The 57,671-nt window shown below is 38.4% G+C and carries 48 protein-coding genes, 1 pseudogene and 1 riboswitch (1 of these 50 running past the window's edge); of the genes and pseudogenes, 34 read left to right on the forward strand and 15 right to left on the reverse strand.

Annotated features, from left to right (window positions below):
- Positions 1-206 precede the first annotated feature (206 nt).
- On the forward strand, positions 207-707 hold the full coding sequence (locus tag J416_RS01370) for a GNAT family N-acetyltransferase (RefSeq protein ID WP_003463322.1): 501 nt from the start codon (positions 207-209) through the stop codon (positions 705-707).
- A 656-nt stretch (positions 708-1,363) separates the two neighbouring features.
- On the opposite strand, the gene J416_RS14915 is transcribed toward J416_RS01370, so the two are convergent.
- A complete protein-coding gene (locus J416_RS14915) occupies positions 1,364-1,867 on the reverse strand; it encodes a hypothetical protein (RefSeq protein ID WP_003463326.1) in 504 nt (167 codons plus the stop codon).
- Positions 1,868-2,507: 640 nt separating this feature from the next.
- Between J416_RS14915 and J416_RS01385 the strand changes: the two genes are divergently transcribed.
- On the forward strand, positions 2,508-5,858 hold the full coding sequence (locus J416_RS01385) for a LamG-like jellyroll fold domain-containing protein (protein WP_003463328.1): 3,351 nt from the start codon (positions 2,508-2,510) through the stop codon (positions 5,856-5,858).
- 40 nt (positions 5,859-5,898) lie between these two features.
- Here the strand turns inward: J416_RS01385 and J416_RS01390 are convergent, their stop codons facing one another.
- Positions 5,899-6,789 (reverse strand): LysR family transcriptional regulator, encoded by an 891-nt coding sequence (locus tag J416_RS01390; protein WP_003463330.1) that lies wholly within the window; start codon positions 6,787-6,789, stop codon positions 5,899-5,901.
- Between the two features lie 37 nt (positions 6,790-6,826).
- Positions 6,827-7,519, reverse strand: a complete 693-nt coding sequence (locus tag J416_RS01395) for a sulfite exporter TauE/SafE family protein (RefSeq protein WP_240407234.1) — start codon at positions 7,517-7,519, stop codon at positions 6,827-6,829.
- A 480-nt stretch (positions 7,520-7,999) separates the two neighbouring features.
- Between J416_RS01395 and licT the strand changes: the two genes are divergently transcribed.
- The 4 genes from licT (at position 8,000) to J416_RS01415 (ending at position 13,887) form a co-directional block, all read left to right on the forward strand.
- A complete protein-coding gene (gene licT / locus J416_RS01400) occupies positions 8,000-8,854 on the forward strand; it encodes a BglG family transcription antiterminator LicT (RefSeq protein WP_003463336.1) in 855 nt (284 codons plus the stop codon).
- A gap of 198 nt (positions 8,855-9,052) precedes the next feature.
- Positions 9,053-10,999, forward strand: coding sequence for a beta-glucoside-specific PTS transporter subunit IIABC (locus J416_RS01405; protein WP_003463344.1), 1,947 nt, complete (start codon positions 9,053-9,055; stop codon positions 10,997-10,999).
- Between the two features lie 83 nt (positions 11,000-11,082).
- A complete protein-coding gene (locus J416_RS01410; RefSeq protein ID WP_003463346.1) occupies positions 11,083-12,858 on the forward strand; it encodes a sulfatase in 1,776 nt (591 codons plus the stop codon).
- 78 nt (positions 12,859-12,936) lie between these two features.
- The gene (locus J416_RS01415; protein ID WP_003463348.1) at positions 12,937-13,887 is read left to right on the forward strand and encodes a formylglycine-generating enzyme family protein; all 951 of its coding nucleotides are present in this window, start codon (positions 12,937-12,939) and stop codon (positions 13,885-13,887) included.
- A gap of 33 nt (positions 13,888-13,920) precedes the next feature.
- Here J416_RS01415 and J416_RS01420 read toward each other — a convergent pair whose 3' ends face one another.
- Complete coding sequence (locus tag J416_RS01420; RefSeq protein WP_003463351.1) at positions 13,921-14,730, reverse strand: DUF7225 domain-containing protein; 810 nt, start codon at positions 14,728-14,730, stop codon at positions 13,921-13,923.
- A gap of 563 nt (positions 14,731-15,293) precedes the next feature.
- Here J416_RS01420 and J416_RS01425 point away from each other — a divergent pair.
- The 9 genes from J416_RS01425 to J416_RS01460 all read left to right on the forward strand — a co-directional run bounded on the left by J416_RS01425 (position 15,294) and on the right by J416_RS01460 (position 26,257).
- Positions 15,294-17,894 (forward strand): DUF5689 domain-containing protein, encoded by a 2,601-nt coding sequence (locus tag J416_RS01425; RefSeq protein ID WP_003463352.1) that lies wholly within the window; start codon positions 15,294-15,296, stop codon positions 17,892-17,894.
- A gap of 127 nt (positions 17,895-18,021) precedes the next feature.
- Positions 18,022-19,023: a helix-turn-helix domain-containing protein gene (locus tag J416_RS14920; protein ID WP_052000907.1), complete on the forward strand. Its 1,002-nt coding sequence runs from the start codon at positions 18,022-18,024 to the stop codon at positions 19,021-19,023.
- 29 nt (positions 19,024-19,052) lie between these two features.
- On the forward strand, positions 19,053-19,568 hold the full coding sequence (locus J416_RS14925; RefSeq protein WP_276116389.1) for an ABC transporter substrate-binding protein: 516 nt from the start codon (positions 19,053-19,055) through the stop codon (positions 19,566-19,568).
- A gap of 98 nt (positions 19,569-19,666) precedes the next feature.
- Positions 19,667-20,659 carry an ABC transporter substrate-binding protein gene (locus tag J416_RS01435; protein ID WP_003463354.1) on the forward strand — a complete coding sequence of 331 codons (993 nt, stop codon included), beginning with the start codon at positions 19,667-19,669 and terminating at the stop codon, positions 20,657-20,659.
- 16 nt (positions 20,660-20,675) lie between these two features.
- Positions 20,676-21,695 carry a FecCD family ABC transporter permease gene (locus J416_RS01440; protein WP_003463355.1) on the forward strand — a complete coding sequence of 340 codons (1,020 nt, stop codon included), beginning with the start codon at positions 20,676-20,678 and terminating at the stop codon, positions 21,693-21,695.
- Complete coding sequence (locus tag J416_RS01445; protein WP_420805420.1) at positions 21,682-22,707, forward strand: FecCD family ABC transporter permease; 1,026 nt, start codon at positions 21,682-21,684, stop codon at positions 22,705-22,707. The genes J416_RS01440 and J416_RS01445 overlap by 14 nt, the downstream gene beginning before the upstream one ends.
- Positions 22,708-22,727: 20 nt before the next feature.
- The gene (locus tag J416_RS01450) at positions 22,728-23,522 is read left to right on the forward strand and encodes an alpha/beta hydrolase (RefSeq protein ID WP_003463359.1); all 795 of its coding nucleotides are present in this window, start codon (positions 22,728-22,730) and stop codon (positions 23,520-23,522) included.
- Positions 23,523-23,630: 108 nt separating this feature from the next.
- Complete coding sequence (locus J416_RS01455) at positions 23,631-24,989, forward strand: YjiH family protein (protein WP_003463360.1); 1,359 nt, start codon at positions 23,631-23,633, stop codon at positions 24,987-24,989.
- An 80-nt stretch (positions 24,990-25,069) separates the two neighbouring features.
- Positions 25,070-26,257, forward strand: coding sequence for an aminotransferase-like domain-containing protein (locus tag J416_RS01460; protein ID WP_003463361.1), 1,188 nt, complete (start codon positions 25,070-25,072; stop codon positions 26,255-26,257).
- A gap of 82 nt (positions 26,258-26,339) precedes the next feature.
- Here J416_RS01460 and J416_RS01465 read toward each other — a convergent pair whose 3' ends face one another.
- Positions 26,340-27,506, reverse strand: coding sequence for a DUF4317 domain-containing protein (locus tag J416_RS01465; protein WP_003463362.1), 1,167 nt, complete (start codon positions 27,504-27,506; stop codon positions 26,340-26,342).
- A gap of 131 nt (positions 27,507-27,637) precedes the next feature.
- Here J416_RS01465 and J416_RS01470 point away from each other — a divergent pair, with 131 nt between their 5' ends.
- Genes J416_RS01470 through J416_RS01480 form a run of 3 tightly spaced genes read left to right on the forward strand, consistent with a single transcriptional unit; the run spans position 27,638 to position 29,309 of the window.
- Positions 27,638-27,934, forward strand: a complete 297-nt coding sequence (locus tag J416_RS01470; protein WP_003463363.1) for a hypothetical protein — start codon at positions 27,638-27,640, stop codon at positions 27,932-27,934.
- Positions 27,935-27,974: 40 nt separating this feature from the next.
- Entirely contained in the window at positions 27,975-28,487 is a 513-nt protein-coding gene (locus J416_RS01475) for an acyl-CoA thioesterase (RefSeq protein ID WP_003463365.1), read from the forward strand.
- Positions 28,488-28,508: 21 nt separating this feature from the next.
- Positions 28,509-29,309: an SDR family NAD(P)-dependent oxidoreductase gene (locus J416_RS01480; RefSeq protein WP_003463368.1), complete on the forward strand. Its 801-nt coding sequence runs from the start codon at positions 28,509-28,511 to the stop codon at positions 29,307-29,309.
- Positions 29,310-29,845: 536 nt separating this feature from the next.
- On the opposite strand, the gene J416_RS01485 is transcribed toward J416_RS01480, so the two are convergent.
- From J416_RS01485 to J416_RS01495, 3 genes are all read right to left on the reverse strand, one after another.
- Positions 29,846-30,490, reverse strand: coding sequence for an SIMPL domain-containing protein (locus tag J416_RS01485; protein WP_003463371.1), 645 nt, complete (start codon positions 30,488-30,490; stop codon positions 29,846-29,848).
- A 63-nt stretch (positions 30,491-30,553) separates the two neighbouring features.
- Positions 30,554-31,276, reverse strand: coding sequence for a DUF421 domain-containing protein (locus tag J416_RS01490; protein ID WP_003463374.1), 723 nt, complete (start codon positions 31,274-31,276; stop codon positions 30,554-30,556).
- Between the two features lie 156 nt (positions 31,277-31,432).
- Positions 31,433-32,566, reverse strand: a complete 1,134-nt coding sequence (locus J416_RS01495) for a zinc-dependent alcohol dehydrogenase (RefSeq protein WP_003463377.1) — start codon at positions 32,564-32,566, stop codon at positions 31,433-31,435.
- Positions 32,567-32,769: 203 nt separating this feature from the next.
- Here J416_RS01495 and J416_RS01500 point away from each other — a divergent pair, with 203 nt between their 5' ends.
- The 5 genes from J416_RS01500 (at position 32,770) to J416_RS01520 (ending at position 37,408) form a co-directional block, all read left to right on the forward strand.
- On the forward strand, positions 32,770-34,113 hold the full coding sequence (locus J416_RS01500; protein ID WP_003463380.1) for an ABC transporter substrate-binding protein: 1,344 nt from the start codon (positions 32,770-32,772) through the stop codon (positions 34,111-34,113).
- A 70-nt stretch (positions 34,114-34,183) separates the two neighbouring features.
- Positions 34,184-35,101 (forward strand): carbohydrate ABC transporter permease, encoded by a 918-nt coding sequence (locus J416_RS01505; protein WP_052000910.1) that lies wholly within the window; start codon positions 34,184-34,186, stop codon positions 35,099-35,101.
- Positions 35,102-35,115: 14 nt separating this feature from the next.
- A complete protein-coding gene (locus tag J416_RS01510; protein WP_003463385.1) occupies positions 35,116-35,964 on the forward strand; it encodes a carbohydrate ABC transporter permease in 849 nt (282 codons plus the stop codon).
- 17 nt (positions 35,965-35,981) lie between these two features.
- The gene (locus J416_RS01515; RefSeq protein ID WP_003463387.1) at positions 35,982-36,617 is read left to right on the forward strand and encodes a YesL family protein; all 636 of its coding nucleotides are present in this window, start codon (positions 35,982-35,984) and stop codon (positions 36,615-36,617) included.
- Positions 36,618-36,697: 80 nt separating this feature from the next.
- A complete protein-coding gene (locus J416_RS01520) occupies positions 36,698-37,408 on the forward strand; it encodes an EcsC family protein (RefSeq protein ID WP_003463389.1) in 711 nt (236 codons plus the stop codon).
- Positions 37,409-37,412: 4 nt separating this feature from the next.
- On the opposite strand, the gene J416_RS01525 is transcribed toward J416_RS01520, so the two are convergent.
- The 3 genes from J416_RS01525 to J416_RS16100 are packed head-to-tail and all read right to left on the reverse strand — an operon-like array spanning position 37,413 to position 39,320.
- Positions 37,413-38,579 (reverse strand): tetracycline resistance MFS efflux pump, encoded by a 1,167-nt coding sequence (locus J416_RS01525; protein WP_003463390.1) that lies wholly within the window; start codon positions 38,577-38,579, stop codon positions 37,413-37,415.
- A 22-nt stretch (positions 38,580-38,601) separates the two neighbouring features.
- Complete coding sequence (locus tag J416_RS16095; protein ID WP_240407235.1) at positions 38,602-38,922, reverse strand: HAD family hydrolase; 321 nt, start codon at positions 38,920-38,922, stop codon at positions 38,602-38,604.
- 2 nt (positions 38,923-38,924) lie between these two features.
- Positions 38,925-39,320, reverse strand: a complete 396-nt coding sequence (locus tag J416_RS16100) for an HAD family hydrolase (protein WP_003463394.1) — start codon at positions 39,318-39,320, stop codon at positions 38,925-38,927.
- 148 nt (positions 39,321-39,468) lie between these two features.
- Positions 39,469-39,552: riboswitch (ZMP/ZTP riboswitch) on the forward strand.
- A 61-nt stretch (positions 39,553-39,613) separates the two neighbouring features.
- Between J416_RS16100 and serC the strand changes: the two genes are divergently transcribed.
- Both serC and queF read left to right on the forward strand, forming a co-directional pair.
- The gene (serC, locus tag J416_RS01535; RefSeq protein ID WP_003463396.1) at positions 39,614-40,693 is read left to right on the forward strand and encodes a 3-phosphoserine/phosphohydroxythreonine transaminase; all 1,080 of its coding nucleotides are present in this window, start codon (positions 39,614-39,616) and stop codon (positions 40,691-40,693) included.
- Positions 40,694-40,914: 221 nt separating this feature from the next.
- Positions 40,915-41,322, forward strand: a complete 408-nt coding sequence (gene queF / locus J416_RS01540; RefSeq protein WP_003463398.1) for a preQ(1) synthase — start codon at positions 40,915-40,917, stop codon at positions 41,320-41,322.
- Positions 41,323-41,410: 88 nt separating this feature from the next.
- On the opposite strand, the pseudogene J416_RS01545 reads toward queF, so the two are convergent.
- A pseudogene (locus J416_RS01545) lies at positions 41,411-41,826 on the reverse strand (DinB family protein); the annotation flags it as partial.
- Positions 41,827-41,975: 149 nt separating this feature from the next.
- Positions 41,976-42,683, reverse strand: a complete 708-nt coding sequence (locus tag J416_RS01550; RefSeq protein ID WP_003463400.1) for a GntR family transcriptional regulator — start codon at positions 42,681-42,683, stop codon at positions 41,976-41,978.
- Between the two features lie 235 nt (positions 42,684-42,918).
- On the opposite strand from J416_RS01550, the gene J416_RS01555 reads away from it, so the two are divergent.
- A complete protein-coding gene (locus J416_RS01555; protein WP_003463402.1) occupies positions 42,919-44,769 on the forward strand; it encodes a beta-glucoside-specific PTS transporter subunit IIABC in 1,851 nt (616 codons plus the stop codon).
- A 4-nt stretch (positions 44,770-44,773) separates the two neighbouring features.
- Positions 44,774-46,180, forward strand: a complete 1,407-nt coding sequence (locus tag J416_RS01560) for a glycoside hydrolase family 1 protein (protein WP_003463403.1) — start codon at positions 44,774-44,776, stop codon at positions 46,178-46,180.
- Between the two features lie 161 nt (positions 46,181-46,341).
- Here J416_RS01560 and J416_RS01565 read toward each other — a convergent pair whose 3' ends face one another.
- Positions 46,342-47,694, reverse strand: coding sequence for a hypothetical protein (locus tag J416_RS01565; RefSeq protein ID WP_003463404.1), 1,353 nt, complete (start codon positions 47,692-47,694; stop codon positions 46,342-46,344).
- A 177-nt stretch (positions 47,695-47,871) separates the two neighbouring features.
- Here J416_RS01565 and J416_RS01570 point away from each other — a divergent pair, with 177 nt between their 5' ends.
- From J416_RS01570 to J416_RS01600, 7 genes are all read left to right on the forward strand, one after another.
- Positions 47,872-48,627: a DeoR/GlpR family DNA-binding transcription regulator gene (locus tag J416_RS01570; RefSeq protein WP_003463405.1), complete on the forward strand. Its 756-nt coding sequence runs from the start codon at positions 47,872-47,874 to the stop codon at positions 48,625-48,627.
- A complete protein-coding gene (pfkB, locus tag J416_RS01575; RefSeq protein ID WP_003463406.1) occupies positions 48,624-49,541 on the forward strand; it encodes a 1-phosphofructokinase in 918 nt (305 codons plus the stop codon). The genes J416_RS01570 and pfkB overlap by 4 nt, the downstream gene beginning before the upstream one ends.
- Before the next feature lie 16 nt (positions 49,542-49,557).
- Positions 49,558-51,447: a PTS fructose transporter subunit IIABC gene (locus J416_RS01580; protein ID WP_003463407.1), complete on the forward strand. Its 1,890-nt coding sequence runs from the start codon at positions 49,558-49,560 to the stop codon at positions 51,445-51,447.
- A gap of 540 nt (positions 51,448-51,987) precedes the next feature.
- Complete coding sequence (locus J416_RS01585) at positions 51,988-53,409, forward strand: PTS mannitol transporter subunit IIBC (RefSeq protein WP_003463408.1); 1,422 nt, start codon at positions 51,988-51,990, stop codon at positions 53,407-53,409.
- Between the two features lie 197 nt (positions 53,410-53,606).
- The gene (locus J416_RS01590; protein ID WP_003463409.1) at positions 53,607-55,706 is read left to right on the forward strand and encodes a BglG family transcription antiterminator; all 2,100 of its coding nucleotides are present in this window, start codon (positions 53,607-53,609) and stop codon (positions 55,704-55,706) included.
- 17 nt (positions 55,707-55,723) lie between these two features.
- The gene (locus tag J416_RS01595; RefSeq protein WP_003463410.1) at positions 55,724-56,158 is read left to right on the forward strand and encodes a PTS mannitol transporter subunit IIA; all 435 of its coding nucleotides are present in this window, start codon (positions 55,724-55,726) and stop codon (positions 56,156-56,158) included.
- Positions 56,158-57,303, forward strand: a complete 1,146-nt coding sequence (locus J416_RS01600) for a mannitol-1-phosphate 5-dehydrogenase (protein ID WP_003463411.1) — start codon at positions 56,158-56,160, stop codon at positions 57,301-57,303. The genes J416_RS01595 and J416_RS01600 overlap by 1 nt, the downstream gene beginning before the upstream one ends.
- A 116-nt stretch (positions 57,304-57,419) precedes the next feature.
- Here J416_RS01600 and cysI read toward each other — a convergent pair whose 3' ends face one another.
- Positions 57,420-57,671 carry the end of an assimilatory sulfite reductase (NADPH) hemoprotein subunit gene (cysI, locus tag J416_RS01605; RefSeq protein WP_003463412.1) on the reverse strand. The gene runs 1,452 nt beyond the window's last position, so only the last 252 of its 1,704 coding nucleotides appear in the window; the start codon falls outside the window, past its right edge; its stop codon occupies positions 57,420-57,422.

A 57,671-nucleotide genomic window follows, 5' to 3' on the forward strand; every position in this document is an offset into this window, starting at 1 on the left:
AAAGTGTAATTGTCCAAATTTCAGGTGATGAAAGGACTGAATCATTTCAATTTGATTGATTTTAGATATGCTTATTCAATTACGGGTAGCGTATCTGGAATAAGCAGATACGCTCATTCAATATTTGGACTGATTAGTTTAATAAGCTTTATCTTTTTAATTTAATGTAAAATGAAAGTAACACAATTAAATGAGGAGAGAGAAGAATGGAAATAAAGCAATTAGATTCTAGAGACGCTGAAAAGTACCTTACTATAAGACTTGAAGCATTGCAAAATAGCCCAGGTGCATTTGCATCTAGTTATGAAGAGGAGAAAGACCAACCAGTAGAAAAATACAAAAATAGGTTTGAAACACCCCAAAATTCATTTACATTTGGTGCATTTGACGATTATCAACTCGTGGGAGTTATTACGTTGGTTAAGGAACAGTTGATTAAGTTAAGGCATCGAGCGAATATTGTAGCGATGTATGTTAGTCCAGAAAAACGTGGTGATGGAATAGGAAAGGCTTTAGTATCAAAAGCAATTCAAAAGGCGGTTAGCTTAGAAGATATAGAGCAAATATATTTAACTGTTGTCACAACTAATTATCCAGCTAAAAGGCTATATTCTTCAATAGGTTTTGAGGTGTTTGGACATGAGAAAAGAGCATTAAAGTTTGGTGATACATATTATGATGAAGAGCATATGGTTTTATATCTTTAGGAGAGTGGCGTTAGTTGAATAAGAAAATAAACAAAGGACCGCACATATTAGACATATCTTAAATGTGCGGTCCTTTGTTTATCAACTCTTTCCCCTATCTAACCTAAATATAACACTGGTTATATCCATATATGGATGATCGAAAAAAAGGCTATTTTCTCAAAGGTAGTTGTTTTGATGAAAATGGGGTTTCTTCAACATTCGCGCCCGATTGTGGAATAGCACTCTTTTACGAAAACAGCCAACCCCAAAAAAGTGTCCAAATTAAACAAGCTGAACTAAAAGAATTTCGATACAGAAAAGCAAATCTTTACAACATTTTTAAACCTGTTTTAAACAATATATGTGTCCATTAATGATAATCCTTAAAAACCCTCTATTTTACAGGGTTTATAGCGAATGGACACTTTTTAAGGTTGCATAAATATAGGCTTTGTTATCGAAAGAAAAAAGGGAGCAGGGATCTACTGTAAAGGTCTTGAACCGCTGAAGTGTTTAAAAATTGCTCTTTAATAAACAACAAATCTGAATGAATCGAACTTTTGCTCACAAAAAAGAATCAGCTAAGTGTAATTTATCGTACTGATTGAAACTCAAATAGGTTGATTTTAAGCAAGAAAATGATGCTGATCATCAAAGCGATGATCAGCATTTTGCTACCACCAACTTTGGTATACGACGTAGTTTTTCTGGAAAAAGGTTGAACTTAGTTCATCGCTCAGCTTATCGAGGGTTCTTTCGATTTCGTATAAATAAAAGGAGTCATATGCAGTACTTCCAAAGAAGGGACCTGGTAACGTAGGTAAGATCTCTGTGGCTCTTGATTCATCTTGCAATACACTTGCACAGTCATAGCAAAGGTTACGAATATCTTGTTCCTTCACTTCAGTGATAGCTGGGTTATCGTCGATGCCATTCATGGTATGCTGAATAAACCAATTGTGGATATGGTTTGCCTTTCGCCAGTACATCACTTTAGAAATAATCGTCAGATATTCATTGCCAAATAATTCATAAGTTGTCATATACTTTTTCACCTTTTGATAGAGTTGCCTATCTGTTCTATCTAAATCACTCAACTTATTTTCGATGTTCAACATCTGGTGCAAATCCATGCCTTCAATTTTTGGAACAGCGAATAGTCCCATATCTAACCCCATTTTTCACACCTCTTTCGAATATTTTTGGAAACATGATTCCATGGTTACAATAAATGGAAGATCATGCTCCGTTGTAGCTATCCTATCAATCGCTTCATATGAGGTAAAAAGTGAAAAATCAATACTTCAATAGTGAATTTGTCAACATATAAAGATTTTTTAACTAGCAAAATCACTTTTTCTAGTAATAAGATTGTTAGAAAAACCGAATATAGACTTTTTGGTTATTTCCTTTCATCAACCTATATTCGGACAAGCTAACGGTTACGTGACAAACATTTATACAGAAATGAATCGAATGATAGATATAAAAATTGAATTTTGACCTTGAGATATTGATGAGATTATAGTATCTTATAATGTAAGCGGTTAACTTGTAAGTACATATTTGTTTAGAGGAGGTGAATGAATCGCAATAATTTAGATCACTTGCGAACCAACTTATACGTTCCGTTTCAATGATTACCCTCAAAAGTTTCACATGTATTATGAATCACCCTAGAGACACCCACATTACTCAACAAGTCATCTTAGAATGTTTTCTCTTTAATCGCAAAAATGGAAAAAGCTTTTATAATAAGTAGCAATTTTATAAAAAATGATTGCGTTTACATTGATGTTAGGGAGGAGAAAAATAATAATGAAGCGTTTTTTTCAAATAAGTTTCGTTGCATGTTTGATCGCTCTTTTATTATTGCCAAGTACTTTGCTTGCTGAAGAAAAGAGTGATTCGGAATCAATTGATTTTGATCGTGCTTCTGTTCACGATCCGTCTGTCATAAAAGCGAAAAATGGAAAGTATTATGTATTTGGTTCACATATTGCTGTGGCTGAATCATCAGATTTAAGTAATTGGAATTCCATTGTCGATAGGGAATATCAAACACCTGAAAATAATCCTATATATGGTAATTTATCTGAGAACCTGTCTGAATCATTTGCATGGGCAGGGGAAGATGATGCTGATAGCGCAGGGGGATTTGCAGTATGGGCACCAGATATCTTCTGGAATAAAGATTATGTGTGGGAAGATGGTTCAACTGGTGCATATATGTTGTATTACAGTGTCTCTTCTACATATATCCGTTCAGCTATGGGTGTGGCTGTATCAAAGGATGTGGAAGGCCCGTATGAGTATGTCGATACGATGGTTTACTCCGGTTTCACTAACTATGAAACTTATGATGACAATAGTGATGTGAATAAGCATTGGGAAAATACAAATCTATCAGAGCTGATTGATAATGGTACAATTGATGAAGTGAATCAAGATTGGTTTACGGAAGATGGTAATTTTAACAATGCACGTTATACCAATGCGATCGACCCGAATATTCTTTATGACGAGAATGGCGACTTATATATGACGTATGGCTCATGGTCGGGTGGAACGTTTATCTTACAATTGGATAAGGAAACGGGTACACCGATTTATCCTGGAGAAGATGGAGAAACGTCTGATGGTCGGATGATTGATCGGTATTATGGTACAAAAATTGCTGGTGGTTATGGACGATCAGGTGAAGGTACGTATGCCGTTTATGATGAAGAGACTGATTATTACTACCTTTATATTACGTATGGTGGATTAGCATCTGACGGTGGTTATCAGATGAGACAATTCAGATCTGAAAATATTGATGGTCCATATGTCGATGCAGCTGGAAATGAAGCGGTTTTCCCAGAAAGTTTTGATCAGGGCGTAGGAAATTTCCCGGGAAATGATGATCATAAAAACATCGGTAATAAAATGATGGGCAATTATCTATTTAAGCGAGATTTAGGTGAAGAAGGATCTGGTATAGGTACGGGTTATATGGCGCCAGGTCACAATTCATATTTAATAGATGAAGAGCTTAACAAAGAATTTATTGTGACACATACTCGGTTTCCTGAACAAGGTGAAATGCATGAAGTTCGTGTCCATCAAACATTTAAAAACAGTAACGACTGGCCGGTCCCAACACCGTATCATTATGCAGGAGAAGAAATTGAGCCAGTTACAGACGAAGAAGTACAAGGACATTACAAGTACATTAATCATGGAAAAGAGATTACAAGCGATTTAACCGAATCAACCTGGATTACATTGAATGAAGATCAGACGATTTCTGGTGCAGTAACGGGTACATGGGAGCGCTATGACGATTATCGTGCGAAATTGACGATTGACGGCGAAACATATGATGGTGTGTTCATTCGCCAATATAATCCTACTACGGAAAAATGGGTGATGACGTTAAGTGGGATGTCAAATGAAGGTGTCGTTGTTTGGGGAAGTCATGTAGAGGAAAAACCGGATCAAGAAATTGTGAGTAGCATTAAAGAGGAATTAGCATCAACTATTCCTGAACAAGTGGTTTCCGATCTTACGTTGCAAACATTAGCGACACAAGGGGCTAAGATTGATTGGAAATCGACACATCCTGATGTGATTTCATCAGAAGGTGAGGTGAATCGTCCCCCATCTAGCTCTGAGGATGTTCAGGTCGAATTAACAGCAACCATTCAATTAGGGGATGCTACAGAAAACTTGACTATACCAGTCACCGTGCCACAAGAAAAAGAAGGTGGCTTAATCGCCGACTATGATTTTAATGATGGATTCACTGATCAGTCAGGCCATCAAGAAGATGCGACGATTACGGGAAATCGGATCAATAATACGGGTGGTGAAGTGACATTTGGCGAAGGTATCGTCGGACAGGCTGCGAAATTTAATGGTGAATCAGGGCTGCGCTTACCAAATGGTTTGATAGCCGACGATAAATATTCTATTTCTTTATGGATGAAACCCGAGGAAATTACTGAATTTACAACGACTTTCTTTGGTGCTCGCACGGAAAATAACTGGATCAGTCTTGTGCCGAATGGTGAAGGTGTCACGAAAGTATGGTCCCATAACGGAAGTGATTGGTATGATGCAACAAGTGACGGTATCATTCCTGAAGCCGAATGGACGCATGTTGCCTTTACTGCAAACGAAGGTGAGGCGAAAGTTTATATTAATGGGGAAGAGAAATTTTCTGATCAAAATTTCCCTCACATTTTTACAACAACTGATGCGCAATTCGCTTTAGGTGTGAATTATTGGGACACACCATTTAAAGGCCTGATGGACGAGTTGAAGGTGTATCAGAACCAAGTGCTTTCAGCGGATGAGGTCAATGATTACTATCAACGTGTGATCAATTCAGACAATGAAGAAGATGACTCTTCAGATAATGAAGAAAATGAAGAAACGGAAGATCATGTTATTGAATCAATCGGTGATTTAGAAAAACATGATCAAGCTTACCAAGCAGTTATGACGGCGAATCAAGTCGAAATAAAAAAATCTGTTATCGATCAGTTAAATGAATCAGATTCTATTGCGTTAACGTTTGAAAATGTACAAGCAACAATACCTGTTTCCAATGTACAAGGTAAAGGTGATATTACATTTACGGTCGATGAGGTAGCGGATGTGAAAGTAGACCATGCGGATGCTATTAGCACCCTTTATGATTTCTCGTTACAATCGAACGGGGAACAGTTGGACTTTAATGATCCGATTACTTTATCGATTCCAATTAACGGAGACAGGGTGACAAATCAGGAAAACGTGAAAGTCTTCTACATTGATGAAAACGGTGTGAAGCAAGAAGAAATAACTCCTGAGCGAATCGATCTCTCAACAGGAGAAGTAGTCGCTAATGTTGAGCACTTCAGTATGTATGGTGTATATGAAGTAGCAAGTGAACAAACAGGCGATGGCTCTGGCAATGACGAAGGATCGACAGAAGATGGAACCAACGACGAAGGATCAAGTGATGGTGATTCCAATAATGACTCTACGTCAACGGAAGAGGAAGAAGCGGAAACAGAGGGTGAAACCTTACCAGATACAGCAACCAATCAGTATCGTTGGCTCTTATTTGGGTTACTACTAACGATTGCAGGTGGTGCTATCCTGTATTTCGCCAGACGCAAGCAACAAATGAATCAGTAACATGAATAACAACCTCCCTATTTTCTGAGTGGGGAGGTTGTTACCTGTTTCGGTTTTGAATAAAGTCTATAAATTCATCGGAACTTGCTTTGTTAAATCGTTGTTTCTTTGTGACAAGCCAAAGGTTTCGTTTGAATTCAACGTCTTTTATTTTTGTTTCACAGATAAATCCTTGCTCTAGCTCGCGCGTAACCGTTAGACTTGAAACAATACTTACGCCCAAATTGTTCTCAACCGCACTTTTAATGGCTTGTGTACTTCCAAGGTCCATATCATATTCAATTTTATCTAGCATATTATACTCTTTTAAGAAATTTTCTATAATTAATCGAGTACCTGATGTAGGTTCTCTCCATAACATTCTCTCGTTGGATAGTTCCTGAATCGTAATGGTGTCACGATCTTTCCAAGCATGATCAGGAGAATGAATTAAGATTAACTCATCTTCAGCCATATTCCTAACTTGTAACTCTTCATCCGTAACAATTCCTTCGACTAAAGCTAGATCGATCACTCCGTTAGATAAAGCTTCTAACACGCGTGGTGTATTCTCAACTAAAAGAGATAGGTTGATTTCTGGCTGTTTCTTTTTAAATCTCCCTAATAGACCAGGCAATAAGTATTCACCAATTGTATAGCTGGCGCCGACTTTTAACGTTTCATGATACCCTTTGTTACTCGCACTAACTGTATTCTTGGAGCGTTTGAAATCTTCGACAATGGCTTTAGCAAATGGATATAATGTTTTTCCATTTTCAGTGAGTATTAATCGTCCATCTTTTCGGTAGAATAATAATGCATCATATGCACTCTCTAGTTGATGGATTTGTTTAGTGACAGCCGGTTGTGAAACATAAGATAGTTTAGCGGCTTGGCTAATGCTCCCAACATCAACAACTAAACAGAACATTTGTAATGTGGAGATGTTCAAGAGAGATTCCTCCTTAACAGACATAGACCCTTATATGTTACAGAAGGGCTATTTTAACTATATTGTATAGATTTATGCAGATAATGAAAAGGATGCTCACGTTGAATATCTTTTCTACCATTGAATTTGTTAGCTTCGTTACAATATGAGAACCGATAATACCGCCCATAATTCCGCCTGGTATCATAAAATAAAGCATCGACAAATGATAATCATTAAAACCTGTTGTGAATAAAATCAACACAAGTGCCGATAACTGTGAAAAAAAGATGATAAAAATCGAATTAATGCCAGCATCCTTGCCCTTCATGGAAAATAGCAAGACTAACATGGCAACATTCAGCGGCCCGCCACCGATGCTAAGAAATGCGGATAGAAATCCTAAAGAGAAGCCGACACTCAATATAACTAGTTTGTTTGTAAGAACAAAAGATTTTAATTGAGCTTTCTTTTTAAAATACATATAGATGAGCAGAAGTAAACTGGCTAATATCGTTGATTGCGTGATTGCTGTAATAGAAGGGATATCCATTGATAAGACAAGTAGATTAAAACTGAGTTTCCCGGCTAGACCACCCAAGATGGAGCCGATAGCAATGAGTGAACTAATCTCTTTATTAATATGCAGATTTGTATTTTTACTGCTTTTTAATAAAGAAGAGATCGCCATAGACAAAACAGTCACCGACGATAAAACACCAATAGTGGCTAAATCAAAATCTCCAAGCACATCTAATACGGCTTAATAATGACGCCACCACCTAGACCAGCAATGGATCCAAGTGTAGAAGCGAAAAGCCCGACAATAAAGTAAATGATAAACATTCGTAACAACTCCGATGGTCTAAACATTAGTTGATTGATCGATAAATTTATCATAGCAAATGTTGAATTATTGTGATAATAACGCCTTTGAATAGGTTATAACGAAAAGATATAGGTATATTTCTATGTGCCTATAACCCCGATGGTAGAGGTCATATATTGAGAATGATGAAAATATTACGTAAAAGAAAGGGCTTGCAACACAAATTTTCATATGCTAGTATAAGTTCAACAAATTAAATCATTAGGATTGTTACTATTCAAGAAATAGGCAAAACCTAAATTTGGCGTCTAACAGTACCTTTTAGGGATGTTGATGTGCAAATTTAGGTTTTTTTATTTGAATCAATTTTGTAAGTAAAGATATCAAGAGGGGAGGGGAGAGATGAGGATACGAAAAGTTTTAAATAACAATGTTGTTGTTTCTTATAATGAGTTAAATCAGCAAGTAATTGTAATGGGAAAAGGATTAGCATTTCACAAAAAGGAAGGCGATGAAATTGATACATCAAAAATAAGAAAAACATTTGTTTTACAGACCAAAGGAATTTCCGACAAAATCGCCAAAGTATTGATGGGTACCTCAGAAATTTACTTGAATATTGCTGCACAGTTTTATGAATATGCACAATCAAAGCTTTCCTATAAGTTGGATGAATATCTATATATTGCTTTAACTGACCATATCAGCTTTGCTGTATCCAGATATAAAAAAGGCGTTGAATTAAAAAATCCACTTGCCTGGGAAATTAGGAAGTATTATAAATTAGAATATCAACTTGCTTTAAAATGTCTAGAAGTTATTGAGAAAAAGACAGATGTCCGTCTTGGGGATGATGAAGCCGCTACAATTGCTTTACATTTAGTTAATAGTCAATTATCCGGTGAGAATATGAAAACTGCTTTCCGCATTACGGAGATCGTAGATACAATTATCAGTATCGTGAAGTATCATTTTAAAATAGAGTTAGATGAGGAATCAGTCAATTATGAAAGGTTTCTAACGCATCTCCGCTTTTTTGCCATTCGTCTCATTCGTAATGAAAAGCCAGAGGAGAATGCTGATTTATTCTTCTATGAACAAATCAAAGCCAATTATACAGAGAGTTATGATTGCACAGCAAAAATTGCAACATATTTAAAAAATAATTTGAATTGGGATCTCTCGAAGGATGAAGAAATCTATTTAACTGTTCACATTAACAGGGTCACAGACCGACAGAAAAATGAAAAAAGCTAAAATCTCAAGGTGGACTTATTTTATTCAAGTGTTATGAAAGAGTGAAAATAATTTATTTATTGATAAATGACAACTTTAATCGAAGGCATGTTACCTATTATGGGCATAACCTGAGCTGATCTTTAACCGACACAAGTGTGTGGTTAGGATTATCTCAGGTTTTTTTAATATAAAAAATACAGAAAGAAGGGATTTACCATGCAATACGAACAGCTAGCAAAAGACATTATAGAAAATGTCGGTGGCAAAGAGAATGTAAAGAGCGTCGTCCATTGTGTCACACGACTGCGCTTTAAGTTGAAGGATGAGGATAAAGCAAATACAGAAGTTTTAGAAAGTATGGATGGTGTTGTCTCGGTCATGAAAAGTGGTGGTCAATACCAAGTTGTTATTGGAAATCATGTACCTGATGTATACAAGGCCGTACAACAGGTTGGAGGTTTTGAATCTCAAGAAGATGCAGACGATGATGAAGGGGAACAACAAGGGTTATTTAACAAATTAATTGATATTATTTCAGGAATTTTTGCTCCAACTCTTGGTGTCTTAGCAGCTACAGGGATGATTAAGGGCTTTAACGCATTATTTCTTTCATTAGGATTATATGCTGAATCAAGTGGAACATATAATATTTTGCAGGCTGTAGGCGATTCGCTATTTTACTTTTTCCCTATTTTCCTTGGTCTTACAGCTATGAAGAAATTTAATGGAAATCAATTTGTAGGGATGGCGATTGGTGGAGCGCTAGTCTATCCAGCGATGAGTAATTTAGAAAATGGTGATCCATTGTATACGTTATTTTCAGGAACGATCCTTGAGTCACCTGTTCACATTACGTTTCTCGGAATACCAGTCATTTTAATGACTTATTCATCTTCGGTTATTCCAATTATTTTATCTACTTTTGTCGCATCGAAGATCGAAAAATGGTTAACCAAAATTATACCGAGTGTTGTAAAGACATTTTTGGTACCATTCTTCACATTATTGATTATTGTACCAGTTGCATTTATTGTCATTGGGCCAGTTGCTACTTGGTTAGGTTTAATACTAGGGAATGCCTCGAATTGGGTATTTGAAATCAGTCCCGTGATCGCAGGTTTAGTTCTCGGTGGATTTTGGCAAGTTCTTGTCATGTTTGGACTTCACTGGGGATTTATTCCAATTGGACTTAACAATTTAAGTGTGGCAGGGTCTGATCCAATCTTAGCATATGTATCGGCAACATCACTTGCAACAACAGGTGTAGTATTAGGGGTTATGGTCAAGACAAAAAATCAAAATACGAAAACATTGAGTATTCCTGCGGCGATTTCGAGTATTTTCGGTGTCTCAGAACCAGCGATTTATGGAATTACATTACCTTTAAAAAGACCTTTTATTCTCACCCTCATTACCTCAGCAGTTGGTGGAGGAATTATGGGATTAATGGGTACGAAAGTATATATGCTCGGTGGTTTAGGTATTTTTGGTATTCCTTCTAAAATTGGTCCTAATGGTTTAGATATGGGCTTTTGGGGTGGTATTGTTGCGATGGTAGTGAACCTTATACTTGGATTTATTCTAGCGTATTTCTTTGGCTTGAAAAATGAAACTACAGATGATTCCAACACAAATAACGAGCAGTCTCATACTGGTTCCAAAAAAGACAAGCAAGAAGTCGTTAGTCCACTTACAGGAAATACGATCGCATTATCTGAAGTGAAAGATGCTGCTTTTTCATCGAATGCATTAGGGAAAGGAACAGCGATTAATCCGACGGAAGGAAATCTGATGGCACCGATTGCTGGTACAGTGTCTGCCATATTTCCAACGAATCATGCCGTAGGGATTACAGATGATTATGGTACAGAAGTATTGATTCATATAGGCTTAGATACCGTGCAGTTAGAAGGTAAGTTTTTCGAAGCATATGTAGCACAAGGAGATAAGGTGGAAAAAGGTCAAACGCTGATTGAATTTGATATTGAGCAGATTCAACAAGCTGGCTTTTCGACAACGACACCTATTGTTATTACAAACCTTGATAGTCAAAGTGAACTAATTATCTCGGAAACGGAGACAGTTGATCAAGGGGATAAACTCATCACAATTATGAATGAAAGCCATGATCATGAAGAAAGTTTTGCAACAGTAACAAACTAAATCTGTGTAATGAAGAAAGTAAAGTATATGCTTTACTTTCTTTCTGATATACTTTTTATACTGTTAGGAAAGGATGATATTGCATGAAAGTCATTCAAGTCATGTTTGATACGTTAAAAAGAAATAGTTTAAATGCGTATGAAACTTCTGATATAAAAACACCGAATTTCGATCGTTTACAAAAGAAGACTGTACAATTCAATAATTTCTTTTCTGGTAGCTTACCTTGTATGCCAGCAAGAAGAGATATGCAGACAGGGCGTTATAACTTTTTACATCGTGGCTGGGGACCCATGGAGCCCTACGACGACTCGATGCCAGAAATTTTAAAGCAGAATGGGATTTATACGCATCTTGTGACAGATCATAAACATTACTGGCGAGATGGTGGTGCAACGTATCATCCACGTTATTCCTCTTATGAACTTATTCGTGGACAAGAAGGTGATAACTGGAAAGCAAAAGTGGATAAAGATATGGAAATAGAGGGGTTAGATCATATTCCAGAGGCATTTAAGAAAAGAAAGATGGCTAGTATGTCTCAAGACTTTGTTAATAGAGAGCATATGCCGAATGAAGAAGATCACTTCTTACATCGCACGGTGGAAGCTGGTATGGAGTTTCTACGAGAGAATAAAGATGCGGATAATTGGTTCTTACAAATCGAATGTTTTGACCCACATGAGCCTTTTTTTGTCCCAGAGAAGTATTTGCAAATGTATGGACTATCTCAAGATGACTTTAATGGATGGCTCTTATATTCCCATGATGATTACTCAACGGAACAATCCCAACAAATGAAAGGTTTCTATAAAGCACTTGTGACAATGTGTGATGCTTATTTAGGCAAGGTACTCGATTATATGGATGAACATCATATGTGGGAGGATACGATGTTGATCGTTAATACAGATCATGGATTATTATTAGGTGAGCATGATTGGTGGGGCAAGAACATTATGCCAGTCTATAACGAGATTGCCCATCTTCCATTCTTTATTTGGTATCCGCAATTAGGTGTGCATAATGAATCAAGAAATCAGTTGGCTCAGAACATTGATCTACCTGCAACCATATTGGAATTCTTTCATTTGGACAGACCTGATTTTATGCGAGGAAAGTCTTTGCGAAATGTGATTGAATCTGAAGATGAAGTCAATCATGATGCTATTTTGTTTGGTACATTTGGAAGCAATGTGAATGTAGCTGATCAAGAATACGTCTATATGAGAGCGCCAATTCCTGGAAAAGAAGAATACTTGTATGAATATACACTGTCACCAATGAGAATGAATAGGCGCTTTACGACGGATGAATTAAAAGATGCAGTTTTTGAACATTCCTTTGAGTTTACAAAAGGTGTCGGTACTTTGAAAATGCAAACTTCTGACTTCATGGGAAAGAGTTATCAACGTTTTGGTAATAAATTGTTTAACTATCAAGAGGATCCCGAACAAAAAAATCCATTAAATGATATAGAGAAAGAATTTGAAATGATCAATAAATTAAAAGAAATAATGACTGAAAATGAAGCACCATCATCCTTATTTACCTATTACGGATTAGATCAAATTCATACGGTTGAGGATCTGAGGAAAGAACATGAACTTTTAGATCGTGAGCAAGAAGCATACTGTAAGAATCTGAAGTTTTCAAACTACAATATAAAAGATGGGTATTTAACTGTAATTAATGCAGTCAATGATTCAACAATCGCTCAATCGTTACAAACAGATTTTGAGAAGAATATTGATGTCGTGACAGAAGAAGTATTAAGAAATTGGATTCAAGAGAACCTGGAGCCAAAAGAAAAAGCGCGTATTTTATATCAACTCGACATGACATTGAGAATAGATTAATGTGTACAATTGACGGTGCGATTGTATAATGAGTGCATTGTAATAAAGTATTTACGTCGCTAGAAAGGGGGGCTTTTTTTGGATAAAGAACATAATCAATCCTCTTGTTGTGCTGTGAGTCGTTCACAAGTGGGAAGTCATCATGATACAAAAAAGTCAATTCCCTATGTAACGGATGAATCGCTCAAGTTTAAAGACAAGATGGTTTTTCTTGATGGTGGAGAATTCTTAATGGGAACAGATGATCAAGAAGGTTTTGCGTCTGACGAAGAAGGACCTGTAAGAAAGGTGAAAGTTGATCCCTTTTATATTGATACTCATACCGTGACGAATGCAGAGTTCAAGGAGTTTGTGGATGCAACAGGATATAAAACCGAAGCAGAATCCTTTGGCTGGTCTTTCGTATTCTATCACTTTCTTACGAAGGACCAACTCGTTGAAAGTCGTCAGGTGCCAGGTGCTTCATGGTGGTTAGCAATAGACGGGGCGTATTGGTATCAACCTGAGGGACCAGGATCAACAATTACTGATCGCTGGGACCATCCAGTGATTCATGTATCTTGGAATGATGCTGTTGCTTTTTGCAATTGGGCTGGTAAACGATTGCCGACAGAAGCCGAATGGGAATACGCTGCCCGTGGAGGCCTTGAGCAAAAACGATATCCATGGGGAGATGAGTTAACACCAAATGGAGAACATTATTGCAACATATGGCAAGGTGATTTTCCTGAGAAGAATACATTGGATGATGGTTATTTAGGAACGGCTCCTGCGACATCTTTTCCGCCGAATGGATATGGCTTATATAATGTATCAGGGAATGTTTGGGAGTGGTGTTCGAATGATTTTAACAACAAGATGAATGAGCCATCAAAGCAAATATATAGCGAAATTCCTAAGGTAACGCGAGGCGGATCTTATTTATGCCATAAATCATACTGCAATCGTTACCGAGTTGCTGCACGTAGCGCCAACACAATCGATAGTTCTACAGGAAATTTAGGGTTTAGATGCGTTGTGGATATTTGAATATTTCATCAGTGTAACGAAGGCTTCTTACCATTAATTTGGTAAGAAGCTTTCGTTTGTGATTTTGCTGGCAAGAGTTTTTAATCGTCTAATATCAATCTCATATGTATTTTCGTATCTTCTAGTTATCTTTAGAATCTCTTCCTTGGCTCCATAATAAATTACATAAAAATCATCTTGAATATATTGTACCACAAATAGGTCATCAAAGTACTCAAAGGTATTTACATTAATAGAGATAAATCCAGTTGATTGAGCAGTTGTCTTAACACTTATTCTTCTTTTATTACAAATAACATCATAACCATGCTGATTTGTTTCTTTTGCTAGTGTGCCATCTGTTTTAATGGCGCAAATAAATTCTCCAATTCTACCAGTTAAGTGCCGGAGTTCGGTAGGTTTGCATTTTAATGCTTTTATTTCATATTGTAATATCTGGTTATATTCCTCATACAGCTTCATAATTTGTTCTTTGCTAATCATATTTAATTGAGAAATATTAGATGGGTCATATCTAAGACGATCCGTCTCAAAAAAGGTCTTCTCACCATTTTTCCATTCACCAACTATGACTTCATTACCACCGTTTGGTTTGTGGTAGATCAAACCCGTATAAGGATAATTTTCTCCAAGATATTTATATAAACTTCGATTAACGTACTGAAAAATATGCTTATCAAATGCAATACCACTATTATAGCGGTTGTAACAGTAGTCAGATAAAATAATACTATCTGAATTTGTCCCAAATTGATTAATGAGTTTCTCCTTTATTTCATTAGGAGAAACAATCTCGTTAATTCTATTTTGTAATACATATTTTATCTGATCAAATATATTCATATAAACCTCCTCACCCATAAAAACAAATCTAATTAAATAGTACACTAATTTCTTATCTATATTAAATATTTTGACTGCCAGTGATATTAGAATTTTTCTTGACCAATACAATGTCATGAACTTACAAAAAAGGGGTTTTATATTAGTGTTAATCAAAGGAGGATTATGTGAGAGGTTCTATGGTCAACCATCATTAGTGACTATTTAGAAGTAGAAAATCTTATGGGCCATCAATTAAATTGCATCGTTATACATTGACACAAATTGACGTTTCTGCAGTTTATGGGGCGGATCTTATATTGTATAAGGGGTTGAGATTGAAAGTGATTATGGTTGAAATGACCAATGAATTTGGAGAATATAAGCCTGTTCTTGAAATCGGTGACACGATAACGGAAGAACAGCTGTAAGATAATGAAGAAGGATTGGTTGCCCCATATATTTGGTTTATGTGCATAAAAAATAAATAAACAATTTTAACAAAACTTTAAATTGTGTTTATACTGTCTACAAATTTCTTCCTTATACTGAATAATGTATATACAAAGGAAGGAGTGGATGTAGTGATAGTTAGTAAGAACAAATTTATGGCGTTTATGTTTGCGCTGCTTGTTGGGTTGTTCATTATTCCAGGAATGGTTATGGCAGAGGGACCAACTGATCCAGCGCCTGAAATCAACCCTGAAAACCCAAATGGAAAAAGTGTGTTATTTGATAATACACATGGTCAAACAGCTGGACAAGCAGATTGGGTAATTGATGGTGCATTTTCTGATTTTGCTGAAGGAATTGCAGAGAATGGGTATCATGTAAAAGAACTGCGTCAGATAGATCCAATTGAACTGGAGGATTTAGCTCCATATGACGTGTTTATCATTCCAGAAGCGAATATTCCATTTAAGAAATCAGAGCAAGATGCAATGACGGCGTACACGGAAAATGGCGGAAGTATCTTTTTTATATCAGATCACTATAATGCTGATCGCAATAAGAATCGTTGGGACTCATCAGAAATTATGAATGGATTCCGCCGTGGTGCTTATCAGAATCCGACAAAAGGTATGGATGAAGATGAAATAACTTCGGAAGCGATGCAAGGGGTCGAAAGTTCAGATTGGCTTAGTGATGAATTTGGTATTCGTTTTCGTTTTAATGCACCAGGCACTGTGACAGCTGATCAAATTGTAGCGTCAACAGATGCATTTGGTATTACAGAAGGGGTCGATGAAGTAGCGATGCATGCTGGATCCACCCTTGCGATTACCAATCCAGATGTAGCGAAAGGGATTGTTTATCTCCCTGAAAATTTGACAGTGAATGATAAATGGGGACCGGCTGTTGATGAAGGCATTTATCATGGTGGTGGTGAAGCGGAAGGTCCTTATGCTGCGATTGCGAAAAAAGAAGATGGAAAAGCCGCTTTCATCGGTGACTCGTCACCAGTGGAAGATGCAACACCGAAATATCAAAATGAAGAAACGGGTGACTCGAAAACAACGTATGATGGTTTTCAAGAAGCAGATGACGCTGAATTACTACTGAATATCGTAGATTGGTTAGCGCAACAAGAAGATTATCAAACGTTTGAACAAACAGACATCACATTGGATGAAGTTTCTCCCATGCTAGATAAAGAGATTCCAGAAAATACAACCCAACCAGAAGATGAACCTTGGACAGAACCGTCTCAAGGTTATGATTGGTATGATATGTCTACTTTTGCTCCAGGTTCTTATGGTTCGGAGCAAGAGCCAGTGGAAGATCCGAATTATTCTTTCGATCATGCAGATGTTTTACCGAATGACCAATCGTTTACGATCGATGTGAAGGTCGAAGGATTAAATCCGGGACAAACCGTCTCTGGTTATGAAGTCGGAATCTATTTAGATGGTGGTCAACAGATTGCTAAAGTGCAAAATGAAGACGGTAGTTGGCCATCTTATTATGGATACAGTCCATCATTTTCTGTGACAGCGAATGAAAATGGTACGGCAGTTAAATCATTAACGGTTCGTGTACAAGATGGAGTAGAAGGCGATGCAAATCTTCGTCTCAGACAATCTGGCAATAATTTGTATACAACAACCGTAGCATTTGGCGAAGCGGGTGAAAACCCTGATCAAGAGCCTGAAATGTTGACAATCCAAGAAGCTCGCAACACAGCTAATGGAGCGGAAGCAACCGTCGAAGGTGTCATTACATCAGCACCTGGTACGTTTGGTGGACAGGGATTCTATCTACAGGATGATACAGGTGGTATCTATGTTTTTCAACACGACAATCGTTATGAAAAAGGACAAAAAGTTACTGTAACTGGTGAATTGACAACGTATCAAGGATTAAAAGAGTTGGCTAGCATCACTTCTATTGAGGTACAGGGAACAGAGTCACTTCCTGGTTATCAAACAGTCGACGTACTGGATGGTTCGAATCAAGCAGAGCGGGTGACGATCGAAGGTGGTACTATTGCGAATGTCGAGAGTTACTACAACGCTTTTGAGTTTGATCTTGAGGTTAACAATCAGACGACTCGTGTTCGCGTGGATAATCGTACGGGTGTTTCATTTGCCGATTTTCAATCACAATTTGAGGAAGGCGATCAGGTCTCAGTTTCAGGTATTGCATCCATTTACGGCGATACGTATCAATTGCTTCTGCTTTCCATGGATGATATTGAATCAAGTGGTACAGCACCAACGATTTCAGATCTGAATATCTCAGTTTTTGATATTACGGAAACTACAACAATTTCGCTTGATGTCAAAGATGTAGATGATGATCTCGCTTCTGTTACTGCAACAATCGATGGCGAGAAGTGGAATGGGAATCCCGTTATATCTCCGCTTCAATTTACAGTGGATGAATATGAACTCGTTGTGCAAGCGGAAGATGAAATGGGGCATATAGCACAGCGCACGTTTACAGTAGAAGCAGTGCTTGGTATGAACCAGTTAGATGAATTAATTGAAGCTGGCGCGTCCCTTGGTTATATTAAAGATGACAAAACCGCTGATCGATTAGAGAAAAAAGCGAACAACGTACAAAAAGCGAAGAACTACCGGTCTCAACGCGGTAAAACCAATGCACTCCTTCATCAACTAGAAGCTCAATCCGGAAAAAAAATAGATGAAGATTATCTCGCATATTGGCAATCGTTATATTAGGAATATGAGAGGAGAGACGAACGATATACGTCTCTCCTTATTTTTATATCTGCTTCATCAAACGTTGCGTTTTATGTTATAGTCATAATTAATAATGATTCTCAATTAGTTGAAAAAGGTGATACATGTGCATGAAATAAAACAATTAAAACCTTCTATATATTCGTTGACATTAAATCGTTTGGAGTGGGTAAAAAAGGATCAACAATATCGATTGCGATTTACTTTGAGCAATCAATATTTATTAGTCTATATCGCTCAAGGGAAAGGATTTATTTATATCAATAAGGAAAAATTATCTGTTCATCAGAAGGAAATATATTTATGCAAGCCTGGGGATACATATGCGTTTGATTTAACTTCAGGAATCGAGTTGTATGCTTTTCATTTCGACATGGCAGGTGAGCCATTGAAACAGCAGATTATGCGGTTGCAAATCGCAGAACCACTAATGAAATATTGTAACCAATTGTTATCATTAAGCGAAGCTAAAACGGAATTAGAAAATTTTCGCCTCCAGATTACATTTGAAGAAATGATCTATTTTATAGTCAGTTCTGATAAAGGGGTATCGGATAACAAATTATTAGAAGCGAAGAAATATATGGATAGTCATTATCAACATTCGATTCAAATAGAACATTTGGCAAATATTGCCCAAGTTAGTGAGCATTATTTTGTTGAATTATTCACCAAACAATATGGTGTCAGCCCAATAAAATATTTACAGCAGCAAAGACTGGTAGAAGCAAAAAGGTTACTAATTCAATCGGATGCAAGGTTACGCGAGATTGCGCGAAATGTGGGGATAAGTGATGAATACTATTTTAGCAGGTGGTTTAAAAAGAAAACGGGTCTATCCCCTAGTGTCTTTCGTAGCAATCATACGACCCATATAGCGGTGTGTCAACGCGATTTTATTGGGCAATTATTAGCGTTGGGCATTGTTCCATATGCTGCTCCGTTACATCCCAAGTGGACACCTTTTTATTATAAACATTATCGAACAGATATCCCACTACATTTAAGTGCTTATAAAGTAGACGTACACCATCAATCGAATCTGGAAAGAATACAGGAATGTCAGCCAGATATGATTATTTCGAATTATCGTGACGGTAGTAGATAGAAAAAAATTATAATACCAATGCAAGGTTTATTCACCTAAATTATGAAACAGAAACATGGCGAAGACAGCTACAAATAATAGCTAAATCCTTACATAAAGAAGAAGTGGCGAACAAATGGTTAAGAAATTTCACACAAAAATTAAATAGATTAAGAGCTGAATTAGATGTTCAATATCCTCATGCTACCTTTTTGTTTTTGCGAAAATATAAGCAATCTTTTTACCTGACAACAAGTCGTTCAGTATCGGAAATTTTCTTTCAAGAACTGGGAATGCATTCAGCCTATGGAAAATCTGTAGCTGGAGGAGAAATCAAGCTTGAAAACATTTTAGCGATGGATCCTGATCATATCATGCTAATGGTTTGTCAGGAACAGGAAACCTTATATGATTGGAATAAGCTACAGCTCTCAACTGACTGGATGAAATTAAAGGCAGCTAAAGAGAATAATATTCATTGTATTTCGACAGATCCTTGGTTTGAATATTCGGCAGTCGCACATGAGCGTATTCTCGAACAGGTGAGAGAATTATTAATTGAATAATGTTCAAACATAAATCTGTAAATAGTCCATTTTCAACTATTTTATCACACTCTATAATTGATAATGATTATTATTGTTAATTAAAGGAGTGTTAATAGATGTTACGAAAAAAGTTAATGTATCTTTTCCTGCTGGTTTCGCTAGTTATGATGATTATTGGATGTCAGCAAGGTGAAACAGAAGGTGCTAGTGGAGATGGGCAGACTGAAACAGAGACCGGTCAAGATCAAGAGGAAGATACAGAATCCGAAACACATACTATTCGCTATTTAGATGAGGAATATGAAGTGCCACAGGATCCTTCAATTGTTATTACAGGCAGTTTCGAAGCAATGGAGGATGCTCTATTATTAGGTGTGGAACCAATTGGTGCAATTACTGTCGGTGGTAAGTTTCCGGAAATATTTAGTGATATCGTAGGTAATGCCGAATCTATCGGTGAGAAGCGACAACCTAATACTGAAAAAATCCTAGAATTGAATCCAGATGTTATTTTGAGCACCACGAAATTTCCTGAGGATGTAAGTGCGAAATTGAATGAAATCACAACTGTTATACCTGTGTCACATATATCCACGAATTGGAAGGAAAATTTGTTATTAATGGGTCAACTTTCTGGAGAGACAGAAAAAGCAGAACAGAGCTTAGCAGATTATGAAACGCAATTAACGGAATTGACAGAGAAAATGTCGGATGACGTGCAGAATAAAAAAGTAGTGGTGGTAAGGATCAGGTCAGGAAATATTATGATATACTCTCCTGATACAGCATTTAATCCCGTTTTATATGAAGATTTAGGGCTTCATTTACCTAATGTGATTGAACAAGCTGAAGTACAAGAAGCAATCTCACTAGAAAAGTTTAGTGAATTGAATCCAGATCATATTTTTGTCCAATATGCTGAATCAGAGAATCCAGACAATTCGAATGCTTTAACGAATTTAGAAGAAAATCCAATTTGGCAAAGCCTAAAAGCAGTCCAAAATGACCATGTTTATGTTAATGCCGCTCACCCATTGGCACAGGGTGGTACAGCTTGGAGTAAGCAAGAATTCTTAAATGCATTTCAGGAAACCGTCTTAGCAGAATAAAAAAGGAGCAGGAGCTATGCGACCATTAAGGTTAAAGATGCCAACTATTTTCATAACAGTAGCTCCCGTTACTATTTTATTAAGTTTAATTTGTTCAATTATTTTTGGTTCAAAGTCGATTGCTGTGAATGTGATATGGGACGCCATTTTTCATTTTGATTCACTAAATATTGATCATCAAATCGTTCGTTTTTCTCGGATTCCGAGAGCGATAGGAGCCTTATTAATTGGTGGTTTTTTAGCTATATCAGGTTCGATTATGCAGGGGATGACAAGAAACTATCTTGCATCTCCCTCTATTATGGGAGTGTCTGATGGCTCTGTATTAATGATTACATGCTGTATGATCTTTTTCCCAGGGTTACCAAATTTGACAATGGTGTTGTTTTCATTAATAGGGTCTTCACTTGCTGCTGTAATCGTTTATTTATTAGCTTCCTCTATCCCGGATGGAATGAGGCCAGTGAAAATGGCGATTATTGGAACAATCATTGGTGCGTTTTTAAGTAGTATATCTACAGCACTTGCAACCTATTTTCAAACATCACAAAATATTAGTTTTTGGTATAATGCAAGGATTGATCAAATCAATCCAGAATTATTAAAGACCATTCTTCCGTTTGCTTTTATCGGTATGGTGATAGCGTTCGGAATTTCGAAACAAATGACTTTGCTATCATTGGGACGTGATGTTGCGATAGGATTAGGACAAAATGATTTATTGGTAAAGTCGCTTGCAATCTTATCTGTCGTGTTATTAACGGGTTGTGCAGTGGCGATGGCAGGAAATATTGGTTTTGTAGGGTTGATTATTCCACATATTAGTCGTTTTTTAATAGGTGTAGAATATAGTTGGACGATCCCTTGTGCTGGGTTAATTGGTGGGTTATTTCTTGTAATTGCTGATATGGTTAGTCGATTTATGAATTATCCATTTGAAACACCGATTAGTGTGGTTACAGCGACAATTGGTGTTCCTTTTTTCCTCTATCTTATTAAAAAGAGAGGAGGGAGCCCTCATGCTGGCGCGAGTTAAACGGAAAAAATTCCTACAAATTACTTCCGTATTGTTTCTGCTTTTGATTGTAAGTGGATATATGAGTTTGACATATGGTGAATTTTCTATGAAAGTATCGGAGGTATTACAGACCTTATTTCTGCTTGATGGAACCCGTGATCATAGTATTGTTATTTTTAGCTTTCGCTTACCCAGAATCATTATTGGGCTATTTGTCGGCTTAGGTCTAGGTGTAGCAGGTGCAATTATTCAAGCGCTCACTCGAAATGATTTAGCAGATCCTGGTATATTGGGGATTAATGCTGGAGCTGGTTTAGCAATTGTTGTGTATATGTTTATAGTTAGTAAATTAGAGGTGGGAACAGAACTGCTATCCACCTTTACACTTCCGATATTTGGATGGATCGGAGGAATGGGAGCAGCGTTATTTATCTATGGTTTTTCATGGAACAATGGCAAATTGGATTCCAGTCGCTTGTTATTAGTAGGTATAGCATTAGGATCTGGCTTAGGTGCGATTACTTTATATATTTCACTAAAAATGGATCCGCAAGATTTTGAAGCAGCAACGATGTGGATGACGGGATCAATAGCCAATGCCAATTGGAACCAAATCATGTCTATTGTGCCGTGGTTTGTCGTTATTTTGCCATTTATTTTTATAAGAGCATCCCATTTGGATTTGTTCTATCTTGGTGAAGATACGGCAAAGAATGTAGGGTTATCTACTGAATGGGAAAAAAGTATTTGGCTGTTAGCGAGTATTGGTTTGATTAGTGCTTGTGTATCAGTATCGGGAAGTATTGGCTTTGTTGGACTTCTTTCTCCCCATATTGCCAGGCGACTAATCGGTCTTCATCATAAAATGGTGACTGTAGTTTCGGGTATGATTGGTATGGTGCTAGTCACGGTCTCTGACTTTATAGCAAAGTCGGTTTTTTCTCCGGTCGAATTGCCGGTTGGTGTTGTCGTATCGATTGTAGGCATTCCTTATTTTATTTATCTATTACGTAGAAAAGCAAACAAATAGACATGGAGAGGAGGTAAGTGATGGACGTAACGATACCTAATACAGAGAGATTTATAATAAATGCTGGGTACAGTAATCGGTCATTTCAAATAGATGTGTTTTATCCGAACTGTTCAGTTCCAGAAAACGGATTTCCTATTATTTATTTGTTGGACGGTAATTCGAATTTTGCCACGGTTGTCGATGCTGTTCGATTGCAGTCGAGAAGACCAGAACGAACAAATGTTTATCCTGCAATAGTTGTGGGGATTGGGTACCAAATAGAGCAACCTTTTTCGAAAGAACGTTTCTATGATTATACGCTGTCAGCGCCTGAATTTGATATCAGTTCAAAGTGGAATGACCGAGAGTTGCCACCACATGGAGGTGCTGAAGAATTTGCAGGGTTCATTAAGACGGTTCTAAAACCGTTTATTGAAAATAAATACGTGGTTAATAAACAAAAACAAACGATTTTTGGCCATTCATTAGGTGGTTTATTTGTTTTGCATACCTTGTTTACAAATAGTCAAGCATTTCAAACGTATATAGTGGGGAGTCCGTCGATTCATTGGAATCAAACACTTCTTTTGCAAGAAAGAGATGCCTTTTTAGCCAACAACAATGGAATGGAGAACTCCGTATCGTTATTAATAGCTGCAGGAGAGTTAGAAGGTAACCATGCTTCGTTTATGCTGGAAAACGCAAGAACACTAACAAAAAAGTTATCTACCGTTAGCCAATTAAAAGTTGATTTTCATATTTATGATAATGAAAATCATATCTCAGTTTTGCCACGTCTTATTAATCAAGCAATCAAACGGGCTTTAAAATAATTAATAGAATACGAAGTTTTTATGAAAAACTATTGCATATTTATACATTGAAATGATATATTATGAATCACTGACAGTCACAATAAAGAAAGTAGGAGCGGAAACATCATGAAAAACAATCAAGAATCATTTACAGTCAGTCAATATATCAAGTTTTTGATCCCTTCCATCATTGGGGTCGCATTATTTTTAATTCCGATTTCGGTTGATGGAAAAGTTACCATTGGTTTAGGTATTTTAGCCGACGGATTGCAAGCCTTTCTAGGTGATTCGATTCCATATATTATGACCGTGATTATATGTTTATCTGCAGTCGGTAGTTTGATAGTCAGAGTAACGAATCTACCTTTTATCAAAAAGAATTCATTTTTAGATAGTTTATTAAATATTCCTTATCTTTGGATTATTATGCGCTTTATGGGTGCGATATTCGCTGTACTTACGTTGACTGAATATGGTCCTTCTTTCATATGGTCGATGGCAACGGGCGGCACGGTACTATATGATTTAATTCCTGTTTTGATGGTTTGGTTTTTATTTGCCTGTTTGTTTATGCCGTTGTTATTACAATTTGGTTTAATGGATTTTATTGGTACAGTGGTTCGGAAAATTATGTATCCATTATTCAAATTACCAGGTCGTTCATCGATTGATGCATTAGCGTCATGGATGGGAAGTGGGACCGTTGGCGTATTGCTAACGACGCAACAATATGAATCTGGATATTATAATAAAAGGGAAGCTGCAGTTGTAGCGACAAACTTTTCAATTGCTTCGATTGCTTTTAGTTTAGTGATTGCTCGTTTTTTAAGCATTGATCATTTGTTCGTCCCTTTTTATGTGACCGTTGTGGTCGCTGGTGTAGTGGCAGCGATGTTAGTGCCAAGAGTACCACCATTATCTCGAAAACCTGATGATTATTATGAAAAAACAGGGAAACAAATTGATGAAGTTGTTCCGAAAGGTGTATCGAGCTTTAGATGGGGTGTCGAAAAGGCAGTTGAAAAAGCTGATAAAGTCAAAAGTTACCGTAATGTGGTGAAAGGTGCGATTTTGAATGTGTTTGACATTTGGTTTGCATTGATTCCACTTGTGATGGCACTCGGAACGGTCGCACTCATTATTGCAGAGAAAACGCCAATTTTTAATTATTTGTCGTATCCTTTTATCCCGTTTTTACAATTATTGCAGATTCCTGAGGCAGAGGCCGCTGCGCCTGCGATGATTGTTGGATTTGCGGATATGTTCTTGCCAGCGGTGATCGGAAGTGGTATTGAATCTGAATTAACACGGTTTGTGATCGGTGTGATGTCATTGGCACAGTTGATTTATATGTCGGAGATTGGCATTCTGCTCATCAAATCTAAGATTCCGCTATCGATTTTTGAATTATTTATTATTTTCTTGCAACGGACGATTATTACGTTGCCGGTTGTGGCACTCATGGCGCACTTGTTTTTCTTCTAAAATCCGTTCATAATAAGGTAAAAAGCATTGGTTGTAACGCCAATGCTTCTTATTCGTTTGCAGAAAGGTGGATCAACAGCATGAATATAGATCAATTATTTTCATCCACAACGAAAAAAGCATTACAAAACGACCCGCCAGGTGAATGGATGCCGAATATACCAGCAAATTGCCTGCGTCTAAGTTCAGGATTTCCAGCACCGAATGTCGTGCCTGTTACCGAATTAAAACAAGCGGTGACGAACTTGCTCGATCAAGAACAAGATTTGCCTTTGCATTACGTTGGCACACCGAAGATGGAGTTGTTACCAGAACAAATTAAACACCGCCTAGAACAACGAGCGCTATCATTTTCCTCAGATGAAATATTAGTAACTGCAGGTGCATGCCAAGCGATTGATTTGATTGCACGCGTCTTGCTTGATGAACAATCGGTCGTAGCGGTAGAATCGCCGACTTATATGGAAGCCCTTGAAATGTTCCAAAATTATACACATCAATTTATTGAAATTCCGATGGATGAACATGGCATGAAAACCGATGAATTGGCACATGTATTAGCAGAACGAAAAGAACAAGGATTGCCCATGCCGAAACTTTTATACACAATTCCGTCGTTTCAAAATCCGACAGGGACAACTTTAACGAATGAGCGGAGGCGCCATCTTATTAAGCTGTCGGAGCACTATCAGTTTCTTATTCTCGAGGATGATGCATACGGCGAATTGTATTTCGACGAGCTGCCCATTCCTTTATCAGCCATGGATACGGAAAACCGCGTCCTCTATGTCGGTTCATTGTCTAAAGTGATTGCTCCAGGTTTACGTATTGGGTGGGTGGCGACGACGAAAGAAATGGTGCAGACCTTGTTTTGGTTTAAAAAAGACTTGGATCATCCGTTTGCACAAGCGATTATGTCACAATATCTTAACGAAAACCCGCTGGATAGGCGCTTAAAGGAGCTGCGCACGGCATATAAAGAAAAATGTGATACGATGCTTGAGGCATTAGAACAATATATGCCTCGTCACGTGTCTTGGTATGTGCCAGAAGGTGGTTATTTTGTTTGGCTGAAAATATCAAACATCGATACGTCAGCATTGCTTGATGATGCAACGAAAAATGGGGTATCTTTTCTACCAGGGAAGTATTTCTTCTTACATGAAGAGGAAGGAAGAGAATGGTTGCGATTATCCTTTAGTTATGAAGAAAAAGAAGAGATACAACAAGGTATTAAGCGGTTGAGCGAGGTATTGTCGCAAATGTAAGCGAGTCAGGGACAAAGGAATTCTGTTATTCGCTTTTTGAATATATGATTTTCCTGTTGTCCCAGCCTCTTGTTTATGCGTATTATTTGAATGCTTCTGGTATCATCGTAAAACCATCAATGACTGTATCTTCTTCGACTTCAATCATTAAGTAACGCCTTCCGTCCATTTGCACTTGTCTGACATGATATAAATCAGCTGGGCTGACTGCGATTTTGGCGATCTTTGTATTAATTTTGATTGACTTTGAATTGTATTTAGGGACAATATTTTGTGCTTTTAATTCATACGTTTCATCGTCGACAACATTTTTAAAGGCTGACGTCATTTTTTCTTGGTCGATTTCATTGACACCACTTGATTTCAGCACACGTTCCATATCTTGTGAGTCTAATCGAGGTGCATCCTCTTCTTCATTTTCTTCCACGACACGGTGAATTTCTTCATAGACACTAGCAAGCGTTGACGCATTCATTTCATGTCCGACGGCATCTCGTACCACTTCTTCAAACACGGTTTTGTCCTCTTTAGCCGTCAACGTTTCTTCTGCATTCAACACATCTTCAATAAATTGTGGGTCGGGTTCATTGGCTTTTTGCGCAGCATAAAGAATATGATTGACGTCAGTGGCATGATCAGTAAAACAAGGGAATAAAAATCCGCCAATCGGAGCATCTAAATTAATCACCGGGTCGACCACGACATTGTATTTAAATTCTTTCTCAACATAGTCAAACTGCAATTCTTTTTTCGGATCTTGCGTTTTATTTATAGTACAGAGTGTGAACGAATGGGAATAAACGGTATCACGTTCACTGTCTTCGGTTTCATCATTCGGTTTTTTCATGGGTTTAAGATATTCTCCGCGAATAAAAGTAATGACGACATCCATTTCGTATTGTCTATCTTGTAGCATTTTTTCGACCATTTGGAGCATTTGTTCTTTCCAATCTTCAGCTTCACTGCTTAACAATCCTTTATGTAAAATGAGCTGGCTCGGATTCTCCATATCGGCTTGAAACTTTAATTCAAATAATTTCTCATCGAGTTGCCCTGTGAGCACCTTTTTAAAATTATGCATAAACAGTTCCTGTTCATCTTGATCGAGCATGTCAAACGGCTGACTCTGCTGATGATAAATGTCGCTTGATTCTTTCATTACATATACGTTAAAGATGTCTTGAATCTTCATGCGATCGTTATCTATCTTAAATTGCTTGCGAATGTCTGCGATATCTTTTTTGTTCACTTATTGTCACTCCCTATTTTTAATATATGACCGCTATTATTTTAACATATCGCTTGCATCCATTTTGTTATGAGTAGTTTTTAAAATTTTGTAGAAAATACGACCAGAACTAAAAACAAGGAGGAATCATGATGCCGATTCAAAATGGTCATGAAATTGAACAATTGGCAATGCGTTCTCATGAGTTAGAACATGCGACGCGTGAGGTTAGGAACTCTGCCGATATAGAGAATATTCAAGCATTGCAACAACAGCTAAGAGAAGTGCAGGAAGACATTCAAGATGCACGTGGAAAAGCAATTAATGGGAGCGGGACATCAATGGAACCATTATTTAAGGCGCACGTGCGCGTTGAGGAATGCCAACATGAATTAAAACGAGCGCTCACAAATTTAGAAGCACAACAGGATCAAGTATCGCCTGAATAAGTATTGAAACATGTTATAATGAGATAAAAAGGTGATGGACATGAAGGATACCTATATTCGAGAAACATTAGCTGTGAAAGTCAGTCATGTATTTCCGCCTGATACGAATAATCATCACACACTTTTTGGTGGAAAATTAATGAGCTACATTGATGATATCGCATCGATTTCTGCGATGAGACATTCGCGAAGCCCTGTTGTTACCGCATCAACTGATTCTGTCGATTTTTTAGCACCGATTCGTACCGATGAGTCAGTTTGTCTGGAGTCTTGTGTCACTTGGACTGGTACAAGCTCCATGGAAGTATTCGTCAAAGTGTTGGCAGAAAATCTAATTACAGGACAGCGAACGATTGCGGCGACCGCTTTTCTTACGTTTGTTGCTGTCAATGACGAGGGAAGATCCGTTCCAGTTGCTAATGTCATTCCAGAAACAGAAGAAGAAAAGTATCTCCATGAAACAGCCAAAGATCGTGTAGAAGCACGGAAACGAAGAAAACAAGCGAGTCAAGAATTAGCAAATTTTATTCATAAAAATAAACCGTGGGAATAAGTGATAAAGGGGGAGGATGTGATGACGATTTTCTCAAGTGATGCGTTGCGTCATAGACATATTCTCATAACAGGTGCAACAGGAGACATCGGTTATGAAACGGCAAAAGTATTAATCTCAATGGGAGCGAAACTTACGGCGACAGGACGAAATGTGGACAAATTGAATCAATTGAGACGTGAGCTTCTAGAAACTACCGATGAGAAAAATTTTTGCGTCATGACCGCTGATATTACAAAAGAAGCGGATCGAAATGAATTAATGGCGTATGCTGAAAAACAACTTGGCTTTATTTCTGGACTAGTGAATGCGGCTGGAATCGCAGGCAATAAAAAAGTAGAGGATTTAGATGAGTCGATGATCGAACAAATGATGCAAGTCAATTACTTGGCCGCCTTCAGCTTAACGAAGCCAATTTATCAAAAAATGATCAAACATCAACAAGGTGATATTGTGAATATTGCATCATTGTCGGGGCTTCGCGGTACATATGGGAACACGGCATATGCCTCAAGCAAATTTGCTATGATTGGCTGGACACAGTCGATGGCACATGAAGCGATTAAACATCAAGTGAGAGTAAATGCGGTTTGTCCAGGCTTTGTCGATACCGATATGGCAGAAAATCTGATTCAAATTAAAGCGGAGCGCAATCAAGTTTCGTATGATCATGCGCTCGAACAAGCGAAACAAAGCGTTCCTTCTGGTCGTTTTACAACGGCAGAAGAAGTAGCTCAGACTATTGCGTTCTTATTAACCGATGCAGCGAACAATATCGTCGGTGAATCAGTGAAAATATCCGGTGGAAGTGTCATGCGATAATGAGAAGCCTGTTTTACTTAATGAAAGCAAATTTATAAGCTAAAATGAACAAAAAAGTGTCTTCATTATGGCGATGAAGGCACTTTTTACGTTCTCAGCACAGATTAACTGTCGTCATAGAGGCGATGAAGGCACTTTTTATGTTCTAAGCGCAGATTAACTGTCGTCATAGAAGCGATGAAGGCAGTTTTTATGTTCTAAGCGCAGATTAACTGTCGTCATAGAGGCGATGAAGGTAGTTTTTATGTTCTCAGCACAGATTAACTGTCGTCATAGAGGCGATGAAGGCAGTTTTTATGTTCTAAGCGCAGATTAACTGTCGTCATAGAGGCGATGAAGGTAGTTTTTATGTTCTAAGCACAGATTAACTGTCGTCATAGAGGCGATGAAGGCACTTTTTACGTTCTCAGCACAGATTAACTGTCGTCATAGCCACGATGAAGGCACTTTTCTCACTTCCGACACTGATTTTTTGCCTTAATCATGCCATAGGTGCTCTTTCCAATCTCGCCGTTTTTCCAATAGTTCGTCGAAGCTCATGATGTATATCGGAACGTTACTGTCAGTTCGGCTTCAATGTCAATTTTGCCAGCTTCTATCGGTGTGGAAACGCCAGCGACCATCTCTTGTGATTGAAACGAATGATACGGAATGACTGGCGGCGAAACCGTGTCTTCGATGATACGGATCGGAATTGGTTGTAAGGGCACACGCATCGTTTGGGCAAGACTGCACGCTTTCTCATAAGCATTGGATAAGGCGATTTGCAAGGCTTGTTGATAAATCTGGTCTCTATTCTTTACCGAAAATGTGATCCGTTCAATGCGATTGGCGCCATGACTTGTGGCTAGATCGACAATGGAACCGAGCTGATTGATGTCATCGGTTTGAATACGAAAAATGTGAGTCACTTGATAACCTTGAAATTGTTGAACGCCGTCATGAAAATCGTATTGAGGAAAAATGGTGTATTCTACCGTTTGTATATTTTCACGAGGTATATGTAATGAAAGAATCGATTGTATCACTTGCTGAGAAGTGGCTGCATTACTTTGTTGTGCTTGGTTTGCTTGACTTTCGATTGTCACGACCCCTAATTGAATATTTGCTTGATTCGGTTCAACAGAAATCAAGCTTTGGCCAGAAACGTTTACGGTGTAAGGATACATGTTCTTATTCATTGTCATCTCTTCCTTCCATAGGCAAGCTACTACTATGTAATGCGATGGAAGGAGAAAATATGATTAGTGTCTAACAAATGGAATGTTGATCTTACGTTCGTTTTTTAAGGAAATTTGTAGTTCATGCTTGTGATTAATGGATGCGAAAAATACATCTTCCTGTCGATTAATGCCTTGGTTGTGTAACGTTTGAATGAGCCAACTACGTGTCAGTCCTACATTCGCCAAGGGTTCCTCATAAATCTCACCTTCAATGATCACGGGAAAGGCGATAGATGATTGCTTCATTATATGAAGATCCTCAGCTAAGACAGTATTTTTTTGTGGTTTTTTTAACACGCTCAGAGCGCCGTTTGCTTCAATGATCGCTGTCTCGACTTCGCTAATATCAAATACATCTTTTTCACGAAGCATTTGTAAAATATTATCGATGGAAAAACCAATGTCTTTGATTTGATGGCGTAATAATTTCCCGTTTTGCACAACCACTGTTGGTTCAAAAGTGATTAGTTTTCCAAATTTGCGATTTGAGAGTTTCCAATGTGAAATGACTTTCTGGAGAGCGCCGATAGCAACAATCGCTATAGCAGTTGGTAGATGCTTAATATCTGGATCAGCAATATCAGCCCCCACGACCGAAGCAAGTGAAATAATAATGAGAAAATCAAATACAGGTAATTCACCAATTGTTCGTTTTCCCATAAATAATGTAACTACGAGCAACAATGGAAAAATGGTACTAACTCGAAATATGACAATGAAAATATCTTGTAAGGATTGTAACATCAGAGAACACCACTACCTTTTTGAATATCTATAGTTAGTGTTCTCTGTTTTAGTAAAAATATAAATGTCTAGCTTTTACTCTGGGAATAATAGCCAGTCAAGTAAAACATTATTATGAACTGTTTTTGAAAGTTTACGGGCTTGCTAAGCAAGTCCCTATGGTTGTAACACGACCTTCATGCAATTCTCTTTTTTTCCATTAAAGATATCATAACCGTGTGATGCGTCTTCCAATGGTAATTGATGAGTAATGATGGTCGTCGGATCAATATCCCCATTAACGATTTGACGATAAATCGATGCCATATATGAACGCGCATGTGCCTGTCCCATTTTGAGTTGAACATTCCTTGAGAAGAAAGCGCCAAGTGGAAAGAGGTTGTAGTTTCCTCCGTATACGCCTGTCATTTGTACGACGCCACATTTTTTGACAGCTTTCGTAGCGATTTGAATCGGTCCGATAGTCCCGCCTTGAAGCTTTGTCTTTTGCTCAACGAATTCGAGCGGTGATTTTTTTCCATCCATACCGACACAATCGATGACAACATCGGCTCCTCCATTGGTTATTTCCTTTAAAGTTTCTCCCATATCATCGTATTGTGTAAAATTAAAGACTTCAACACGGTTTTCTTTTCTAGCGTGTTCTAACCGATACGGAATATAGTCAACCGCAATCACTCGGTTTGCTCTTTTTTGCCAAGCAAATTTTTGTACCATTAATCCTATGGGTCCACATCCGAGCACAATAACGGTATCGCCCGCTTTTACGCCTGCATGTTCAACACTCCATAAAGCAGTAGGTAAAACGTCAGACAAAAATAATAGAGATGCATCGTCTAATTCGCAATCCTCAGGAATGAGAAATGGTGTATAATTTCCAAATGGTACTCTAAGATACTCGGCTTGTCCCCCTGGGTAATTACCGAATTTCTCTGAGTAGCCGAGATATCCGCCAGAGTCGTAATGGGGATTTGCTTGATCACACTGACTTTCATGATGTGTTTTACAATAAGGACATTGACCGCAAGCTATCGTAAAAGGGATCACTACTCGATCTCCTTTTTTTACTTTCGTGACTTTAGGTCCAACTTCTTCTACGATTCCCATTGGTTCATGTCCAATTTGATAGCCAATGGGTAGTGGAAAATTACCTTGATATAAATGCAAATCTGACCCGCAGATAGCTGTTGACGTAATTTTTACAATAACATCTTCATCATCTTCGATAGTAGGAAACGGAACTTGTGTAACAGCCACTTCATACTTGCCTTGATAAGTTACCGATTTCACTTGTTTCACCTCATTCTTTTGGAAGTAGAGTATAGTTTTTTCGTTTCAACTTATCCTTATACCATATAGGATTAAAAATCATCAGAAGTAACACAAACTTTGTCGCAAAAAGGAGAAGAAAACTTTTATGATTGATGGTTACATTGCCTAAATAAACCATATACTATATTGAAACCGTTTACAAAAAGAAAGGGGAAAAGCTGATGAAAAAATTTTTTGGTTTCATGCTTATATTCTTATTTCTACTTTTAGCCGCTTGTAGTGGAGATTCGGACGAAGAAACAACTCCAGATGCAACAACAGATGACGTAGAACAATCAAACGAAAATCAGGAAGAAACAGCTGAAGAAGGAGAAGAAGCCATCACCTTGCGTATGTCTTGGTGGGGGTCTCAAAATCGGCATGATATGACGAATGAAATCATTGAGTTATATGAGGAACAAAATCCACATGTCACGATACAGACTGAATTTACAGGGTTTGATGGTTACTTTGAGAAGATGGCTGCACAGGCTTCTGGAAACAATTTACCTGACATCATGCAACAAAATTTCGGAGAGTATGTGAATCAATATGCGAGTCAAGATTTACTCGCAGATCTTGGCCCATACGTCGAAGAGGGGACGATTGATTTAGAAGGGGTAGCAGATACGGTTATCGAAAGTGGGAAAGTTGATGGCACCCTTGTTGGCATACCAACAGGAACCAATGCTTTAGTCGCCACATATAATCCAAGTGCATATGAAGAAGCGGGCATTGAACCACCAACACATGATTGGACATGGGACGATTTTGTCGATATTGCGACTCAATACCATGAAGCAACTGGGGATTATGGTACGCGATTAGCTGAACCAGGTAACATGTTTGATTATTATTTGCGTGAAAAAGGGTATTCGTTATTTAACGAAGATAGCTCAGGATTAGGATATGACGATGACCAAGTGTTGACCGATTATTTGGCCATGAATAAAGATATGATTGACGCAGGGGTTATGCCTGGTTATGACGTGATCCAACAAGTACAGGGGCTCGAAGATGAATTGATTGTGCGCGGAGAAACGCCACTTGATCCAACCAACTGGTCCAATCAAGTCGGTACACTAGAAAAAACAGCTGGCGAACCGTTAGAGATGGTCGTTTTACCAGGTGAGAACAATGATCAAGGTATGTTCCTGAAACCTTCGATGTTATGGTCGATTGGTAAAAATTCTGAGCACAAAGAAGAAGCGGCGAAATTTATTAACTTCTTCACAAATACAGTCGAAGTTTTTGAAGTGATCGGGTCGGATCGTGGTGTACCTATAAAGCCAGAGGTTCGAGAGGCACTGCAACCGAACCTTTCTGAAATCGATCAAAAAGTTTATGAATACGTGAATTACGTCGCAGAAAATAGTTCACCTGCTGATACGAACTATCCACCAGCAGCTAGTGAAGTGTTAAGCCATTTAGAAGATATTGATGAAATGGTGATGTATGGGCAAATCACACCAGAAGAAGGGGCCCAACAATTTAGAGAAGCGGCAGAATCTGTGTTAGCAGAGTAATCTGTTTCACAAAAAGGAGGTGGTGATGCGCTCACAATCTCCTTTTCTGTCTCAGAAGAAGAGAGGTGGAATGATGGCAAATCATGTATTAACACAACCGAAGCGCAGAAAGTACCGACAATATGATAATAAAATGGGGTATTTATTTTTATCGCCGTTCATTATCGGTACGGTGATGTTGACATTATTTCCGATTTTATATTCCTTTTATTTATCATTTACTGAATTTAATATGGTCGGCACGCCTAGTTGGATTGGTATGGAAAATTATCAAGAGGCATTCACAAATGATCCAAAATTTTGGGATGCCATGAAAGTAACGTTTCTCTATGCTGGTACAGGGGTTCCGATTCGTTTGGTTTTTGCACTATTGATTGCGCTTGTGCTAAATAAAGTGGTTGAAGCGGCAGGTATTTATCGCACGTTACTGTATCTCCCCTCGATTGTGGGCGGAAGTATTGGTGTTGCGATTATGTGGCGTCAGCTTTTTGGGAATGACGGAGCGGTGAATTCGATTTTGGCTACATTCGGATTACCGACACACGCCTGGTTGGGGGATCCGAACACAGCGATATGGACGTTAGTTGTATTATATGGTTGGCAGTTTGGCTCTTCGATGTTGATTTTTTTAGCAGGACTTCGAAATATACCGACGAACTACTATGAAGCTTCTGCAGTAGATGGGGCGAGTAAACTACAGCAATTTTTTCGTATTACGATCCCGATGTTAACGCCAGTCATTTTATTTAATACGGTCATGCAAACGATCCAAGGATTTATGGCCTTTACGCCAAGTTTTATTATTACCCAAGGTGGACCAGTCAATAGTACTTTATTATATATTTTGTATATGTACCGTAATGCGTTTGAATTTTTCAAAATGGGTTATGCTTCTGCACTGGCTTGGATCATGCTTGTAATTATTGCGATTTTTACCGCATTAATCTTTAAATCATCTGAATATTGGGTTCACTACGAGGATAATTAGAGAGGAGGGAAGGAATGACAAGTAAACAGAAAAAGCTTTTTAAGAAATTAGTTCAACATGTGGGTTTAATTTTGTTTACATTTATTATGCTCTATCCGTTGTTATGGATGGTTGGTAGTTCATTTAAAGAAAGCTCGGCCGTATTTATTGATGCGCATAAATTATTTCCGGAAGAATGGCATTTTTCCAATTATGTTGAAGGGTGGAAAGGTTTTGCGGATATTTCGTTTACAACGTTTTATAAAAACACATTTATTATCGTTACGATTGCAACAATTGGCAGTATCTTATCATCAACGGTGATTGCTTATGGTTTTGCCAGAATTCAGTTTCGCTTTAAGAAGACATGGTTTGCGATTATGATGATGACAATGATGCTTCCGTTTGAAATGATTATGATTCCGCAATATGTCATGTTTAACTGGTTCGGTTGGGTTGATACCTACTTGCCATTAATCGTGCCAACATTTTTTGGGATTCCTTTCTTCATCTTTTTAATCTTACAATTTATGCGTACGATACCAAAAGAATTAGATCAAGCTGCTCGTATCGATGGGTGTAACACGATTACCATTTTTACTCGGATTATTGTACCGTTGGTTGTTCCTGCTATGATGACTGCAGCGATCTTTTCGTTCTATTGGCGTTGGGATGATTTTATGGCACCGTTGTTGTATTTACAAACACCGACGAAATATCCCGTTTCCTTGGCGTTGAAACTATTCTCTGACCCTGAAGCGGTGACCAATTGGGGAGCCATGTTTGCGATGACAACACTCAGTTTATTACCGATTATGATTATATTCTTTATTTTCCAACGATATATTGTTGAAGGCATTAGCACCAGTGGCTTGAAAGGATAAGAGGAGAGGTTTTTGCGATGACCAATAAATTCACAAATGGTATTCAAGCGTTTTGTGAGTGGGTATGTTATTTCTTTTATTTAAATGTATTTTGGATCATAGGAACACTTATGGGGGGCGTCGTGCTTGGCGCTGGCCCCAGTACGATCGCTTTGTTTGTAATTGCGCGGAAAACGGCCATGGGTGAGGAGGATATACCATTATGGCAGACGTTTTGGCATGAATATAAGCGTCAGTTTCTTAGAGGCAGTGTCATGATATGGGTGCTAATTGTATTGGCTGGCGTTTGGTATTTGGATATCCGTTTGGCGTTTATGCTCGAAGGGTGGTTTGGTCGTTTTCTCCAAGTTTCCCTTGTCATGATCGGGATAATATTGGTGATGCTAGTGCTTTATATTTATCCATTTTACGTCCATTACCAAATGTCTTGGATTCGTTATTTCAAATATGCGATGGCTTTTGGTTTTTTGCACTTGAATCATTTTCTTTTCATGATAGTGACGATCTTTTTCACCTATTCATTTTTAGCTTACCTTCAAGGCTTCATTCCGCTATTTGGGATAAGCTTACTTGTCCATTTGAATATGATGTTAGCTTATCAAGCGTTTAAACAAACTGATGACATGTATAAGAAATATGCAAAAGCGACGTGAAATCATCCGTTTGACTCTATTGAAACATTTGGCTACCATCATTCGTATCAATAGATAACAGTATATATGGAGTGACATAGATGGATATATATGAACAAAAAGCGTATCAGGAAATGCTGGAATGGGAAACGAATATTCTAAAGCAGAAAAGCTTGTTTAAAAGTTTATCCAAAAAGGCGCAAAATAAAATCAATAGCTATATACCAGAAAAAGCGCATCAAATGATTACCGAAAGTATAAAACAAATGGTCAAGGCGACGTTAATGGGGTCCGACATGACAACGAGAAAACAACAATCATTCGGCTTAAGTTTAGAAGAGAAAGAGTCACGGATAGCGGACAAATTATCCAATTACCGTAAAACGGCTGCAGCAGAAGGAGCTGGTACAGGAGCGGGTGGTATTTTCCTTGGATTAGCTGATTTTCCGCTGTTATTATCCATTAAGATGAAATTTTTATTTGATGTGGCGAGCGTTTACGGATTCGATACAAAACAATATGAAGAGCGTCTGTTTATATTGCATGTTTTTCAGTTAGCCTTCTCCAATGATGACAGAAGAAGAGAAGTCTTCCATGTCCTACAACATTGGGAGGAAGAAAAGGACCGCCTGGCACGGATGGATTGGCGCGAGTTTCAACAAGAGTATCGTGACTATATTGACTTAGTGAAACTATTGCAAATGATTCCAGGATTAGGGGCAATTGTCGGTGCGTATGCCAACTACCAATTACTTGATCAATTAGGTGAAACTGCGAAAAACTGCTATCGCATGCGGATGCTAAAAGAGTGATGGGTCATGATTCCATGATGGCTTGTCGCTTTTTTTGATAGATATAGTAACTGCCTAGAGCAATCACGGAAAGTAAGATGCCAGATACATAAGGCATGAAGATCGCCATACCATACAATATCCCGCCAAATGTCGGTCCGATGATTCTGCCTAAAGAATCAAATGATGACAGAAGTCCTGTCATTTGGCCATACCCTTTTTTAACATTTTTCGTTAATAGAGAAGACACGCTCGGTCGAATGAGTCCATTACCGATACCGAAAATGGTTAAGAAAATCGCTGCAGTAACGAAATCCTGAACAAGTAAAATCAGAGCAAAACCGATAGCTGATGTAATGATCCCTATTTGAATGACGCGCCCTTCCCCCCATTTTTTCGTTAATTTACCAACAAAGCCACCTTGTACAATAGCACCGGCCAATCCCATAATCATAAATATATATCCAAGTTCTACCGTGCCAAGTCCTGCCCGATCATTGGCGAAATAGGCAAATGTCGCTTCGAGTCCAGCTAGAGAAATCGAAACAAACCCTTGTAATGCAAACAAAAGGCCAGTGGGTTGTTGCAATGCTTGTATCATTGATGGACGTTTGTTTGTAGCTGTAACCTCTTCGCTTTGTGCCAATGATTCTTTAAGGACAAACAGTACCAATAAGAAGGTAATAAATGAAGAACCACCAGCTAAATAAAACGGAATCGCTAAACTTCCTGATGAGAAAATACCGCCAATTGCTGGTCCAAAAATAAAGCCGAGACCGACTGAAGCACCGATGATTCCCATGCCTTTACTACGGTTTTCTTCATCTGTCGTATCAGCGACATAAGCCATAACAGTTGGCATGTTTGCAGCTGATAACAAGCCACCGATGATTCTTGCGGCAAATAGCATCCATAACTGTGTCGCCAAAGCCATCATCATAAATGAAAAGGCAAGCCCGGATATACCGATCAATAACACAGGTTTTCGCCCTATACGGTCAGAGATTTTTCCCCACATAGGAGCGAAGGTGAATTGCATCACAGAATATGCTGACATTAATAAGCCTAGTTCAGTGGAAGAGGCTCCTAATTCTTCTGCATAAAAGGGGAGAACAGGTATGATAATGCCGAATCCAACCATGACAAGGAACATGACGGCAAATAATATACTGAACACTTTTTTTGATTCCAATGTTGTTGCCTCCAATAATTCGTTAAACTTGGTTCAGTGAAAATTGTTGCAATATAGCAGAATAAAGATCGTTTGGATGATCAATTGATGCATCAGGATGCACACCATGTTCCGGAATCGCTCGCTGGCGGTGATTCATCCAAATTACGTGCCATCCAGCTTGTTTCGCGCCAACAACGTCATTTTCGTACGCATCACCTATGTAAATCGTTTGATCTTTCTCTAGATTCAATGCGTTCTCCACGTGTTGAAATGCGTTAATATTTGGTTTTGATACACCTAAGTCACCAGAAACGAAAATATTTGATTCTGGAATCCAATGTGTGACCCCTAGCTGTTTCATTTTCATCCACTGATGGTCATGTTCCCCATTAGTGAGAATGCGACTTGCCAGTTGTTATTAACGATGGTAGGTAACACTTCCGTCAGACTGCTGAAAAGAGTGATTTGTTTTAGTTCTTGTAAATAGGTATGTTGAAATTGAATGGCATCTTCCTCCGTTAAGGCAATGCCAAAATCGTTACACGCCTTTGTGATGCGATATGTTTGTAATTCCAAAGCGGTCATTTCTCCGCTCATATGTTTTTCAAAAACTTCATCACTGTAATGACGGCATGCTTTATACAGACGGATCATGTCATCATCCGAAAATGACGAATCGATTTGTTGATGCACTGTATTTTTAAATGGTTGTAATTGGTCATATAAAGTATCATCTACGTCAAAAATAATCGTTTTCATGATTCTTCTCCTTATGAAGCAAGCTTTACTAAAAATGATGACACAAAAGCGTTGAAATAACAATTGATTCAACGAAAATTGTATGACTATTTGATGAACAATGATTGAAAAGTCGTGTGAAACTTGTTATAATTTTCACAAAATTACAGTGGCTATGTGTAACTGGCGAGGTATACGGAATAACCGTAGGGGAGCACATAGTATCGACAAGTCGCTCGCCTGGGCAAAAGGTAAGGATGTAGATTCCTTACCTCTTTCTGTTTGATTTATGAGAGAAGGAGTGGAGTCATAAAATGGATAGAGTGTACAATTTTTCAGCAGGTCCATCAATGTTGCCGTTAGAAGTGTTAGAGCAAGCGCAAAGTGAATTAACGAATTATAAAGGTTCTGGTATGTCGGTGATGGAGTTGAGCCATCGTTCGAAACTTTTCACAGAAATTATCACTGGTGCAGAAAATCTTCTACGTGAGCTTATGCACATTCCTGATAACTATAAGGTATTATTTGTTCAAGGTGGTGCATCGCAACAATTTGCTGCTATTCCGCTCAACTTGAAGAAAAACGGCCAAGCGGATTATGTCAATACGGGATCATGGTCAAAAAAAGCGATGAAAGAAGCGAAGAAATTTATCGAAGTAAACGAAATCGCATCTTCTGAAGATGGAAATTTTACGTATATCCCAAGCGTAACAGCTGATAAGGTAAAATCGGATGCAGATTATGTGCATATTACAACGAATAACACCATTGAGGGAACTGCATTTCGCAATATTCCTGATACAGGAGATGTACCATTGGTGGCTGATATGTCTTCCAATATTCTCTCAGAAGAAATCGATGTATCGAAATTTGGCGTGATTTATGCCGGTGCACAGAAAAATATTGGTCCTGCAGGCTTAACAGTTGTCATCGTTCGTGATGATTTAATCGGTCATGCCGTCGAGGAATGCCCAACAATGCTAGACTTCAAGACCCATAGTGAGAGTGGATCGCTGTATAATACACCACCGACATTTGGTGTTTACGTGGCGAAGCTTGTATTTGAATGGATTCAAGCACAAGGTGGTTTAACGGCCATCCAGAAACGTAATGAGAAAAAAGCAAACATGTTATATGAATATATTGCACAATCTGACTTCTATCATTCTCCTGTCAAAGAAGATAGTCGTTCGATTATGAATATTCCGTTCGTGGTGCCAAATCATGATGTGGATGCAACATTTATTCAAAAGGCCCAGGAAGAAGGACTAGAAACGTTAAAAGGTCACCGTTCTGTTGGCGGTATGCGTGCTAGCATTTATAACGCAATGCCAGTTGAAGGTGTTGAAGCGTTAATTGAATTCATGAAAAAATTTGAGAAAGAACATCAATAAGACAGGAAGGAAGCAGCGATTCTCGCATGCTTCCTTTTTTCTAACGGAGAGAAAATCTGTTGTTTAGAATAATATGTTCATTAAAGACTTCCCCATCCTCTTTATAGCTTGCTGGGAGATACTCGTGTTTGGCAATTGCTACAAGGTCTGATATAATGCGTATTTAGACGAAAAAGCAGTTCGAAACCATCCTGCTTAATCAAAACTAGGGGGAATCAACCATGTCTGATGAATATTACTTGCCACGATCTGGCCCGATGCCACGGCCCAATAGTGTTGAAGAAGGGCGAGGAGTTTTAAAACAGGAAGCCTTTGATGCACCAAATGTTCAAAGAATTACCTTCCGAGCGTTAGAATTTACCGCCATTTGTCCGAAAACAGGTCAGCCGGATTTTGGGACCGTAGAAATTGCCTATACACCGCGTGATAAATGTATTGAGTCAAAATCAATGAAATTTTATATGTGGTCGTTCCGTGATCACGGTGCTTTTTGCGAATCACTGGCTGCTCAAATAGCCGATGATATAATGTGGGCGATTGAACCTGCTTCGGTTGACGTCACCGTTTATCAAACAGCAAGAGGCGGGATTGAGCTAACTACAGAAGCATCAAGAGAATATGGCGAATAAAAAAAAGAAGCTGGGACCTATCTCTTTGTCCTAGCTTCCTTTTTATATGGAAAAACTGACTTTTTCTGGCCTGAGATTGAATCATTGATTAGTTACTATCTTCTTTTGTTGGTCCCATGATACCTGGTACGTCTAATCCAGCTTGACGAAGCAATACAGTCATTTGGCCACGATGATGGGTCTGGTGATCAATGAACGTGCGCAATACGGCACCACGTGGTAGTTGTGTACCGAATGCCTCGACCGTTTCTTCGAGTTTTTCATCGGTTAGCTTGGCTTTCGCTTCTTTTTTGACGTCTTCTGCGATTTGCTTGTATGCCTCGACGATGTCGTCTGCTTTTGTTGGCACTTGGCTCGGATCACCGGATGCTTTCACATCAAGCCTACAACGCCAGTGAAAAAAGCAGGCGCAGTTGCTAAATGCCAGCCTAACCAACCTAACGTACTGTGACCTTCTACAATGGCTTGATCCAATTTCTCATCGGTTAAAGATTCAAATACTTTGATTGTTCCTTGCGCAGCTTGTTCCCAATCATTAAGAAAGTCTTCGATCTTACGATACATAGATTCACAACTCCTATTCATAGATTTTCAGTTAGTTTTAACGTAACAAAATATAAAGCAAAGTTCACTTCAAGAGCCTTAAGAAATCATTAATCATGAAGGTTTTCTTGAATAAAAAAGTGTGATTGCTCGTAATTGTAAGTCACTTTAGAAAAGTCAAATGGCTGTCCGTTGGTTAAATGGAAGATCGTTTCAGCAAATAGTTTTGGTACACCTTCATTCAAACCTAAATATTTCCCTTCTTCTGCTGTTAGCTTATCCACATGAATATAAAGATCTGAAAACCCAATTTTTAGACCTAAACCTTCTTGAATATAATTGAAGATTGATTCTGATACAATTTCTTTATTTAAGTAAGTAACGATTGCTTTGTTAAAAAACGATTCTTCTAAACATAGTGTTTTTCCGTTAATATATCGAATTCTTTTAACGTAGTAAACATCGTCATGAATATGGATATTTAAACTGTCAGCAACTTCACTATTTGGTTTTCTTACATCTAGTTCAATCACTTCAGAAGTAATTTGAAAGTTATCAAGGTCTTTCTTGAAACCTTGATTGGAGAGCAAATTAATATAACCTTTACGTCTATGTCTTCTAACAAATATCCCGCTACCTCTAACTTGATAGACATCGCCTTTTTTTTCTAACAAATCGAGTGCATTGATAATTGTACTTTTACTCGCTTTAAATTGTGACATGAGAGATTCTAGCACAGGTAATTTATGCCCTTGTTGGAGATCATTATCTTCAATGAATTGTTTAATTTCGTTAGCAATTGCTTGATATTTTAACATCAGACATTCCTCATTACGTTATTTTCTCATGATTATTATATCATCAAACTTTTGGAAAATCATCCTAAAAATAATGTTTAATAATAAAATAATTATATACTACTTGAAAAATTGTACCGATACAATTATAATGTTTGATAATGGTGTTATGATTTGATTGTAATGAGTGAGTAAGGGAGTTGATATATAAAAAAACTTTCAGAAGGACGAATAAAAATAACTTGAGGAGGATTTGATGAATCACGAACAACTAGCAAAAGAAATTTTAGAGGATGTAGGCGGAAAAGAGAATGTGTCCAGTCTGGTCCACTGTGCCACTCGGTTACGTTTTAAGTTGAAGGACTCAACAAAGGCAAATAAAGAAAAACTGGAGAACACAGATAAAGTTTTAAGTGTAGTTGAAAGTGGTGGTCAATTTCAGGTCGTTATCGGTAATATCGTGGATGAAGTTTATCAAGAGATCGCCCCACTATTAGGTGTTACTGAAGCTGATGATCGCAGGGACGATATAGAGCAAACTTCAGAAAGTAAAGGATCATTCGTGTCTAAACTTTTTGAACATATATCAGGAAGCTTTTCACCTCTTATCCCTGCACTCGCGGGATCGGGTATGATTAAAGCATTATTAACGATTTTAACAGTCGTTGGTTGGTTATCTAAGGAAAGTGGTACTTATCAACTCTTATCGGCTGCGAGTAATGCAGTTTTTTACTTTTTACCTATATTTTTAGGGGTAACAATATCCAGACAATTAAAAGCGAACCCTTATGTAGGAGGGGTCATTGGAGCGGCGTTATTTGAACCTTCCTATACTGGATTATTAGAAGCCAGTGAAACAACAGACTTTCTAGGTATTCCGGTTGTATTAGCAGATTATTCTACCTCAGTATTCCCTATTTTTATTGCAATTGGTATTTATGCTGTATTAGATCGGGTGTTAAAGAAAGTCATTCATAAAGATATTCAGTTATTTTTAAATCCGATGCTTTCATTGATGATCATGTTACCTTTGACAGTTATTATTTTCGGTCCTTTTGGTACATATGTAGGGGGAGCGATATCGTCAGCAGCATGGTGGTTTATTGGTGTAAGCGGGACAATGGCAGGAATTTTATTAGGCGGATTACAAGCATTTCTTGTTATTTTCGGCCTTCATTGGGGCATTACACCGATTACATTGAATAATTTATCTACATTGGGCGGCGACCCAATTGAAGCATTATTTGCATGTTCTGTCTTTGCTCAGGCAGGTATTGCATTTGGTATATTCCTACGGTCAAAACGTGATAAAAAAGTAAGAGCATTGTCAGGTTCAGCGTCTTTAACAGGGGTTATGGCTGGGATCACAGAACCTATTTTATATGGCCTAATTCTAAGGTATAAGCGGACCATCCCAATGTTAATTATCGCAGGGGGAGCTGGTGGTGCTTTGAGCGGTACAGTCGGCGTTCAAATGACATCTTATGTGTTTCATAATATTTTCTCGGTTGCCGCTTATTCGCCAATGATCACCCATATTATGAGTATTTCGATCTCTTTCGTTGTTGGGGCATTACTCGTGATCTTTTTTGGTTATCAAAGCAAAGAAAATCGTATGAATAATCAACCGTCAAATGTTTCAAATGTGCATCAAGTAGACGTAAATAGCCCATTAACGGGTACTGTTAAGCCACTAACTGAAGTGAATGATCAAGCATTTTCTTCAGAAGCAATGGGCAAAGGCTTAGCCGTTGTTCCAACAACAGGTGAGGTATTAGCTCCAATCAATGGTACTGTAACCGCACTTTACCCAACAAAACATGCGATTGGTATTACTTCTGACGAAGGAGTAGAAATTTTAATTCATATTGGATTAGACACCGTTCAACTTGAAGGGGAGTATTTTAACACATCTGTACAATCGGGTGAACGTGTGAACAAAGGAGATCCGATCATGCAATGTGATATTCATGCGATCGAAAAACGAGGCTACGATATAACGACACCTATTATTATAACTAACTCTGAGCGTTATTCTGAGTTTATTATAACGGGTCAAAACAACGTTCAAGCAAAAGAATCTCTATTTACACTTCGGGAGGAATAAATATATGAATTATGACCAGATAAAACCTTTTCCATCTAAGTTTTTATGGGGTGGATCCACTTCAGCGTATCAGGTTGAAGGTGCTTGGAATGAAGATGGTAAAGGACCATCTGTGATTGATATGGCTAATCACGTGCCAGAAGTGACGGATTTTAAAGTGGCAAGTGATCATTATCATCACTATCAAGAAGATATTCAATTATTAGCAGAAATGGGGTTTAAAGCATACCGATTTTCGGTGTCTTGGGCTCGGATTTATCCAGAAGGTAGTGGCGAGTTGAATCAAAAAGGGATTCAGTTTTACCATCAGTTAATTGATGAGTTGTTATCATATAATATTGAGCCCATTTTAACGATGTATCATTTTGATTTACCTTATGCATTAGAAGAACAAGGAGGATGGTCGAATCGTAAGACTGTCGATGCTTTTGAGCAATATGCAGAAACATTATTCGATCATTTCGGAGATCGTGTGAAATATTGGCTCACGATTAATGAACAAAATATGATCATTTTGCATGGAAGCTCGATAGGTACTTCATCACAAGATAGTGAGAATCAACAGCAAGATTTGTATCAGCAAAATCATCATATGCTCGTCGCACAAGCAAAAGCGATGGCGTTATGTCATCGCAAGCTTCCGAATGCAAAAATTGGTCCTGCTCCAAACATTGCACCTATTTATCCAGCTTCATCTAAGTCAGAAGATATATTAGCTGCTAATTCTTATACGAATATTCGTAACTGGCTTTATTTAGATGCAGCTGTTTATGGTCAATATAATCATGTTGCATGGGCCTATCTTGAGAAAAAAGGCTATACTCCAGTGATGCAGGAAGGCGATATGCGTATTCTTCAAGCGGGAAAACCAGATTTTATTGCGTTCAACTATTATACGTCGCAAACCGTTGGTGAAAGTACAGGCGGTGATATGGATTATTCACATACAGGTGATCAGCATGAGACGGTTGGAGAACCTGGAATCTATCGAGGATCAGTGAATGAAAATCTCAAAAAAACGGAATTTGGTTGGGAGATTGACCCTGTAGGCTTTCGAACGGTATTACGTGAAATATATTCCCGTTATCATTTGCCTTTAATCGTTACTGAAAATGGATTGGGTGCTTTTGATCAGTTGGAAGAAGGAGATGTCGTTAATGATACGTATCGAATCGATTATCTCAGACAACATATTGAACAAATTCAATTAGCAATTACTGATGGTGTTGACGTTTTTGGCTATTGCCCGTGGTCAGCTATTGATCTAGTTAGTACACATCAAGGCTCTAGTAAGCGTTACGGATTTATTTATGTGAATCGTGATGAATTCGATGTGAAAGATTTACGTCGTATTCGCAAGCAAAGTTTCTACTGGTATCAAAAAGTCATTGCCAACAATGGTCTTGAATAATGTAATTATCCAGCTGAAGCTAGAATTATAAATCTCACGCCAGAAATATAAAAGAAAGGCTAGAAATAACCAAATTCCACCATCAACCAATAAATTTAAAGAAGAGGCTTACGTGCGACAACCATTCGTAAGTCTCTTCTCTTTTGCATTCTATCAATATATTAAATCAATAAATACGCAACGAATATTCCAACAGCCCCAAATAAAAAGGAGTAAGGTAAGTTATAAAATGTAATGTAATAAGGGCTTTGCCGTAAGCTCATCGAAGTAATCGTTACTACTAATCCATACGTACCAATCGGAACTGTGGCGACACCACTTGTAATCAGGATAACGGCTAAGCTTAACGGACTTAGAATATCCATTAACATCGTACTAATCCCACCAAGAACACCCATCGTTGCAATTGGATGAACACCAAACATACTCATAAAAATAAATAATAACTGTATCATGATTAAGATCAATAATGGAGCATTCGACACAGCGATAATGGGATCTTGAATCATTTGCAAAGCAGGTGATTCATTTAATGTTCCGGTAAAGAAAGCGAGTGTGACAAATAAGACAATAAAGTTTTGCATGTGATTTAAATTGTCTTTCCACTTGTTCCATCCAATTGTCCAAAAGCTTTTGAATCGCTTCATGAACAATGACCAAACGAAAGCGAATGGAAATACGATGACGGTCACGATAAAGATAAATTCTAGGTCAAAGAGGTTGCCTAAAAGAACAACTATGACTAGGAATGATAGTAATGCAACAATTAATTGCAAGATTTTGCGACGTTTGTGTCTCGCTTTTTGCGTGTTGACACTATCCTCATCTAGCGGATAATGGTATCTTCCAAAATAATATCTTCCCCACATGCTATCAATGGCATACATAACAATCGTAATGATCATCATAATCGGTAATATTTGAGCAAAGTTAACCCCTGTAATAAAAATAGCCATTGCAACTAATACTTCTAATGGACTCCATGGAAGCGCCAATGAATAACCTCTTAACGTTGCCATCATGATAAACTTGTTGGCTACCTGTCTTTTTACTGGTTTTAAATTATCAACTAAGACATCTTGACTAATGGTAGCAGATGACACATTGAGAAAAGCCGTCAGCGACATCATGGCTGTGATACTCCGTTGATAGAGCATACCTAAATCTTTTACGTTGCCGCGAAGCAATTGCTGCAGTAACCGGTCAAATCGTCCTGCTGCAACGACACTGTTCATCCACGGTAACATGGCTAGCAAAGTAAGCAACGATAAATTTCCAGCTAAAATCGGTGGTAGCTGATGTATTGATAAATCCGCTGAAAAATAAAGTGAGGTACCCGTCACAATAAAAAGAACCCCTAATATTTGAAATAACCGTGACGCTTTATGAAAGCTAATGACGAACATGAGAAACGCCAATATCCCCAAGCAATCGTTTAGTATTTCATTCGGATATAGGACAGATATAATATGTAACAAAAACACGAATGCAAAAAAGATGTATAGTCGTTTCATGGAGCACCTTCTTTCTAGATTAAACGTATTTCCATCTTACCAAAACATATGTGAAAACACAGTGTGTCACAATAAAATGATTGATTTTGATTGAAAGTGAATTTTTGCAATTGACTTTGATTGATTTTGGTTATATAATCTATGTAAACGATTTAATAAAAAATGAGGGAGTCAATCATGTTAACGGTTGAACGTCACGCACGTATTTTGGAATTTTTGAAACAAAAGGAAACCGCTACTGTGAAGGAGATTGGTGAGGTTACAAAAGCCTCAGAATCAACCATTCGCAGAGACTTAAATGAGCTTGAAAAGAAACAGCAAATTAAACGCGTTCATGGCGGGGCGGCTTTAGTCCATCAAAAAAGCCAAGAACCAACCTTATCTGAAAAGAGCCCTCAATATAAAACAGCCAAACAGGCGATTGCGACATCAGCAGCTGCTCTGATTGATAAGGGTGATACCGTATTTTTAGATGCAGGAACCACAACGGTAGAAATGATTCCTTGGTTAACCGATCAATCACTCGTTGTCGTCACCAATGGTATTCCCCATGTACAAAAATTAATGGAACAAGGAATCGAGACCTATGTCGTTGCAGGTAAAGCAAAACAGGGAACAGGTGCATTGATTGGCACAAAAGCAGTCTCGACTCTTCAGGAGTATCATTTTGACAAATGTTTCTTAGGGATGAACGGGATTCATGCAAGTCAAGGCTATACGACACCGGATCCAGAAGAGGCAAGTGTTAAACGACAAGCTTTGGAGCAGTCACAATCCACTTATGTGTTGGCAGATGCGTCAAAATTCGGTGAGGTTTCCTTTTCCAGTGTGGCCGCACTCAGTGATGCGACGATCATGACATCAGGTGAACTGTCAGCACAACAACATAAAGAAATTAAACAATCAACAACAATAAAGGTGGTACCTTCATGATTTATACATTAACACTGAATCCAGCCGTCGATTACATCGTGCGACTGAACGATTTTCAACTGGATCAAATTAATCGAAGTCAGTCAGATGAGAAAGAAGCAGGCGGAAAAGGGATCAATGTATCGCGTGTGTTAGCGAATTTTGATCAACCGAGTACGGCGCTTGGTTTCATAGGTGGCTTTACTGGCAAATTTATTACCGATGTCTTGGATCAATTCCACATTCAGCATCATTTTGTGGAATTGCAAGATGATACACGAATTAATCTGAAAATGAAAGCAGCCAATTCAGAAACAGAGGTGAATGGCACTTCGCCAGAAATTACAGATCAAGCGTATCATCAATTGTTAGATAGATTAGGGACATTAACGGATCAAGATGTTGTTGTCATGGCTGGAAGTTTGCCTACGACGTTGTCGAGTGACACGTATCAGGCTATGATTCGATTACTCAATCAAAAGGGGGTAGAGACATTTCTAGATACGAGTGGGATAGCTTTTCAAGAAGCGGTGAAAGCAAGTCCGAGTTTTGTCAAACCGAATCATCATGAATTGGGCGAGTTTTTTAATGAAACGGTAGATGGACCAGAAAAAGCCATTCAACTGGCGCAACAATTGCAAACCACGTATCAAATTGATCATGTGTTTGTATCAATGGGCAAAGATGGAGCGGTGTATACCGGAGAAGCGGGTCAATTTCAATTAGACCCACCAGAAGGCGAGCTCATTTATTCTGTGGGAGCTGGTGATTCGACTGTTGCTGGTTTCCTTTATCAATGGCAAAAGTCTCATGATGCCAAACAAGCGGCGGCATTTGCTGTAGCCGCGGGAAGTGCAACTGCCTATTCAGAAACGTTATGTACAAAAATGGAAGCAGAAGAACTATTTGAACAAGTGAAAGTAAGTAAAATATAAAGAGAGGATGATGACGATGAACATCACAGAGTTATTAAAGCCAGATGTCATGATTCTTGATGTCGAGGCAGAATCTAAAAGTGACGTTCTTCAAGCGATGGCTAATCAACTTGATGCAGCAGGGCGATTAGCTGACAAAGAACAATTTTTACAAGCGATTTGGGACAGGGAACATCAAAACAGTACAGGTATCGGGGAAGGAGTAGCCATTCCTCATGCGAAATCAAGTGCTGTTCAGCAACCAGCGATTGCTTTTGCGCGTTCGCAGGAAGGCGTTGACTTTGAATCATTAGATGGTCAGCCGAGTCATTTGTTTTTCATGATTGCAGCGAGTGAAGGGGCCAATGATGATCATTTACAAACGTTATCCAGACTATCTACCCTTTTGATGGATGGCGATTTCCGCAAAAACTTGTTACAAGCACAATCGACAGAAGAAATTACGCGTTTCATTGATGAGAAAGAACAAGAGAAACGAAATGAGCAAGAGGAAGAAAACAATAGCGCACCAACGCAAAAAGGACCAGAGATTCTTGCCGTCACAGCTTGTCCGACTGGTATTGCGCACACATATATGGCAGCTGACGAATTAAAAGATACAGCTAAACAAAAAGGTGTGAGCATCAAAGTCGAAACGAATGGCTCGGACGGTGTAAAAAATCAGTTAACCGCTGAAGAAATTCAAGCAGCGAAAGCGATTATCGTAGCTGCGGATACAAAAGTCGAAATGGAACGTTTTGCAGGAAAGAAAGTGTTGCGTCGAGGCGTAACCGATGGGATTCACAAGGCTGATGAATTAATTGATACTGTACAATCTGGTGATGCACCAGTTTATGAAGGGGATGGTAGTTCATCAGAAAGCACTAGTTCAAGTGGTGGACGTGTCGGTTTCTATCAGCACTTGATGAATGGTGTTTCCAACATGCTTCCGTTTGTTGTTGGTGGCGGTGTGTTAATTGCGATTTCCTTCTTATTCGGAATAAATTCAGCCGATCCAGAACATCCGTCATATAATGAATTTGCAGCCGCGCTAAATAGTATAGGCGCTGAGTATGGTTTAGGACTTATGGTAGCTGTCTTAGCAGGTTTTATTGGAATGAGCATTGCTGATCGTCCAGGTTTTGCGCCAAGTATGATTGGTGGATTTATGGCCTCAACCGGTGGAGCAGGCTTTTTAGGTGGTTTAATTGCTGGTTTTCTCGGTGGTTATGTCACTGTACTTGTGAAGAAAATGTTACGTGATTTGCCACAAGCGTTTGATGGAATTAAAACAATTCTATTTTATCCTGTATTAACGATTTTTATTACTGGTATTTTAATGCATTTTGTGATTATTGATCCTGTTGCGAATATCATGAGTTTTCTTGAAACATTTTTAAATAATATGTCAGGTGCTAATGCCGCGATTCTTGGCTTAATTCTTGGTGGTATGATGGCGATTGACATGGGTGGTCCGATTAATAAAACCGCGTTCACTTTTGGTATTGCCATGATCGAAGCGGGGAACTTAGGACCGCATGCAGCGGTAATGGCTGGTGGTATGGTGCCACCGTTAGCCTTAGCGATAGCGACCATATTATTCCGCAATAAATTTACGAAAGAAGAACAAGACGCAGGAAAAACAAACTTCGCACTGGGTGCCTTCTTTATTACCGAAGGTGCGATTCCATTCGCCGCAGCTGACCCTGGACGTGTCATCCCATCCATTACGGTTGGTTCAGCTATAGCGGGTGGCTTATCGTTACTATTTGGTATTGGTTTGCAAGCACCACATGGCGGTATTCTAATTATTCCAACGCCAGCTACAGAAGGAATGTGGCCACTTTATGTGCTAGCCATTGTCATCGGTGCCATTGTTTCCGCATTAATGATCGGTTTCTGGAAAAAACCCGTTAACAAAAAATAATTGATATCCGTACAGGCGATTCAACGATAAGCGTTGGATCGCTTTTTTTACTGGGAAATCGCATCAGAGTCACATGCAGATTTTCCAGTAATATGTGATTTACCGGGAAAAGTAGGTAGAGCCACATGCAGATTTCCCAGTAATGTGTAATTTACCGGGAAAAGTAGATAGAGCCACGAGCAGATTTCCCAGTAATATGCGTATTACCGGGAAAAGTAGGTAGAGCCACATGCAGATTTCCCAGTAATGTGTAATTTACCGGGAAAAGTAGGTAGAGTCACATGCAGATTTCCCAGTAATATACGTATTACCGGGAAAACCCCCATCATTAACCATGGATCACCCTCAGTTCTCTTATGTATACCATCTCGTATTTTGATTACTATAAGACGGTATTCTCCATTTTAAATAATGTCAACATTCCCCTTGTCAAAACCACATTTTTATTGCATTGATTGTCATATGCAAACGCTATATTCTTGAAGTAAGGAATTATTCCTAATATTTATTGATTACGTGATAGAGAAAGGAGAAATCGTCATGGCACAGAAAGGTTTTCGTGCAAAAGTTCAACGATTTGGTAGTCATCTGAGCGGTATGATTATGCCAAACATTGCTGCATTTATTGCTTGGGGACTAATCACCGCATTATTTATTCCTGATGGGTATTTTCCAAATGAAGAATTAGCTTCACTCGTTGGACCAATGATTAATTACTTATTACCACTACTTATCGGTTTTACAGGTGGTCGTCTTGTATATGATATACGTGGTGGTGTCGTTGGTGCAACCGCAACAATTGGGGTCATTGTTGGCGCTGATATCCCGATGTTCTTAGGCGCTATGGCAATGGGGCCACTCGGCGGTTATTTAATCAAAAAGCTCGATGATGTATTCCAAGATAAGATCGGTCAAGGTTTTGAAATGCTTTATAATAACTTCTCAGCCGGTATACTGGGTGCGGTATTGGCAGGAATCTCACTAAAAATTATTGGGCCGATTATCAATGGTATCACTCAAGTGTTAATAGCAGGGGTTGAATTTTTAATCAATGTCGGTTTATTACCACTTGCGAATATTATTATCGAACCAGCTAAGGTACTATTTTTAAACAATGCAATTAATCATGGGATCCTCAGTCCGATTGCTGCAGAGCAGTCATCTGAGACAGGGAAATCAATTCTTTTCTTATTAGAAACAAATCCAGGACCAGGTTTAGGTGTATTATTAGCATTTATGGTATTTGGTACGGGAGCTGCAAGAAGCTCAGCATCGGGTGCTTCCATCATTCATTTCTTTGGGGGGATTCATGAAATCTACTTCCCTTACATTCTAATGAAGCCGGCACTTCTTTTAGCAGTGATCGGTGGCGGTGTCAGCGGTGTGTTTACGTATACAATTTTTAATGCAGGCTTAACTGCTACACCATCTCCAGGTAGTATTGTAGCGCTTATGCTGATGACGCCTCCAGGAGATCATTTCATTATTGCTCTAGGTGTTATTGTGGCAACGCTTGTATCATTCTTAATTGCATCTGTTATTTTGAAGGCAAGCAATTCAGAGGGAGAAGACTTATCGAAAGCAACGAGTCAAATGGAAGAGATGAAAGGTAAGAAGAGTAAAGCATCTGATTCGTTAAGAGGGAATGAAGAACAAGCATCTACTCAACAGGCAGAAGATGTGAATAAAGTAGTATTTGCGTGTGATGCTGGCATGGGATCAAGTGCGATGGGCGCTTCGTTATTAAAAGATAAATTTAAAAAAGCAGATATCGAAGGCATTGATGTTACCAATAAAGCCATTAATGATTTAACCGATGAAGCCGATATCATCATCACGCACAAAGATTTAACGGACAGAGCAAAGGAGAAAATTCCAAGTGCAGAACACATTTCTGTAGAAAACTTCTTAAATAGTCCGAAATACGATGAATTAGTCAATCGCTTAAAAGCAGACGAATAAATAAAAAAAGAGGTTCCTTGCTAATATTCAAGTAGCAAGGAATCTTTTTAAATAATGGCAAGAAGTCAATGGACGAAATCATATGAATATTGTATTGAATGTCCTGTGTTGTCATGGTTACAATAAACGTATCGTCTTGATCTTATTAAGTTTTGTCACGGTTGATAAACGCTGTTGATATACGGGGGTGAAATCTGATGTACTTAACGGGTCGTGAAAGGCAGTTAATCGATTACTTGCTAGCACAGAAAGGTCCGATTCCAATTCGTGAATTAGCAGAAAACTTAGATGTCAGTGAACGAACGGTTCATCGGGACATTAATCAGCTGCTAACAACGCTTGAAAACTATGGTGTAACGATTCAAAAGCAGTCGGGTATTGGTATATCATTAAGCGGATCACCCGAGCAAAAAGAACAATTAAAGGCAAGTTTATTACAACAAACGCATACAGATTTTACCCCAGATGAACGGAAAGTCATGATTCTAATCACTTTGTTAGAAGCGAATGAACCAATAAAATTAATGGCAATGGCAACGAATGTAGATGTTACCATCGCAACAATTAGTCACGATTTGGACACGATCGCGCCCTTTTTAGAAAAATTCGACCTGCAATTGATTCGTCGAAGGGGATATGGGGTGAAAATAGAAGGTTCAGAGGCTAATAAGCGCGCAGCTATCAGTGCGTTAATTTCAGATTATGTAGATGAATCGGATCTACTCATGTTACTGCGAGAAAATATTGAGAGAAAGTCGCAAACGGTAACGGATACGATATCTAATCGTTTATTAGGATTAGTAGATCAAAACAAGTTACACGCCATCGAACAAACCATTGATCGTGTGAAACATGAAATCCCTTATCAATTAGCCGATAGTGCCTATATTGGTTTAGTCGTCCATCTGACATTAGCGATCGAACGTGTACAAAAGGGCGAAAATATTGATTTTGACACGGACTATTTAACCGAATTAAAACAATCTGAAGAATTTGCGATTGCTGAAACCATTTTAGAGGAATTAGAACAAGTATTTCAGATGAAGATTCCTAGAGCTGAAGTTGGTTTTATTACGATGCATTTATTAGGAGCCAAGTTACGTAAAGATCATACGCCATTCCTTGAAGAAAACATGTTAAATATCGGTGTGCAAACAAAAGAATTAATGGCTTATGTTAGTGAATCGATGCGCATGAATGTCACACAAGATAAGCAAATGTTATATGATCTTGTCGCTCATTTAAAACCAGCGATGTACCGATTAAAACAAAACATGCCGATAAAAAATCCATTATTGGCAAATATCAAGCAAGACTATCCCACGTTGTTTCATGTGTTAGATGAAGGTGTGAAGCAAGTGTTTCCGAATATCCGTTTTCCAGAGGAGGAAGTTGGATATCTCGTATTACATTTTGCTTCTGCTATGCTTCGCGTGGAAGAAGATGTATCGGTCCATGCGTTAGTGATTTGCTCGAGTGGGATTGGAACATCGAAGATATTAGCATCTCAGATATCACAACACATTCCAGAAATTCAATCAGTGGATCATACGTCCTTGTTTGCGATGGAAAATCAAGCATTGAATCATTATGATATTTTTGTATCGACCGTCCCTATTGAGCACTTTAAAGAGGATTATATATTAGCTTCACCATTTTTAACGGATGCAGATATTTATGAAATCCGTAAACAAGTGAGACAAAAGAAAATGCAAGTAGGCCTGTCACAAAATCCATCGTTCTCTTCGCAAAAAATAGAGACAGTCAATAAAGAAGAGCGTATGAATCAGATTAAAAAAATCGAGCAATATGCAAAAGTGATCTATACGATAGTAAAAGGATTCAAATTGGAAAAGCTAACAAAAACGCCATCGAAAGAATCAATGCTGTATGATATTTGTGAAAAGCTTTCGACAAGAGAAATCGTTCGTCACGTGCAGGCCTTGTATCAGCAGTTGCTTGATCGTGCAGAAATCGGGGGACTTGCGATTCCGAATACGAATATGGCATTATTCCATGCGCGGAGTGAGCATGTGTTAGAACCATCATTTACGATTCATGTATTAGATGTACCTATGCCATTAGAAGGTATGGATCAAACGGTGATAAATGTAGAAAATGTGTTGCTTATGTTATCGCCAAAGTCGCTAAGTGAAGAAGGATTAGAGGTTCTTAGTCATATTAGTGAACTGCTGATTCGTGATGAAAATCATCGCTTGATTTTCCAGTCAAAGGATGCTGAGCAAATTCATCAATTACTGATTCAAAGATTAGATCAATTTTTAACTAGCAAATGATAAGGAGAGTGTACAGCATGGCAAAAGACATGTTAACAAGTGAAAATATTGAACTGGGAGTAGCATTAGAAACGAAAGAAGAAGCCATCCAATACGTCGGCAATCTGTTACAGAAAAATGGTTATGTAGAAGATACTTATGTAGACAAAATGCTTGAACGCGAAGAAGTGACTTCAACTTATATTGGCAATCAAGTAGCGATTCCTCACGGGACAGAGGATGCAAAACAAGCAGTGAATGAAACAGGCTTAGCAGTAGTGACGGTGCCAGAAGGTGTTGACTTCGGTGGGAATTCAACGCATATCATTATCGGTATTGCTGGTAAAGGTGATGAACACTTAGAGATTCTCTCCAATATTGCACTCGTATGTGCTGATGAAGCGAATATCGAAAAAATGAAACAAGCAGATTCCAAAGAAGCTATATTAGACATTCTTGGAGGGGTCCAATAATGCTCGCTGTTCATTTTGGAGCAGGAAATATCGGGAGAGGATTTATCGGTTCACTATTACATCGTGCTGGATATGAGGTGGCTTTTGTTGATGTCAATGAAGACGTGATTCATGCGATTCAGACAAGAGGACAGTATCGAGTCATTTTTGCGGGCGAGAATCAAGAGGAAGAAGTGATTGATCAGATATCTGCGATTAATAGTAGCACGAATCCAGAGAAAGTAGAACAAGCCGTTGCTGAAGCTGATCTAGTTACGACGGCTGTTGGGCCAAATGTTTTGCCTGTGATTGCTAAGGCCATCGCGAGTGGGTTGACACAACGTTTTCAACAAACAGAGGAGCCGTTAAATGTGATTGCATGCGAAAATATGGTTGGCGGTAGCTCGGTATTAAAAGATGAAGTCTATAAACATGTCACAGCTGAAGAACAGGCTTTGATAGCACAACGGGTTGGTTTTCCTGATTCAGCCGTTGATCGGATTGTTCCGAATCAAAAACAGGATGACCCCCTCGCTGTTGCGGTTGAACCATATTATGAATGGGTTGTCGAGCAACCAGCAATCAGAGGTGAGGTACCAGATGTCCCTGGAATTACGTATGTTGATGAGTTGAAACCTTTTATTGAACGAAAACTGTTCACTGTCAATACAGGCCATGCAACGATTGCTTATGCCGGTCGCTATTATGGCTATCAAACGATTAAAGAAGCATTAGAAGCAGAGGAAGTATATGCATTAGTCAAAGGTGTCTTGGATGAAACAGGTAAGGTCCTCGTCACGACGTATGGTTTTGAACCAAAAGAACATAAGGATTATCAAGCCAAAATTCTCGAGCGATTTCGTAATCCATATATTTCAGATGAAGTAACACGAGTGGGAAGAGGCCCGATTCGAAAACTGGGCAATCAAGATCGTTTTGTACGACCAGCGTTGTTATATCGAGAGGTGTTTAACGAAACGCCCAACTATGTAGCAAAAGCCATTGCGGTTGCGTTATTGTATAAAAATGCTGAAGATCAGGAAGCCGTTGATTTAGAAAACAAAATCAATCAACAAGGCTTTGCATCTGGATTTGCCGAAATTGCAGCATTAGAAGAAGATCACCCACTTGTCAAAGAAGTCGTCAAACAAGTCCAATCGTTGTAATTGATAACAAGTTGAAAGAATGGAAAAAACACCCTCACCAGATTAGGTGGGGGTGTTTTTTTCAAGTGTTGATGTTTCACCTTAGCGTAATTGACAGAATGTACGAAAAAGTTCGTTTATTGCGTCGTTTCTTTATGAAAGTCTAATCCCGTATAAACGGCATCGACATAGCCTTTGCGAACGACGAAATCACCGAAATGTTCTCCTTCATCTCGCTCTTTTGCATAAATTTGAAAGATTTCATCTAACGTAGATAGAATTTCTTCTTCATTAATATTCTCTTTATACAATTGGTTGAGTCGATCACCGATGAAGCTGCCACCCAGATAAAGGTTGTATTTTCCTGGCGCTTTACCAATAAAGGCGAT

This window comes from Gracilibacillus halophilus YIM-C55.5 (assembly GCF_000359605.1).
GTDB lineage: Bacteria > Bacillota > Bacilli > Bacillales > Amphibacillaceae > Gracilibacillus > Gracilibacillus halophilus.

Excerpts from the sequence above, each read along its gene's own strand:
- J416_RS01510 (WP_003463385.1), top strand. The coding sequence starts at position 35,116 with ATGACAAGTAAACAGAAAAAGCTTTTTAAGAAATTAGTTCAACATGTG.
- J416_RS01585 (WP_003463408.1), top strand. The coding sequence starts at position 51,988 with ATGGCACAGAAAGGTTTTCGTGCAAAAGTTCAACGATTTGGTAGTCAT.
- J416_RS01370 (WP_003463322.1), top strand. The coding sequence starts at position 207 with ATGGAAATAAAGCAATTAGATTCTAGAGACGCTGAAAAGTACCTTACT.
- J416_RS01580 (WP_003463407.1), top strand. The coding sequence starts at position 49,558 with ATGAACATCACAGAGTTATTAAAGCCAGATGTCATGATTCTTGATGTC.
- J416_RS01485 (WP_003463371.1), bottom strand. The coding sequence starts at position 30,490 with ATGAATAAGAACATGTATCCTTACACCGTAAACGTTTCTGGCCAAAGC.
- J416_RS14915 (WP_003463326.1), bottom strand. The coding sequence starts at position 1,867 with ATGGGGTTAGATATGGGACTATTCGCTGTTCCAAAAATTGAAGGCATG.
- J416_RS01455 (WP_003463360.1), top strand. The coding sequence starts at position 23,631 with ATGAAAAACAATCAAGAATCATTTACAGTCAGTCAATATATCAAGTTT.
- J416_RS01505 (WP_052000910.1), top strand. The coding sequence starts at position 34,184 with ATGATGGCAAATCATGTATTAACACAACCGAAGCGCAGAAAGTACCGA.
- serC (WP_003463396.1), top strand. The coding sequence starts at position 39,614 with ATGGATAGAGTGTACAATTTTTCAGCAGGTCCATCAATGTTGCCGTTA.
- J416_RS01475 (WP_003463365.1), top strand. The coding sequence starts at position 27,975 with ATGAAGGATACCTATATTCGAGAAACATTAGCTGTGAAAGTCAGTCAT.
- licT (WP_003463336.1), top strand. The coding sequence starts at position 8,000 with ATGAGGATACGAAAAGTTTTAAATAACAATGTTGTTGTTTCTTATAAT.
- J416_RS01555 (WP_003463402.1), top strand. The coding sequence starts at position 42,919 with ATGAATCACGAACAACTAGCAAAAGAAATTTTAGAGGATGTAGGCGGA.
- J416_RS01590 (WP_003463409.1), top strand. The coding sequence starts at position 53,607 with ATGTACTTAACGGGTCGTGAAAGGCAGTTAATCGATTACTTGCTAGCA.
- J416_RS01515 (WP_003463387.1), top strand. The coding sequence starts at position 35,982 with ATGACCAATAAATTCACAAATGGTATTCAAGCGTTTTGTGAGTGGGTA.
- J416_RS01595 (WP_003463410.1), top strand. The coding sequence starts at position 55,724 with ATGGCAAAAGACATGTTAACAAGTGAAAATATTGAACTGGGAGTAGCA.
- J416_RS01410 (WP_003463346.1), top strand. The coding sequence starts at position 11,083 with ATGAAAGTCATTCAAGTCATGTTTGATACGTTAAAAAGAAATAGTTTA.
- J416_RS01600 (WP_003463411.1), top strand. The coding sequence starts at position 56,158 with ATGCTCGCTGTTCATTTTGGAGCAGGAAATATCGGGAGAGGATTTATC.
- J416_RS01570 (WP_003463405.1), top strand. The coding sequence starts at position 47,872 with ATGTTAACGGTTGAACGTCACGCACGTATTTTGGAATTTTTGAAACAA.
- J416_RS01565 (WP_003463404.1), bottom strand. The coding sequence starts at position 47,694 with ATGAAACGACTATACATCTTTTTTGCATTCGTGTTTTTGTTACATATT.
- J416_RS01490 (WP_003463374.1), bottom strand. The coding sequence starts at position 31,276 with ATGTTACAATCCTTACAAGATATTTTCATTGTCATATTTCGAGTTAGT.
- queF (WP_003463398.1), top strand. The coding sequence starts at position 40,915 with ATGTCTGATGAATATTACTTGCCACGATCTGGCCCGATGCCACGGCCC.
- J416_RS01470 (WP_003463363.1), top strand. The coding sequence starts at position 27,638 with ATGCCGATTCAAAATGGTCATGAAATTGAACAATTGGCAATGCGTTCT.
- J416_RS01435 (WP_003463354.1), top strand. The coding sequence starts at position 19,667 with ATGTTACGAAAAAAGTTAATGTATCTTTTCCTGCTGGTTTCGCTAGTT.
- J416_RS01420 (WP_003463351.1), bottom strand. The coding sequence starts at position 14,730 with ATGAATATATTTGATCAGATAAAATATGTATTACAAAATAGAATTAAC.
- J416_RS16095 (WP_240407235.1), bottom strand. The coding sequence starts at position 38,922 with ATGAAACAGCTAGGGGTCACACATTGGATTCCAGAATCAAATATTTTC.
- pfkB (WP_003463406.1), top strand. The coding sequence starts at position 48,624 with ATGATTTATACATTAACACTGAATCCAGCCGTCGATTACATCGTGCGA.
- J416_RS01460 (WP_003463361.1), top strand. The coding sequence starts at position 25,070 with ATGAATATAGATCAATTATTTTCATCCACAACGAAAAAAGCATTACAA.
- J416_RS01560 (WP_003463403.1), top strand. The coding sequence starts at position 44,774 with ATGAATTATGACCAGATAAAACCTTTTCCATCTAAGTTTTTATGGGGT.
- J416_RS16100 (WP_003463394.1), bottom strand. The coding sequence starts at position 39,320 with ATGAAAACGATTATTTTTGACGTAGATGATACTTTATATGACCAATTA.
- J416_RS01385 (WP_003463328.1), top strand. The coding sequence starts at position 2,508 with ATGAAGCGTTTTTTTCAAATAAGTTTCGTTGCATGTTTGATCGCTCTT.
- J416_RS01450 (WP_003463359.1), top strand. The coding sequence starts at position 22,728 with ATGGACGTAACGATACCTAATACAGAGAGATTTATAATAAATGCTGGG.
- J416_RS01520 (WP_003463389.1), top strand. The coding sequence starts at position 36,698 with ATGGATATATATGAACAAAAAGCGTATCAGGAAATGCTGGAATGGGAA.
- J416_RS01480 (WP_003463368.1), top strand. The coding sequence starts at position 28,509 with ATGACGATTTTCTCAAGTGATGCGTTGCGTCATAGACATATTCTCATA.
- J416_RS01500 (WP_003463380.1), top strand. The coding sequence starts at position 32,770 with ATGAAAAAATTTTTTGGTTTCATGCTTATATTCTTATTTCTACTTTTA.
- J416_RS01405 (WP_003463344.1), top strand. The coding sequence starts at position 9,053 with ATGCAATACGAACAGCTAGCAAAAGACATTATAGAAAATGTCGGTGGC.
- J416_RS01550 (WP_003463400.1), bottom strand. The coding sequence starts at position 42,683 with ATGTTAAAATATCAAGCAATTGCTAACGAAATTAAACAATTCATTGAA.
- J416_RS01440 (WP_003463355.1), top strand. The coding sequence starts at position 20,676 with ATGCGACCATTAAGGTTAAAGATGCCAACTATTTTCATAACAGTAGCT.